At 55.9% G+C, this 44,795-nt stretch carries 41 protein-coding genes, 4 tRNA genes and 1 pseudogene; 16 read left to right on the forward strand and 30 right to left on the reverse strand.

The window, feature by feature from the left end:
• Positions 1-104: 104 nt before the first annotated feature.
• The 3 genes from C7J97_RS12375 to C7J97_RS12385 all read left to right on the forward strand — a co-directional run bounded on the left by C7J97_RS12375 (position 105) and on the right by C7J97_RS12385 (position 448).
• Positions 105-181: transfer RNA gene (locus C7J97_RS12375), tRNA-Asp, on the forward strand.
• An 87-nt stretch (positions 182-268) separates the two neighbouring features.
• A tRNA-Gly gene (locus tag C7J97_RS12380) sits at positions 269-344 on the forward strand.
• A 29-nt stretch (positions 345-373) separates the two neighbouring features.
• A tRNA-Cys gene (locus C7J97_RS12385) sits at positions 374-448 on the forward strand.
• A 463-nt stretch (positions 449-911) separates the two neighbouring features.
• Here the strand turns inward: C7J97_RS12385 and C7J97_RS12395 are convergent.
• Positions 912-1,394, reverse strand: a complete 483-nt coding sequence (locus C7J97_RS12395) for a GNAT family N-acetyltransferase (protein ID WP_207657494.1) — start codon at positions 1,392-1,394, stop codon at positions 912-914.
• Positions 1,395-1,519: 125 nt separating this feature from the next.
• Here C7J97_RS12395 and recG point away from each other — a divergent pair, with 125 nt between their 5' ends.
• Positions 1,520-3,580: an ATP-dependent DNA helicase RecG gene (recG, locus tag C7J97_RS12400; protein ID WP_113992721.1), complete on the forward strand. Its 2,061-nt coding sequence runs from the start codon at positions 1,520-1,522 to the stop codon at positions 3,578-3,580.
• Between the two features lie 43 nt (positions 3,581-3,623).
• Here the strand turns inward: recG and C7J97_RS12405 are convergent, their stop codons facing one another.
• Genes C7J97_RS12405 through C7J97_RS12415 form a run of 3 tightly spaced genes read right to left on the reverse strand, consistent with a single transcriptional unit; the run spans position 3,624 to position 6,492 of the window.
• On the reverse strand, positions 3,624-4,736 hold the full coding sequence (locus C7J97_RS12405) for an acyltransferase (protein ID WP_113992722.1): 1,113 nt from the start codon (positions 4,734-4,736) through the stop codon (positions 3,624-3,626).
• Positions 4,737-4,756: 20 nt separating this feature from the next.
• On the reverse strand, positions 4,757-5,791 hold the full coding sequence (locus tag C7J97_RS12410) for a glycosyltransferase (RefSeq protein WP_113992723.1): 1,035 nt from the start codon (positions 5,789-5,791) through the stop codon (positions 4,757-4,759).
• Positions 5,792-5,799: 8 nt separating this feature from the next.
• On the reverse strand, positions 5,800-6,492 hold the full coding sequence (locus tag C7J97_RS12415) for a metallophosphoesterase (protein WP_113992724.1): 693 nt from the start codon (positions 6,490-6,492) through the stop codon (positions 5,800-5,802).
• Between the two features lie 180 nt (positions 6,493-6,672).
• On the opposite strand from C7J97_RS12415, the gene C7J97_RS12420 reads away from it, so the two are divergent.
• A complete protein-coding gene (locus C7J97_RS12420; protein ID WP_113992725.1) occupies positions 6,673-8,016 on the forward strand; it encodes a D-alanyl-D-alanine carboxypeptidase family protein in 1,344 nt (447 codons plus the stop codon).
• Between the two features lie 105 nt (positions 8,017-8,121).
• Here C7J97_RS12420 and C7J97_RS12425 read toward each other — a convergent pair whose 3' ends face one another.
• Entirely contained in the window at positions 8,122-9,159 is a 1,038-nt protein-coding gene (locus C7J97_RS12425) for a P1 family peptidase (protein WP_113992726.1), read from the reverse strand.
• Between the two features lie 238 nt (positions 9,160-9,397).
• Positions 9,398-10,741 (reverse strand): MATE family efflux transporter, encoded by a 1,344-nt coding sequence (locus tag C7J97_RS12430; protein ID WP_113992727.1) that lies wholly within the window; start codon positions 10,739-10,741, stop codon positions 9,398-9,400.
• A 242-nt stretch (positions 10,742-10,983) separates the two neighbouring features.
• Here C7J97_RS12430 and C7J97_RS12435 point away from each other — a divergent pair, with 242 nt between their 5' ends.
• From C7J97_RS12435 to C7J97_RS12445, 3 genes are all read left to right on the forward strand, one after another.
• Entirely contained in the window at positions 10,984-12,105 is a 1,122-nt protein-coding gene (locus tag C7J97_RS12435; protein ID WP_015537759.1) for an AI-2E family transporter, read from the forward strand.
• A 311-nt stretch (positions 12,106-12,416) separates the two neighbouring features.
• Complete coding sequence (locus C7J97_RS12440) at positions 12,417-14,201, forward strand: extracellular solute-binding protein (protein ID WP_113992728.1); 1,785 nt, start codon at positions 12,417-12,419, stop codon at positions 14,199-14,201.
• Positions 14,202-14,226: 25 nt separating this feature from the next.
• Positions 14,227-16,353 carry an ATP-binding protein gene (locus C7J97_RS12445; protein WP_113998227.1) on the forward strand — a complete coding sequence of 709 codons (2,127 nt, stop codon included), beginning with the start codon at positions 14,227-14,229 and terminating at the stop codon, positions 16,351-16,353.
• A gap of 132 nt (positions 16,354-16,485) precedes the next feature.
• Here the strand turns inward: C7J97_RS12445 and C7J97_RS12450 are convergent, their stop codons facing one another.
• The 13 genes from C7J97_RS12450 to C7J97_RS12510 all read right to left on the reverse strand — a co-directional run bounded on the left by C7J97_RS12450 (position 16,486) and on the right by C7J97_RS12510 (position 26,813).
• The gene (locus C7J97_RS12450; protein WP_015537757.1) at positions 16,486-16,956 is read right to left on the reverse strand and encodes a hypothetical protein; all 471 of its coding nucleotides are present in this window, start codon (positions 16,954-16,956) and stop codon (positions 16,486-16,488) included.
• A gap of 180 nt (positions 16,957-17,136) precedes the next feature.
• Entirely contained in the window at positions 17,137-18,453 is a 1,317-nt protein-coding gene (locus tag C7J97_RS12455; RefSeq protein WP_015537756.1) for a M18 family aminopeptidase, read from the reverse strand.
• 73 nt (positions 18,454-18,526) lie between these two features.
• On the reverse strand, positions 18,527-19,969 hold the full coding sequence (locus C7J97_RS12460; protein WP_113992730.1) for an APC family permease: 1,443 nt from the start codon (positions 19,967-19,969) through the stop codon (positions 18,527-18,529).
• A 205-nt stretch (positions 19,970-20,174) separates the two neighbouring features.
• Positions 20,175-20,852 carry a GntR family transcriptional regulator gene (locus C7J97_RS12465; protein ID WP_113992731.1) on the reverse strand — a complete coding sequence of 226 codons (678 nt, stop codon included), beginning with the start codon at positions 20,850-20,852 and terminating at the stop codon, positions 20,175-20,177.
• A gap of 267 nt (positions 20,853-21,119) precedes the next feature.
• Positions 21,120-21,584, reverse strand: coding sequence for an Hsp20/alpha crystallin family protein (locus tag C7J97_RS12470; protein ID WP_005922144.1), 465 nt, complete (start codon positions 21,582-21,584; stop codon positions 21,120-21,122).
• A 232-nt stretch (positions 21,585-21,816) separates the two neighbouring features.
• Positions 21,817-22,176, reverse strand: coding sequence for a DUF2500 domain-containing protein (locus C7J97_RS12475; RefSeq protein ID WP_113620923.1), 360 nt, complete (start codon positions 22,174-22,176; stop codon positions 21,817-21,819).
• A 1-nt stretch (position 22,177) separates the two neighbouring features.
• Complete coding sequence (locus C7J97_RS12480) at positions 22,178-22,525, reverse strand: DUF6054 family protein (protein ID WP_113992732.1); 348 nt, start codon at positions 22,523-22,525, stop codon at positions 22,178-22,180.
• 91 nt (positions 22,526-22,616) lie between these two features.
• Positions 22,617-22,994, reverse strand: a complete 378-nt coding sequence (locus C7J97_RS12485) for an MmcQ/YjbR family DNA-binding protein (protein ID WP_113992733.1) — start codon at positions 22,992-22,994, stop codon at positions 22,617-22,619.
• A gap of 15 nt (positions 22,995-23,009) precedes the next feature.
• A complete protein-coding gene (locus C7J97_RS12490) occupies positions 23,010-23,789 on the reverse strand; it encodes an HAD hydrolase family protein (RefSeq protein WP_113992734.1) in 780 nt (259 codons plus the stop codon).
• Positions 23,790-23,885: 96 nt separating this feature from the next.
• Complete coding sequence (locus C7J97_RS12495) at positions 23,886-24,743, reverse strand: YitT family protein (protein WP_005922154.1); 858 nt, start codon at positions 24,741-24,743, stop codon at positions 23,886-23,888.
• A 124-nt stretch (positions 24,744-24,867) separates the two neighbouring features.
• Entirely contained in the window at positions 24,868-25,707 is an 840-nt protein-coding gene (locus C7J97_RS12500; RefSeq protein ID WP_113992735.1) for a sensor histidine kinase, read from the reverse strand.
• Between the two features lie 70 nt (positions 25,708-25,777).
• Positions 25,778-26,518 carry a sporulation initiation factor Spo0A C-terminal domain-containing protein gene (locus C7J97_RS12505; RefSeq protein ID WP_113992736.1) on the reverse strand — a complete coding sequence of 247 codons (741 nt, stop codon included), beginning with the start codon at positions 26,516-26,518 and terminating at the stop codon, positions 25,778-25,780.
• Positions 26,508-26,813 (reverse strand): hypothetical protein, encoded by a 306-nt coding sequence (locus tag C7J97_RS12510; protein ID WP_015537747.1) that lies wholly within the window; start codon positions 26,811-26,813, stop codon positions 26,508-26,510. The genes C7J97_RS12505 and C7J97_RS12510 overlap by 11 nt, the downstream gene beginning before the upstream one ends.
• Positions 26,814-27,228: 415 nt before the next feature.
• Between C7J97_RS12510 and C7J97_RS12515 the strand changes: the two genes are divergently transcribed.
• From C7J97_RS12515 to C7J97_RS12525, 3 genes are all read left to right on the forward strand, one after another.
• Positions 27,229-30,435 carry an ATP-binding cassette domain-containing protein gene (locus C7J97_RS12515; protein ID WP_113992737.1) on the forward strand — a complete coding sequence of 1,069 codons (3,207 nt, stop codon included), beginning with the start codon at positions 27,229-27,231 and terminating at the stop codon, positions 30,433-30,435.
• Between the two features lie 108 nt (positions 30,436-30,543).
• Complete coding sequence (locus C7J97_RS12520) at positions 30,544-31,371, forward strand: TrmH family RNA methyltransferase (RefSeq protein ID WP_113992738.1); 828 nt, start codon at positions 30,544-30,546, stop codon at positions 31,369-31,371.
• 166 nt (positions 31,372-31,537) lie between these two features.
• Positions 31,538-31,610: transfer RNA gene (locus C7J97_RS12525), tRNA-Ala, on the forward strand.
• Positions 31,611-31,683: 73 nt separating this feature from the next.
• On the opposite strand, the gene C7J97_RS12530 is transcribed toward C7J97_RS12525, so the two are convergent.
• The 8 genes from C7J97_RS12530 to C7J97_RS12560 all read right to left on the reverse strand — a co-directional run bounded on the left by C7J97_RS12530 (position 31,684) and on the right by C7J97_RS12560 (position 38,000).
• A complete protein-coding gene (locus C7J97_RS12530; protein ID WP_113992739.1) occupies positions 31,684-33,408 on the reverse strand; it encodes a recombinase family protein in 1,725 nt (574 codons plus the stop codon).
• Between the two features lie 126 nt (positions 33,409-33,534).
• Positions 33,535-33,690, reverse strand: coding sequence for a hypothetical protein (locus C7J97_RS15070; protein WP_005922167.1), 156 nt, complete (start codon positions 33,688-33,690; stop codon positions 33,535-33,537).
• Positions 33,691-33,787: 97 nt separating this feature from the next.
• The gene (locus tag C7J97_RS12535) at positions 33,788-34,609 is read right to left on the reverse strand and encodes a DUF6551 family protein (protein ID WP_113992740.1); all 822 of its coding nucleotides are present in this window, start codon (positions 34,607-34,609) and stop codon (positions 33,788-33,790) included.
• Entirely contained in the window at positions 34,600-35,271 is a 672-nt protein-coding gene (locus C7J97_RS12540; RefSeq protein ID WP_044959999.1) for a type II toxin-antitoxin system PemK/MazF family toxin, read from the reverse strand. The genes C7J97_RS12535 and C7J97_RS12540 overlap by 10 nt, the downstream gene beginning before the upstream one ends.
• A 135-nt stretch (positions 35,272-35,406) precedes the next feature.
• Positions 35,407-35,634 carry a hypothetical protein gene (locus C7J97_RS12545; protein ID WP_005922171.1) on the reverse strand — a complete coding sequence of 76 codons (228 nt, stop codon included), beginning with the start codon at positions 35,632-35,634 and terminating at the stop codon, positions 35,407-35,409.
• Positions 35,635-35,994: 360 nt separating this feature from the next.
• Positions 35,995-36,474 (reverse strand): sigma-70 family RNA polymerase sigma factor, encoded by a 480-nt coding sequence (locus tag C7J97_RS12550; protein WP_044959981.1) that lies wholly within the window; start codon positions 36,472-36,474, stop codon positions 35,995-35,997.
• A 537-nt stretch (positions 36,475-37,011) separates the two neighbouring features.
• Positions 37,012-37,719: an ImmA/IrrE family metallo-endopeptidase gene (locus tag C7J97_RS12555; protein ID WP_005922175.1), complete on the reverse strand. Its 708-nt coding sequence runs from the start codon at positions 37,717-37,719 to the stop codon at positions 37,012-37,014.
• The gene (locus C7J97_RS12560; RefSeq protein WP_005922176.1) at positions 37,719-38,000 is read right to left on the reverse strand and encodes a hypothetical protein; all 282 of its coding nucleotides are present in this window, start codon (positions 37,998-38,000) and stop codon (positions 37,719-37,721) included. The genes C7J97_RS12555 and C7J97_RS12560 overlap by 1 nt, the downstream gene beginning before the upstream one ends.
• Before the next feature lie 354 nt (positions 38,001-38,354).
• On the opposite strand from C7J97_RS12560, the gene C7J97_RS12565 reads away from it, so the two are divergent.
• A complete protein-coding gene (locus C7J97_RS12565; RefSeq protein WP_242983518.1) occupies positions 38,355-38,558 on the forward strand; it encodes a helix-turn-helix domain-containing protein in 204 nt (67 codons plus the stop codon).
• Between the two features lie 212 nt (positions 38,559-38,770).
• Here the strand turns inward: C7J97_RS12565 and C7J97_RS12570 are convergent, their stop codons facing one another.
• Together C7J97_RS12570 and C7J97_RS12575 are read right to left on the reverse strand one after the other, a co-directional pair.
• The gene (locus C7J97_RS12570; RefSeq protein ID WP_005922179.1) at positions 38,771-39,202 is read right to left on the reverse strand and encodes a family 4 glycosyl hydrolase; all 432 of its coding nucleotides are present in this window, start codon (positions 39,200-39,202) and stop codon (positions 38,771-38,773) included.
• 101 nt (positions 39,203-39,303) lie between these two features.
• Positions 39,304-41,292, reverse strand: a complete 1,989-nt coding sequence (locus C7J97_RS12575) for an FAD-dependent oxidoreductase (protein WP_005922180.1) — start codon at positions 41,290-41,292, stop codon at positions 39,304-39,306.
• Between the two features lie 151 nt (positions 41,293-41,443).
• On the opposite strand from C7J97_RS12575, the gene C7J97_RS12580 reads away from it, so the two are divergent.
• From C7J97_RS12580 to C7J97_RS12595, 4 genes are all read left to right on the forward strand, one after another.
• Positions 41,444-42,325 (forward strand): LysR family transcriptional regulator, encoded by an 882-nt coding sequence (locus C7J97_RS12580; protein ID WP_005922181.1) that lies wholly within the window; start codon positions 41,444-41,446, stop codon positions 42,323-42,325.
• 397 nt (positions 42,326-42,722) lie between these two features.
• Positions 42,723-43,058, forward strand: a complete 336-nt coding sequence (locus C7J97_RS12585; RefSeq protein WP_113992742.1) for a hypothetical protein — start codon at positions 42,723-42,725, stop codon at positions 43,056-43,058.
• A gap of 48 nt (positions 43,059-43,106) precedes the next feature.
• Entirely contained in the window at positions 43,107-43,346 is a 240-nt protein-coding gene (locus C7J97_RS15420) for a PTS sugar transporter subunit IIB (RefSeq protein WP_005921153.1), read from the forward strand.
• 156 nt (positions 43,347-43,502) lie between these two features.
• Positions 43,503-44,291 (forward strand): DUF975 family protein, encoded by a 789-nt coding sequence (locus C7J97_RS12595; protein ID WP_005921154.1) that lies wholly within the window; start codon positions 43,503-43,505, stop codon positions 44,289-44,291.
• Positions 44,292-44,534: 243 nt separating this feature from the next.
• Here C7J97_RS12595 and C7J97_RS12600 read toward each other — a convergent pair.
• Positions 44,535-44,795: pseudogene (locus tag C7J97_RS12600) on the reverse strand (hypothetical protein); the annotation flags it as partial.

A 44,795-nucleotide genomic window follows, 5' to 3' on the forward strand; every position in this document is an offset into this window, starting at 1 on the left:
CGGCCGTAGCTCATCTGGTAGAGCGCCACCTTGCCAAGGTGGAGGTAGCGAGTTCGAGCCTCGTCGGCCGCTCCATTAAGGAGCAGCAACAGTTGCTCCGGTATGGCCCGGTAGCTCAGTTGGTTAGAGCACCAGCCTGTCACGCTGGGGGTCGTCGGTTCGAGCCCGATCCGGGTCGCCACCAAGAAAGCGTAAGCTTTCACCTACTTTGGAACTTGTTTTTCAAGGCGTCAGAAATGACGGGTGCAAGGTAAAATGCACCGAATATGCGGCCGTAGCTCATCTGGTAGAGCGCCACCTTGCCAAGGTGGAGGTAGCGAGTTCGAGCCTCGTCGGCCGCTCCATTGGAGTGGTATTCATCACTCCCTTATATGGTGACGTGGCCAAGTGGTAAGGCAAGGGTCTGCAAAACCCTCATCCACCAGTTCAAATCTGGTCGTCACCTCCAAAAGATTCCCGGAAGCTTCGGCTTCCGGGATTTTTTTGTTTTGCACTGTCCCCTGCCGGGAGCGGGACAATTTAAAATGTGCTCCGCTGCGCTCTGCACATATTCAGCGGAATGATTATTTTTATTTCGCGTTTGGAGCGACCGCGTTTGCGCAGCAATGAAAGCCCCAGTGGGGCTTTTAAGCGGCAGAGCGGTCTGCGTTAGCAGATGGAGGGGCTTTGCCCCGACAAGCTCTGCGGAGCGCTCCAAACGCTATTTTCACAGAAGGGCTGCAATGATCAAAGGGCGGTCTGAATTGCAAATGCCGTTTTTCTTCACGACCCCTCCCGTGAAAATGGGATTCAGAAAAGCCCGCAGGCTTTTCTGAATCCCGAATAAAAAAATCTAATTCCGTTATTTATGCGCAGCAACAACGACGACCACCGCAACCCGTAAGGCGCGGAGCGCATTCCAAACCGTTCTCTCAGAACCGCAGCCGCATCTGATACCACACCACCCCGCCGTGGGTAGAGCCAGAAACGCCCTCGTTCACAAAGCCGAACTTTGCATAGTAGTGCAAAAGCTTCTCCTTGCAGGTCAGTACCAGCCCCTTGCGCCCCTGTGTGTGGGCATCTGCAATGGCTCTTTGCAGCAGCAGCCCGGCATAGCCCCGGCAGCGGCAGCGCGGGAGGGTGTTCACCCCAAAGATCATCTGCCATGCACCATTTTCATCATGCAGGGCGGCATCCGCGTACATCTCATCAGTCAGGTCGGGTGTGTCGGTGCAAAAGCCATCCACAAAGGCCACCAGCTCCCCCTGCTCAAGCAGCAGCCAGAAATGACCGGCATAGTGTGCCAGCCGTCCGGCAAATTCTTCCGCTGTGGCAGCCTCCGCTGCCGGAAAACAGGCTGCCTCCACGGCGGCAATGGCCTGTAAATCATCCATAGTTGCGTTGCGTATCTCCACAGTATCTCTCCTCCCTTTTTGTAATGTCAGTATACCACAGCTGCCGCGCAAGGGCAAAATATTTGCATCTGTTCCCCGTCCGTGTTACAATGACTATACTACGCTTGGAAGGGAGTTGAAACGCCATGCCCACCGAAAACCGCACTACCTTAACGCCGGACACCCCGGTGCGCTACCTGAAGGGGGTCGGCCCAAAAACCGCAGAGCGGTTCGAGAAGTTGGGCATCGTGACGCTGGCAGACCTGCTGTGCCACTACCCCCGGCGCTACATTGACTTTTCCAAGCCCTACTCCATTGCGGAAGCTCCCGCCGACACCGAATGCGTGGTAAAGGCCGAGGTATTCGCAAAGCCCGGCGGGCGCATTTTGCCGGGTGGGCGGCGGATGGAGCGCATCACCGCCGGGGACGATATAGCCAGTCTGGAGATCACATGGTTCAACAACCCCTACGCCACCCAGAAATTGCAGCTGGGGCAGGAATACTATTTTCAGGGCATCGTGACCGGCGGGATGCTGCGCCGCCAGATGGTCAACCCGCAGGTGCGCACCGCTGAACAGATCCAGGCCGCGCCCTTTGAGGCCGTTTACCCCCAGACCGAGGGGCTTACCAGCAGCGCCATCTCCCGCTGCATCCGGCAGCTTTTGCCCCACGCGGAGCTGCTGCCCGACCCACTGCCCCCGGAGATGCTGCAAAAATACCGTCTGCTGCCCAAGGCCGAGGCGGTACGCGCCATCCACTGCCCTGCCACCGAGGAGCAGGCTGCAGCGGCGCGGCGGCGGCTCATTTACGAGGAATTGCTGGTGCTGCAATTGGGCATCGGGCGGATGCGCAGCCGGGGCGCTGCGGCCACCGGGGCACCCATGCGCCGCGCCGATCCATCCCCTTTCTGGCAGAGTCTGCCCTTTGCCCCCACCGGGGCGCAGCGCCGTGCAGTGGAGGAGATTTTAAACGATATGGCGGGCGAAACCGCCATGAACCGCCTGTTGCAGGGCGATGTGGGCAGCGGCAAAACGCTGGTAGCTGCTGCCGCCATCTGGGCGTGCATCCGGGCGGGGTATCAGGCCGCGCTGCTGGCGCCTACCGAAATTCTGGCCGCGCAGCACGCCGAGGGGCTCAACCGGCTGCTTGCCCCCTTCGGGATGCGGGTGGCCCTGCTGACCGGCGGCATGAAGGCCGCCGCCCGCCGCACCACGCTGGCTGCCATCCGCAAGGACGAAGCCGACCTTGTGGTGGGCACCCACGCCCTGATGAGCGAAGGGGTGGAGTTTGCCCGGCTGGGTCTGGCGGTCATCGACGAGCAGCACCGCTTTGGGGTGCGTCAGCGCGGCGCATTGGCCGAAAAGGCCGCGAACCCGCACCTGCTGGTCATGAGCGCCACCCCTATCCCCCGCACGCTGGGGCTGCTGATCTACGGCGATCTGGATATCTCCGTTCTGGACGAGCTGCCCCCCGGGCGCACCCCGGTCAAGACCCGGTGCATCACTGGCAAGCGGCGGCAGGACCTGTACCGCTTTCTGGACAGCGAAATCGACAAGGGACGGCAGGTGTATCTGGTCTGCCCCGCCATTGAGGATGTGCCGGACGGCGGGCTGAACGCCGTCAAGACCTACTATGAGGACATTGCCAAGGCGCTGCTGCCCGACCGCCGGGTGGGGCTGATGCACGGCAAGCTGAAACCCAAGGAAAAGGCCGCCGTCATGGAGGATTTCAAGGCCGGGCGGTTGGACGCACTGGTGTCCACTACCGTCATCGAGGTGGGCGTGGACGTGCCCAATGCCAGCGTGATGGTGATCGAAAACGCCGAGCGCTACGGTCTGAGCGCCCTGCACCAGCTGCGCGGGCGGGTGGGACGCGGCGCTGCCGAGAGCTGGTGCTTCCTTGTCAGCGACAATACCAGCGAAGCCGTGCAGAAGCGGCTGAAATTTCTCTGCTCCACCACCGACGGCTTTGCCGTGGCGCAGTACGACCTGGAGACCCGCGGCCCCGGCGACTTTTTCGGCAGCCGTCAGCACGGTCTGCCCACCTTACAGATCGCCGACCTGATGAATGACACCCGTACCCTGCACGCCGCTCAGAGCGAGGCCGCTGCATTGCTTGCCGCTGACCCGCTGCTGGAAAGCCCGGCCCACGCTTTGCTGGCCGCGCAGGTGCAGCAGATGTTCGACAAGGCCGGGCCGATGAACTAAAAAAGCGCTGTCGCACAAAAAACTCGTGCGACAGCGCTTTTCTTTACGTTTCCTTGCTCCCAACAATGTTTTGCAGGATGCGGGCGGTCAGGGCGTCCAGCTTTGTTTCCAGTGCGGGCAGGTGCAGCAGGCGGTAGAGCCGCTGATACACGGCATCCACCGCGTAGCCCGCAGCGGCAACCAGCAGCACCGCACCAGTCAGATACGCCAGCGAGGGCAGCAGCGCCCCGCCGAACCGGGGCAGGTCTACCAGCCGCCACAGCAGCGCCCGGGTAAAATCGCTGTCGTGCAGCAGATACACCCCGAAAGACAGCGGTGCCAGCCGGAATACCCAGCGCCGCCAGTAGTCCGAGCGGATACGGATATTCTGGAACAGCAAAAACATTGCTGCCGAGGCGATGACCGTAGCCAGTGCCTGATAGCCGTTGACGGTATTCGCAAAGCCGTTCAGGTGCAGGGCGTTTTCCACCCGCAGCGCCAGCATCCGGTTGAACAGCCCCGCCGCCGAAGCTGCCAGATATGCCAGCAAACACAGCCCGCTGGGCACGGTCACCCGGTATTTGCGGAAATAAGCGGCCATAAAATACAGGGTGTAGAACCAGATAAAGCTGTACCCGTTATTCACAAAGGTTTCATCCGTTGCCCAGTAGAACAGCGTGCCCCACACGCTTTGCAGCAGCAGCGCCACCAGCAGCAGCGTTTTGTACTGCCGCCGGTCAAGGCTCTGCACCACCGCATTCAGCACCGGCACCGAGAGGTACATCAGAAAATAGGCCGAGGCAAACCAGTAGCCGTTGGAGGTAAGTGGTAAAAGTGCCCGGAGCAGCGAAATGGCTGAAAGCGGCACCGCACCCGCCTTGACCGCAACGCAGAAAGTGAGCATGGAGTAAAACCACACCTGTGCCCCGATGCGAAACAGCCGCCCGGCGCGGACAGCCCCCTTGCGCTCCGACAGATAATAGCCGGAAAGCATTACAAAACAGTTTGTGGATACACGCGCCAGAATAAACAGCAGCCAGTAGATCCAGAATGCTGCCGACCCCTGCGGTGCCGCACTGCCCAGCCCGCCGTGCCCGATGCCGTGCATCAGAACGATCATCACCATACTGAGAATGCGCATCGTCTCAAAGCCGCTATGCCGTTTCTGCTCTTCCATACCCCGTTTTCCCCCTCACATTACATTTCCCCTGTTTCCAGCTGCCGCAAAGCCTGCCGCACCTGCTGCTCCGGCCGCAGCCACGCTTGATAGTACGCCGCATTGTGCTGCGCCATGGCTAAGATCGCCGCCGGGTCTGCCAGCAGCTGCCGCAGCTGCGCCTCGCACTCTGCCGGGGACGTATATGTTTTATAGTTTTTGCCCTCTTCAAAGCCGCCCGGCAGGGTGTACCGCAGCGGCTCGGTAACGATGGCGCGCCCCGCCGCCACATACTCGGCCAGTTTCCAGCCGGTAGAGCCGTGCAGTCCGGTAGAAGCCACACAAATTTCCGTGTGCTGCATCCGGTGCAGATAGGCGCGCTTGCCGGTCAGCTTGTCCGGCAGGATCAGCTCCGGGCACAGCCGCCGGGCGCAGGCGTTGTCGGACACGCCGCCGGTGAACTGCGCCGGGAAGGCACTTTGCAGTCGGTGCAGCAGCTCGATGCGGTCTGCATTCACCTGCCGCCACTCTGCCTGTAACTCCGGGTATTGCTGCACCGCCGGTTCCTCCGGGTCCCACAGACGGGTCAAGAAGAGGATGCGCGGCTTTTTGCGCACCCGGGTCAGCCGGGCTTCAAAGTCCTGCGGGTAGCAGCGGGTGGAAAGCGCCCACTGCTTCAGGCGGCTCTTTACGCTGCGCTCCGCTTCCAGCGGCGAGCCCGGACAGGTAACGTAATAGTTCAGCCCCAATGGCCGCAGCTTTGCGGAGATATCGCCCGGGAACTGCCGGTTCTTCTCGGCTGAAAAACTGCGCTTGAACACCACATCCGCCCGGTGGAACAGTGCCAGCACCGCCGCCGGGTCGTTGTAGAAGTAGCCGTCCATCAAATCGAACACCACCGTGCGGCCGTCGATCTCGGTTTCCAGCAGCGCTTCCCGGGCAAGGGGATTGCCCTGCCGCACGTCCTGCACCCGCAGGGTCAGTTTCCCGCGCTTTGCCAGCAGAGTAAAGCCCGCCAGAATGCCGCTGATGTGCGCCGCCCCCTCCCGGGAGGATAGTTTTACCGTGACCTGCATTTTGCCTCCTATCGGCGGAACAGCCCGGTGCGCCGCTCGCCCATGGGGATGACGTCACAGAACACACACCGGCTCTTGGTGGAAAGCTGCACATCCTTGTGATAGCAGCCGAAAAACCATTTTTCGTAGGTCAGCTTGAGCAGGATCTCATCCAGAAACAGGTGCAGACGGTTGCTTTCGCCAAGGGCAAGGGCGGTAAAATCCAAAAATCTGCTTGGTGCATCGTGGGTCAGCACATAATCTACCTTGTAGTCTACTTTCTCTAAGTTGCGGCGGCAGGTGTCGTACTCCTCGTCACTGGGCATCTCCTGCTTCCACCAGTTCACGCCCGGCTCCCGGTCGTCCTTATCCTGACTTTCCGCACCACCGAAGCAGAGATAGGTCTTGCCCTCCAGCTCCAGCACGCTGCCCCGGCACACATGGTACACGTTGCCGCCAAGGCTCTGTACCCTGCCGCCGAACAGCTCGGTCTCCGGGTACTGCGCCAGCAGGTCGTAGTTTTCGTGGCTGCCGTCCAGAAACAGAATCGTGTAGGGGCGCTTGCGCAGCCAGTCCAGCCGCTTGCGCTCTGCGGCGCTGCCGTCCCACACAAAGCCGAAATCCCCCAGCACCACCACGGTGTCCTTTTTGCCCAGCCAGCGCAGCTTGCCCTGCTTGAAGCGCTGGATATCGCCGTGGGTATCCCCTGTAAGATATACCATTCCTGCCCTCCCTGCCGGAGCGAAAGAACGGTGTAAAACACCGCAAGGCTCTTGTAACGCCCCGGCAAACCTGTTATTATTATAGAACACAGCACACTTGCTGCAAAATTGATTTTCCGGTGCGCCGCACAGCGCAGCCGTATCTAGTATATTTTATCGCTTTTTAAAGGAATTGTCCACATGAAACGTATTTTTGCACTGGTTCTTTCATTTGTATTTCTGCTCAGCTGCCTTGTGCTGCCCGCCGGGGCCATGTTCGACCCCAGCCCGGTGTATCAGGTGCAGGCTGCAAGCGCCTATATCGTGAACACGGATACCAACATCATCGTCTATGATAAGGACAGCACAAAGCAGGTATCTGCCGGCGGTCTGACCAAATATATGACCCTTGCCGTGCTGCTGACCAACTACGCCGACCAGCTGGACAACACCTTCCAGATGCCCTTTGCCATCTCGGACTATGTTTATAACACCAATAACGCAGATATGCGCTCCAACGAAACTTTCACCTACCGGGAAGCCATGTACGCCATGCTTACCCGCAATGCCAACGAGGCAGCCATGGGTGTGGCGTACACCCTTTCCGGCGGAGATCTGGACGGCTGGGTGGCGCAGATGAACACCCTGTCCCAGCGCATCGGCACCACCGCCAGCAGCTGGACGGACGCCTGCGGCATCGACAGCGGCAACACCACCTGCGCCGTGGATATGTACCTGATTTTGCGCTACCTGATGAGCTTTGACGCCTTTGTGGAGGTGTCCGGTGCGCCCAGCTTTACCATGCCCGCCAAGGAGAAGCACCGCTCCTCCTCGGTGCTGGTCAGCCAGAACGCCGCGCTGAGCAAAGCCAGCGGCGGCAGCTATTACCGCAGCGCCATGCAGGGCGGTATGTGCAGCGTGACCGCCTTTAAAAACGATACCGGCACCCAGAGCTATGTTTCGTGGGGCAACAAGGACGGTGCCACCTATATCTTCTGCGTGATGGACAGCCCCGACAGCTGCGATACCCTTGGCTACGCCAACCGCCGCCCCGCCCTGTTCGAGACGGTCAAACTGATGGACTGGGTGTTCGACAGCTTTTCCATTCAGGCTGCGCTGGACACTGATTTGACCATTGCGGAGATCCCGGTCCGATATTCCTCCGACACCGACACCTTGCAGCTGTACCCCAACGACAGCATGATGACCCTGCTGCCCTCCACCAGCGACGGCACCGTCACCCAGAAATACTTCCACCTGCCGGACTACGTCTGCGCCCCCATCCAGCAGGGCGATGTGGTGGGCACAGTAGAGCTGAAGCTGGCAGGCGAGACCATCGGCGTGGTGGATCTGATCGCCGGGCAGGACGTAGCCCGCAACCCGCTGCTATTCGGGGTGGACAAGGTGAAGGAGTTCCTGACCAGCCTGTACCTGAAGGTGGTGCTGGTGCTCAGCCTGATCGCCGCCCTGATCTACGGGCTGTGGCTGCTGTGCTCCAACTGGAACCGCCGCAAGCCCAACAAAAAGATCCACCGCCGCTATTGAGCCAATTACAAAAGCCCTGCACCGGACACCGCCGTGCTCTGACCGTTCTGGTCAAAAAAGCAAAGCTCATGTCCGATGCGGGGCTTTTTTCTGTATTGCAGCGCTTCAGGCGCGGTTTTTTAAAAGTTCCGTCAGGCTGCGGAAGGTTTGGCCATGGTTGCCGGTAACCGTCTCAGCGTGGAGCAGGCTGCTGAGAACGCTTTCCTCCACGCACTCTGCCACTGCCCGGAACAGGGGGTTGATGGCATCATCGTGGAGCAGGGTCATGGGCAGCAGGGCTTTCTCCGAGTAATGCGGCACCCGGTTGGCGGTGGTGAAGGCGATGACGATCTCGCCGCTGCCGTTGCCGCAGTAGGAACCTGTGCGGGAAAGCCCCACCAGCGCCCGGCGGCACAGCCGCCGCAGCTGCCGCTCGCTCAGGGGGATATCCGTAGCCAGCACCGTGATGATGGAGCCTTTATCCTCGTGGGGCGGGATGCTGTTATTCAGCAGGGTGTGGATGGGCGTGCCCGCCACGATGAGGTCATCGAACAGCGCATGGTTGGAAAGCACCAGTGCGCCCATGGTGTAGGGTTTGCCGTCCAGTTCCACCACCCGGGAGGCGGAGCCGATGCCGCCTTTCAGCCCGTGGCAGCGCATCCCCCGCCCGGCACCTACGGCGCCCTCGGCAAAATCTGCCTTGCAGTCCTCCAACGCAGCAAAAACGTGCGCCTCGGTGACATGGAGCCCCCGGATATCGTTCAGGCCGCAGTCGTTGCACTCGCAGACCACCGGGTTCACGCTGCCGGTGGTCTCGCAGATGTCGGGGTTTTTCTCCAGCATATACTTTACCAGCGCGGTCTGTGCCGTGCCCACGCTGAGGGTGTTGGTAAACAGGATGGGCGTTTCCAGCGTGCCCAGCTCGTCGATCTGCACAAGGCCGGTGGTCTTGCCAAAGCCGTTGATGACATAGCTGGCCGCCAGCACTTTTTCGTGGAAAATATCCCCTTGGTGCGGCAGCAGCGCCGTTACGCCCGTCTGCACCACGCCATCTGCCAAGGTGCAGTGCCCTACCGTCACCCCCGGCACATCGCTGATCTTATCCCGCGCACCTTTGGGCAGCGTGCCCACCTGAAAACCCCATTCGTTCCCTGCAATGCCCATCGTAGCTCCTCCTTGCTTTTTTTCTAAGATGTATCATAGCATTTCCGCTGCCAAAAGTAAACCACTGTAACAAGCCGGGGCGGGCGCTGAAAAAGGGGCCGCTGCACAGCTATCTCCCTGTGCAGCAGCCCTTTGCTTTTTTACGCCGCAGTGCGGTGTCCATCAGGAATGCTCCACCAGACGGAAAAGCCCCTTGAACTTTTCCCAGCAGGCCACCACCCGTTCGCGCTGCACAAAATCATTGAGGTGCCGCTGCATTTTCCGTCGGCCACGATCTTCTGAGCGCCGCATAGGAGACCAGGAAGTTTGCCAGCCACCCTGCCGGGACGGCAAGCCAGACAAAGGCAATGCCAAAGCGCGGTGCACAGAGCAGGGCAACGGACAGGCGAATGGCAAGGTTTACCATATTTGCAATGAGGAACGGGCGCATGATGCCAAGCCCGCGCAGTACGCCATCAGTCGCCATCTTGATGCCCATGAAGATGAAGAAGTAACCCAGCCACCGCATATAATCACCGGACACCTGATAGGCCAGCGCCGTTCCGTCCTTGCCCAGAAACAGCGAGGAGATCTGGGTGTGCAGGGTTTCAATGACCGCAAAGGCAATGACTGCAAAGCACAGGTCCAGCACCAGCGCAGCGTGGTAGCCTTTTTTGAGGCGGTCGATCTTCTTTGCACCAAGATTCTGGGAGATATAGGGCGAGACCGCATTGCCGATGGAGACAAAGATCAGCGAGAAAACATTTTCTACCCGCATCGTTGCTGCATATCCGGCAAGCGCCTGTGTGCCGAAGGGGTTTACCACCGCCTGCACGATCATCATGCCGATGGACACGGTGGACTGCTGCAAGACCGACGGCACAGCAATGCGGAGCATGGAAGCCAGCTCCTGCCGGTCGAACTTATTAAAGGGGCTTTTATACTGCCGCATCCGGTGCAGGAAGATCAAAAACGAAAACACCGCAGAAATGCCCTGTGCGATCAACGTGGCAAGGGCTGCGCCAAACACGCCCAAGCCAAGCCCCGCCACCATCCAGAGATCCATAAAAATATTCAGGATGGAGGAAAAGATCAGCAGCCCCAGCGGGATCCTGGACTCCCCAATGGAGGTAAACATGGTGGAAAGAATGTTGTACATGAACAAAAACGGAAAGCCTACAAAATAGACCCGCAGATACAGCACCGCGTCCTCCAGAATGTCGGCGGGGGTCTGCAAGCCGCTCATCATAGCACGGGAAAAGCTAAAGCCAAAAACGCCAAGGACAACGCTCAAAACCAGAAAGCTGAGCAGGGACGTTGACACGATGGTTTTCATTTTGCCATAGTTTTTAGCGCCAAAATAGCGGCTTACCAGCACACCGGCACCCACACCGGCACCCAGTGCCACGCAAATAAAAACATTGGTCAGCGCAGCACAGGCACCGACAGCCGCCAGTGCCGAGGAGCCGACAAACTGGCCGACTATGATGGAGTCCGCCATGTTATAGACCTGCTGAAAAAAGCTGCCAAGGATCATTGGCATTGCAAAAACCGTCAGCGCTTTCAGCGGCGCATCTGTGATCAGATATTCATCCTTCGACATGATCTATTTCCTTTCAAGCTGTGTTTCTCTCAATTTTTTTAAATTTGCTCTGCCCAGTATACCACGCTTTTCCCCTACTGAAAAGCTCCCGCTAACATTACCGCAAACCGCTTTTATAAAGTCCCGTTTTCCCTTCCCCTCGTCTTGACAAGCCCTTTTCTTCCGATTACAATACCAAAAAGAGCCGGCGGGCGGTCTTTTTGCTGCCTGCTGCCACAATCTTCCGGGAAAGGAACTTTTTCATGGAACCAAAAACAAAACAATCTCTGCTCGTTACCGTGGTAGGGGTAACGCTTTTTGTAGCGCTGCTGCGGCTTTCTGACGTTCTGGCCTTTGCCGCAAAGCTGATAGATCTGGTACTGCCCATTCTGGCGGGCGGCATTCTGGCGCTTTTTATCAACGTGCCCATGACCGGTCTGGAAAAGCGGCTGAACCGCCTGTTCGGCAAGGCCAAAAAGCAGCCCTCGGCGAAAGCCATCCACCTTCTCAGCTTTTTCATCACCCTGCTGGGCGTTGTGCTGGTGCTGGTATTGGCGCTGACTTTGTTGATCCCGGAGCTGGTGCAGTCCTTCCACAGCCTGTATGTGCAGATCGAGGCCAATATTCCCCGCTGGACTGCCTATCTCAACGCACAGGATGCTGACATGGGCTGGCTGATGAACTGGCTGGAGGGCATCAACTGGGAGCAGCTGCTGCACAAGGTCACCGCAAGCATCGACACGGTGCTGGTCAATGCGGTAGGGGCTGTCTCTGCCACGGTGAATATCGCGATCACCGCCTCGTTTGCGCTGATCATCTCCGTCTATATGTCCCTTAGTACGGAGAGCCTCGGCCACCAAGCCCGCACGCTGGTGTGCGCCTACCTGAAGCCTGCCCACGCCGCCGGGGTGCTGAAGTTCTGCCGGCTGTTCCGGCAGTCCTTTGCAAACTTTTTAACGGGACAATGCAGCGAGGCAGTGATCCTTGGCGTTCTGATGGCTCTTGCATTTTCCGTTTTCAAGATCCCCTACGGCAGTCTGGTGGGCGTGCTCACCGCCATCTGCGCCATCATCCCCTATGTGGGTGCACTGATCTCCTGCGTGGTCAGTGTGTTCCTTGTGCTGTTGGTAGACCCTGTGCTGGCGGTGCGCTGCCTGATCGTGTACCTTGCCGTGCAGTTTGTTGAAAACCAGTTCATTTATCCCCGTGTGGTGGGCAAATCCGTGGGGCTTTCGCCGCTATACACCCTTATTGCCGCCATGATCGGCGGAAAGCTTTTTGGCATCATCGGCATTATCTTCTTTATCCCCCTGACAGCGGTGGTCATCGAGCTTGTAAAAGAGGACACCTTTCGGCGTCTGCGCGCAAAAGAGCCCCTGCAATAAAACAGCGTGCCCGGAATACCATAACCCCTGATACCCTTCCCCGGTGTCAGGGGTATTTTTATGCCGTGCAGCTGCAAAGCACGCGGTTGTTCGCCCTTTTCCATGCAAAATCCTTCAAAAAACAGCTTGAAACACTTTTGTTACAATGATACAATATGATTGTTATTTTATGGGAAAATCGGCGTATGCCCCGTGCGGACAGGCCGCGAGCGTAGGGGTTCCTGTGGGGTGTGTAAGAATCGCTAAGGTAGCACTGCGCTCCTGCACTTGCGCAGTACTGCCTTCCGAAAATGTGAGGAAAGTATATTTATATGATAAAAAAGATCTCCCGCCGCTCCTTTTTGCAGGCTTGCAGCGTTGCAGCTGCCACGGCAGCGCTGACCGCCTGCGGCGGCGGCAAGGCTGAAAGCAAAACAGCAGATGCGCACGAAGCCGTCACCTTTATGGCACCTTATAAGGAGATAGAAGCCTTTATTGAGCAGGTGCACAGCGTTTACCCGGAAGTGAACATCGAGGTCGTGCCATACAGCGGCGATAACACCACCACCTGTTTGCAGAATATGTTTGCGGCAGGCGACCTGCCGGACGTCTGCACCTTGACCTACTACGACCCCCAGATCGATCTGGTCTCCGACAAACTGCTGGACCTTTCCGGCTACGATTTTACGGATAACTATGTGGAGTCCCGTCTGCAGGACGTGTTCGACAACGGTGCCATCTATCTGCTGCCCTCGGTTTACAACTGCTACGGCATCACCTACAACAAGACCCTGCTGCGAGAACACGGCTGGGAGCTGCCCAATTCTTTCGCTGAGCTGGAAGTGCTGGCTGCAAAAGCCAAGGAAGCCGGGGTCGATCTCTGCCTGCCGCAGATCCAGTATCCGGGCTACGGTTTCCAGTATCTGTGCAACATTGCAGATGCCGATTTCCTTGGCACGCTGGACGGCAGACTGTGGCAGAAGGATTATCTTTCCGGCAAGGCAAACGTCAGCAACACCCCCGGCATGATGCAGGCAATGGCGTATGTCAAAAAGTGGAAGGACATCGGGATGCTGAACGACTCCGGCGATGCTCTTGACGACAATGTGACCCTGCAGAGGATGGCCGAGGGGAATACCCTGTTTTTGATCGGAAACACCAACGGCATTGTGGAGGCAGACGGCAACGCCGATAAATTCGGCCTGATGCCCTATCTTTCCGAGGACGGCACCCAGAACGTTTTTGTGCTGAATGTGAACCGCTTCTACGGTCTGAATAAAAAGCTGAAACAGAACCCCCAAAAGCTGGAAGATGCGCTCAAGGTGATGCGTGTGCTTTCCACCGTTGCAGGCACCAGCGCTCTGCAGCCCGCAACGGCGCTGAAAAGCAGCCTGTTGCCCTTCAAGGGTGCAAAGGCAGACGGCACCTACTATGCCGACATCGCCGATACCCTGAACGCAGGCAACACCGCGCCCTTTATCTATTCCGGCTGGGAAAACACCTTCGTGACCACCGGCCTTAAAATGTTGGACTTCATGAAGGGCAACGCCACCATGGAGGATGTCATCCGTCAGCTGGACGAGGATCAGGACAGTGTGGTGAACAACACCCCGGATTTCATCACTACCGTTACGGAGGAGCTTTCGCAGCAGGACTGCGCCATGCTGGTAGGCCGCTGCTTTGCACAGGCTACCGGCAGCGACCTTGCGCTGGTCTCGCTGAGCACATGGATCCCCGGCAACCCCACCGAGCAGAACCACCACGGCGTAGCCGCCAAGCTGTACGCCAAGGGCATTACGGATTACGACCTTTCGGTCATCCTGCCCACCGGCTGGAACCGCACCATCCAGACCGTTTCCCTGACCGGCCAGCAGATCAGCGACCTGCTGGCTTCTGGTTACGATGCCTACGGCAACGGCAAGGGCTACCCCTATGTGCTGGTAAGCCCGGTGCAGCCGGAGGCGGGCAAGACTTATCAGGTTGCTATCTGCGGTGTGAGCGACCAGCTGGCTGCCGAAGCAACGGTGACAGACAGCGGCGTGGTGGGCATGGATGCCGCAAAAACCTTCTTTGGTGCTTACACCACCATCAGCCGGGCAGACACCGCATGGAGTTGAATAAAACGGACAGGAGATACTGGATGTGAACAACAAAATCTATAAAAAGCTGTTTGTGGGCTTCGGCTTTGTCAGCATCGTGTTGATCCTGACCCTTTTTGTCATGAGCCAGACCTACATCCAAAACCTTGTCTACCACGAACGGCTGAGCCAGATGGAAGAGGTCACCCACCAGATGTTCCACAGTCTGGAGGATGTGATCGACAACCACTGGGACGAGGTGGATGTGCAGTGTAATTATTTATACTACACCCCGCTGGAGACCGATACCGATCTCTACCGCTATCTGAAAAAGCTGTCGGAGCTTTCCAATTACCATGAAAAACAGATCGAACTGATCGCCGTGGATGCTGCCGGGCGTTATTATACCGAGTATGGCCGCACGGGTCTGCTGCGGGAAATGAACTATCTGGAAAACGCGCCGCAGCGGGTCAGCTATGTTTCCAATTCGCTGACCGTGGACGACTCCCGGATGGTGTTTCTGGAACAGCTCTCCACCCCCATCACACTGCAAAGCGGAGAGAAAGAGATCACCCTGCGCTACTTTGGTATTTCGCAGAGCATGACCCAACTGAACGATTATTTCCGCTGCGACGCCTACGAAAATAACAACAGCGTCTATGTACTGGACAACAACGGTTTCAAGCTGTTCAACGCCAATGATACCGAGCTGTTGAAGGGGCACAACGTATACACCGTGCTCTCCCAGATGTCCTATCTGCACGGTTCTTCCTTTGCAGCAGCAAAGGAGCGGCTTGCCCGCACAGGCTCCTGTTATTCCAACGCTGTGCTGGACGGAACTGAGTATTACTACGCCCTGAAGCAGATGGAAAACGCCCAGTGGACGCTGGCGTTCCTTGTTCCAGCAGAATATGTGGCCGTGAATACGCAGAAGCTGGTCAATATCGTCATGGCCGTTATTGTAGGCTTTGCAACGGTGTTTTCGATCATAGCAGTCATTGCTGGCTGGTTCCTTTTGCGGGAAAAGCAACGACGGGAGCTGCAAGCTGAAAAAAAGACGAACCTCCGTCTGGAGCAGTATAACATCCAGCTGACGCAGGCCAACGACGAGATGCGGCGGGCGCAGGATGCTGCCGCAGAGGCGTTACAGTCCGCCGAGCGTGCCAGCAAAGCCAAGACGGACTTCCTTTCCAACATGAGCCACGATATCCGCACCCCCATGAACGCCATTATCGGCATTACCACCCTGAATGTGGAAAAAATAAATCTGCCCCAGCAGATCAGTCAGCTGGACAGCATCATCCGGCAGCAGGCAGGCCAGCGCAGTCAGACCTTTACGGTAAGCACCAATTTGCAGCACGAAAACGTGCTGGCCGACCCCAACCGTCTGAATCAGGTGCTGATGAACATCCTCTCCAATGCGGTCAAGTATACGCCCACCGGTGGGCACATCCGTTTGGAGGTGGAAGAGCTGCCCCGGAACGAGCACTACGCCCGGTACCGCTTTGTGGTGCAGGATGACGGCATCGGCATGAGCGCGGACTACCAAAAGACCCTTTTCGACCCCTTTACCCGGGAGGAGCGCTCCGGTACCAACAAGGTGCAGGGCACGGGTCTGGGTATGGCTATTACCAAAAGCGTCATAGACCTGATGGGCGGCTCCATCAGCGTAGAGAGTGCCACCGGTAAGGGCACCCGCTTTGAGGTGGTGCTGGAATTCCCCATTGACACCGAAGCGGACACGGTGCAAAAGGCGCAGGCGCTCCCGGAGGAAGAAGAGACCACTTCTCCCCTGTCCGGCATGAAGTTCCTCTGTGCCGAAGATAACGCCATCAACGCCGAGATTCTGCAAATGCTGCTGGAAACAAAAGGCGCAAGCTGCACCATCTGCCCCAACGGTCAGGAGATCGTGGATGCCTTTGCCAGCGTAAAGCCCGGCGATTATGACATGATCCTGATGGATATACAGATGCCGGTGATGGACGGCCTGGAAGCCACCCGCCGCATCCGCAGCGGCGAAAACCCGCTGGGACGCACCATCCCCATCCTTGCCATGACCGCCAACGCCTTCCTTGAGGATATGCAAAAGAGCAAGGAAGCCGGCATGGACGAACATCTGTCCAAGCCTGTAGACATCAGCGCACTGGAACAGGTGGTAAAGCGCTTCCGCGTTACCCCCCCCCGAAAATAAATAGCGGTCTGCAGCGTTTTTGCCGCAAACCACCGCATGACCCTGCATAAAAAAACTGCTGCCCCTTTGCCCGGACGCTTTGGCATCCGGTACGGGGCAGCAGTTTTTTGCGTTATAGAGGGAATGTTACGCTCAGATGGGCATGGTCTGGTAGAACCAGTCCGAAATGGCCTTGCGGGTGTCGGCGAAGAACTTTTTCACCGGGCAGGCGGCATCCCGGGCTTCCTGTTCCAGATCCGTGCCTGCGGGGAAGTTGCGGATGACGGTATACGCCACCGACTGCGGCGGCAGCGACATCATCACAGCCGGGTCGTGCACCACGCAGATCTGCTCGCCTACCGCAAGGGTAGCGGGGTCGGAGGTGGTCTTTTCGTCATGGTCCTGCCAGACGGTGCTGTCGGTAACGATCATCTGATAGGTCTCCTGCTCTTCCGCAGTCACCAGAATAGACTCCACCTTGCCCTCCACGGTGCGGCTGACGCCCTCTACTACACCATAATAGTAGAGCTTCTTGGAAAACAGCGCCGAAGCAGAGGGCAGCACGCTGACGCTGAGCAGCAGCACCGCAAGCAGACAAAAGAGCGAGCGATAGGTCTTTTTCATAGAAAACCTCCATTTTTGATGTTGCAGCGGAGCGCCCGGCGCTCCCGGATGCCTTATTTTACCATAACTACCGTCGGATTTCTATATCCGGGCTTAACCGGCCACGGAAAATCAACTTTTACACAAAAAGGACTGCCGTGCAAAACAGCGCACAGCAGTCCTTTTTATGCTTTTATCCGTTTACTTGCTGATGGAAAGGGTGCCGAAAGCAGTCTCTTCAAAGTGGCTGCTGTACAGCTCCTGCATCAGTTTGATGAGCGAGAGGGTATCCTCTGCGCCGGCGGTCTCGTAGCAGGAGTGCATCGCCAGCTGGGGCAGGCCGATGTCCACGCAGTTCATGGACACCTGTGCCATCGCCAGATTGCCCAGCGTGCTGCCGCCCACCTTATCGGAGCGGTTTGCAAAGTACTGCAGCGGCACACCGGCGCGGGCAGCCAGCTCCCGGGCAGCGGCAACGCTCATGCCGTCGCTGGTGTACTTCTGACCTGCGTGGGTCTTGATGACCACGCCCTTGTTCATGTAGGTGCAGTTGTTCACATCGGTGTGCTCCGGGTGGTTGGGGTGCACAGCGTGGGCGTTGTCGGCGCTGACCATAAAGCTGGAAGCCACCGCGCGGTGGAAGTCCTCGTCGTTGCCGCCAAGGCTCTGGGCAATGCGGTGCAGCACATCGTACAGGAAGGTGGAAGCTGCGCCCTGCTTGGTGCCGGAGCCGACTTCCTCGTTATCAAAGAAGGCCGCCACGCCGATGGAGCGGGCGTTCTTGGCGGTCAGCAGACCTTTCAGGATGCCGTAAACGCACTGCTGGTCGTCCAGACGGCCGCAGGAGATGAATTCCTCGTTGCAGCCCCAGACGGTGGCCTTTTCCCGCACATAGAGGAACAGGTCGCTGCCAAGGATCTGCTCCTCGGACACCTGCAGCTCCTCTGCGATCAGCTTTTTCAGCGCGCCCTCCTCGCAGGCACCGCCCAGCACAGGCAGCATATCCACCTGCTTGTTGAAAGAAGCCTTATCGTTGACCTCGCGGTTCATGTGGATGGCAACGCTGGGGATCATCAACAGGTCGCGGTCCAGTGCCACCAGACGGGATACGATAGCGCCGTTCTCCTGCACCAGCACACGGCCCGCCACAGACAGCGGACGATCCATCCATGTGGCGCAGATCATACCGCCGTAGCCCTCGGTGTTCAGCTTGGTGTAGTTCTGCCCCATGTGGATTTCGGCGTTCTCCTTGATGCGGAAACAGGGAGAATCCGTATGGGCGGCGGCAACGTTGAAGCTGTAATTTTCCAGCTGGTCGCCCATGCGGAAGGCGATGATGCTGGAACCGTTGCGGCAGACAAAGTAGTCCTTGCCGGGTTCCAGCGCCCACTTGCGGCTTTCCAGCAGCTCGGCAAAGCCTGCCTTCAACAGGATATCCCGCACAGCGGCGGTGGTGTGGTATGCGGTGGGGTTGCCGTCGATGAAGGACAGCATTTCACGGACTTCGGATGCGATCATAAAAATAAACCTCCTTGGGTGTATCTGAAAAGAGCCGGTCAGTGCTGACCGGCCCTTTTTAAGCATATTCAGGTTACTTTTTGGCAGCGGTCTGCTCGCGCTTTGCAAGGGCGGGCAGAATGAATCCCAGCACGGTCAGCACTACGGGGGTGATAACGTTCAGTGCAAAGGTAAAGGGGTCCTTATCATACATACCCAGCACGCAGCACACGGCGGTAACGGCAAAGCACCAGCCGCCGAAGAACTTGGCCACGGCCTGATTTTTGACAAAGCGATACTCGGCAGGGATGGTATCGTAGGCGTTGCGCAGGGCGATGTAGGCGGCAAACACCCACAGATAGCGCATGGGCATGCACACAGAGTTCAGCTTGGTCAGCTGGCGCAGAACGGCAGCCGCACCGGGCACGAAGGACTGTGCCAGAATGATGGAGCCGGACAGCACAGCCACCATTTTGATGCCGTTGCTGTGCACGCCGTGGGCGTTGACCTTGTGCAGAGCCTTCGGGATGAACTGCTTGGTGTGCTCGTTATCCAGCAGCATACGCAGCGGTGCGTCGATGCTCAAAATCAGCACGGCGAGCTGGCTGATGACGTTGCACAGGGCGTAGATGATCATGAACAGATCGCCCACATGGTAGTACTGACCCAGCTTCTGGAAAGCCCAGTAGGAACTGTTGGCGACATAGGCGTTGAAGCTCTCTGCGCTGGCGTTGATGATGGCGGGGTCGAACATACGGCTCATGGCCAGCGTGCCCAGAATGGCGCAGGTGACCACCATGACGGCCAGCGCGATCATGCCGCGGGGGAAGCCCTTGCTGGGGTTCTCGACTTTATTGACGTAGGGAGAGATCTTCTCGCAACCGCCCACAGCGAACACCAGAATGGACAGAGAAGTAAAGTAGGTGACGTTGAAGTTGGGGATGAGGCTGCTAAAGCTCAGGTTTGCGTGGACGTACTCTGCCGTGGGGTTGATGGCCGGGGCAGCAAACATCATCACGATGTACAGCAGGGACATGACGAAGGTGCAGGTGCCTGCGGCAGTCAGCAGCTTTTTCAGAGGGTTCAGACCCAAGCTTGCAATGTAGCAGCCCAGCAGCAGGATGCAGAAGGTAGCCAGCTGGATGTAGCGGGTGGGGAAGGAATCGTAGGTCTCCGCGTTGCGGAAAATGGCCCAGCTCAGCGCCTTCAAAAAGCCGCTGCCCTTGCTGGCGATGTAGGTGATGTGGCAGGCCCAGTAGGTCCAACCGGCGTAGTAGGCCAGCTTGGCGTTGGTGGTCTGGTGCAGCCAGGAGCTGACGCCGCCGCCCTCGTTTTTAAAGGCAGAGCCCAGCTCACCCACCATCAGCGCATAGGGGATGAAGTACAGGACAAACATAAAGATCCAGCTGAAGATGACCTGCGGACCGTTAAAGTACACAAAGCCGTTGGTAATGTTGCCGAAGCCCCAGACCGTAGAAAAGGCCATGAAGGCAAGGGTAAGCCACGAGATCTTTGTGGCTTTTTCTTTGTTAGACATGCGGACAATTCCTCTCTTTCTTTTCCACACAGGGCGGAAGTTCCTGTAAGAAGGCCGATGTTCCGCATACATTTCGCAATTTTTACCAAAAATACAGCAGTACTCGACCGATCACTTTGATAGTATAGCATAATTGCAGATTGTAGACAATCTGCAATTTCCATAAAATGATTGGTCAAAATTTAGACGGTCAGCCAAATTCCCCTTATTTTGCTGCTTCGTCCGCTGCCTGTGCGGCGCTGTTTGCGCTGCGCATCCGCTCCATGGGCTCCATGTAGTGGGCGTAGACGGCGCGGCAGGCAACCTCGGTGTCGCCGCTTGCCAGCGCCTCGTACAGCTTGGTGTGAATGCCGTTCTGCCGCTGCGCCAGCGTCTCGTGGTTGGAGCCGCTGTTCGCCCCAACAAGCAGGTTGCCGTAGTTCAAGTCGTCCCAGAATTTCAGCAGTCTGGGCAGCCCCGCCCGCTGCACGATGACCGCATGGAAGCGGTTGTCGTTCTCCACGATCTGCGAAAGATTCCCCGGCCGGACATTGCGCATCTCCTCTAAGATGCCGCGCAGGGTGCGCAGATCCTCCTCCGGGAATTTGCAATCAAAATAGCGCAGTGCCGTCATTTCCAGATTTGCCCGCAGCAGGTAGATCTCGTAGGCGTCCTCCGGCTTTACCCGGCGCACCGAGCAGCCCACATTGCGCGAATACTCGACCATGCCCTCCTGTTCCAGCTGCCGCAGCGCCTCCCGGATGGGTGCCCGGCTGGAGCCAAACTCCTCGGCCAGTTTCTGCTCGGCCAGCTTTACGCCCGGCTGTAATTCCCCGGTAAGGATCTTGCTCCTGATGGCAGAGGTGATACTTTCCCGTAAAGTCTGAAAGGCAAATTCGCCCATGACTTTTATCCCCCTTTTCCCTTCTATACGTTCTTTTTTTGCCGCACGCAGTCCGCAGCCGCTGCCAGTGCAGCCGCAGGCCTGTATTGCGTGTGCCTTATAAGGATACCACGAAACGGTGGAAAAATAAAGTTTTCTGGCAAAAACAGGTACTTTCTCCCCTCTCCGTCGTCGAAAGCCTGAACACAAAAAATGCCCCCGGAGGGCTTATTGCAGCTCTCCGGGGGCATCCTATATACGTTATGCCTTGGCGCACACGGTCGGCATTTACTCGATCTCGATCAGATTCGGGTTCTCAGGCAGAGCCTTTGTCTGCTGAGGAGCGGGCAGCTGGATGTGCAGGACACCATCCTCGAACTTTGCGTGGATGTCCTCCTTCTTCACTTCGCCCACATAGAAACTGCGTGCGCAGCTGCCGGAGAAGGTCTCGCGCCGCACGTAGCGGCCCTTGTTGTCCTTTTCGTCATTGCTGTGGCTGCGCACTGCCTGAATGGTCAGATAGCCGTCGCTCAGATCCATCTGAACGTCTTCCTTCTTGCAGCCCGGCAGGTCAACGTCCACTTCGTAGCCGTTGTCCGTCTGCTTGACATCGGTCTTCATCATGTTTGCACCGCGCTTACCAAAGGTGTCGCGGGCTTCGCGGTTCATCGCACGCTCCAGTGCACCCTCATTCCAGAACGGATCAAAGAGATCATCGAACAGGTTCTCATGAAAAACAGTCGGCATAAACATAAAACATACCTCCAATCCCGGCGTTCGGGTCGGGGCAAAAACTTTGAAGCGTCCATTCGGAAAGGCTTTCCGGGGAGCCTTGCGGCTCTCCTTTTGCCCTTCCTCCTGAGCACGCCACTGTTATAGCACAATTATTTAGCACTGTCAAGCGTAGAGTGCTAAAATTCATAAAAGAATAATACTTTTGTCACAGCTTCTGCGATTTCTTCAAAAATGCTGCGCAGAAGCGTGTTTAATTCCGTTCAAACCCCAGATAGCGCGTGCCCTGAAAGCTCAGCTTTCCGGTATCGCCCTCGACAAGCATTCCGTAATCCGAACCATCTACTTCCAGTTCCATGCGGTCACCGCTTTCTACCTGAAAGGTGGCATAATAGGTAGTGAACGTATGCGACATCGTATTGTCCGTATGATGGCGGGAAACGTTCGTCCGCTTGGCCACCACAGTAGCCGGGACGGTAAGGCGCGGGGACGCATTATTTTTGCCCCATGTGCGCAGGTTGCTCACCACGGTAAACAGGATCATGCCCAGCACCACCAGAAACACCAGCGGGAACAGGATGCTGAAAAATGCGTCAAACCCAGTATAAAACATATTACCCCTCCAAAATTTCTTCCAGCAGCTGCTTTACGTCCTTCAGAAAGGCATCTTCGCCGAGGGTGTTCATTTTAAAGAACACCGCCTGACTGCCGCCCGCCGCAATGGCCGACAGTCGGATAGGCCCGTCCCCGTTCTGGAACAGGGTCAGCGTCAGGCTAAGGCGGTTGCCACCCACCATACTGTACCGCTCAAACACCCGCACGCTGCACCGGGCGCTGCCCTCCTTGAAATCGCTGCCGGCTTCCAGCTCTGCCGACCAGCTGCTGTCCGGGATGGCGTGTTCCAGCTTGCGGAGCAGGGTATCGAAGTTCTGGTTGCGGATGGTCTTTTCAAAAATAGCCATAGCTTCCTCCTTTTGCAAAATGCAGTCCCTTTACTCTGAATACGAATGAGAGCGGGCAGCAATTGCAGCGCCCGCCCTTATTTTGCTGCGGTCAAGCTTTCTTTTTGCGCAGCTTGGGTGCGGTGGAGTTGTAGCTCATGTCCAGCACTAGACGGAGCTTATCCTCCGGGGCACTGCCGTCCAATGCGGCGGTGATCCAGTTTTCCTTGTTCATGTGGTAGGCAGGGTAAAAGCCCGGTTCTGCCCGCAGGGAGCCGATGAGGATGGGGTCACATTTCAGGTTCACGATATCCACCGGCTGCTGCCCGGGCAACCCCAGCTTGCTTTTGGGCACGGTGGTGACCAGCGCAAACCACTTGCGGTTTGCCGCATGGCGGAACACCGCCGACTCCGGGGTGTCCATCCACGGATAGTCCGGCTCTACGCTGTAAGTATCAAAAATGAGCTGTTCCAAGCCCTTGCGGTCCATGGGCTCTCCCCCCTTTTACGGCTGCTGTGCCAGCAGCTGCGCCAGCACATCCTCCGGGCGGGGGGTGTGGTTTTTGTATTTTGCCCGCAGCGGGGCGGCGGCGTTGTCCATAATGTAGGGCACGCCCACCACGTCCAGCATGGTCTCGTCGTTGTAGTTATCGCCAAAAGCCATGACCTGTGCGGGGTCGATGCCAAGGGTGCGGCACACGCACTGCACCCCGATGCCCTTGTTGGCAAAGGTGGTATCGATCCAGTACGGACCCGCCACGGCGCAGTTGGCCTGCTTCCAGCGGGGCACAAAGCGCTCCACATAGTTTTCCACGCCCTCGTGCAGGTACACCGAAACCTTGGTGATGTCCTCCGGCACCTCGGCGGGGCTGTGAATGATCTGGTAGTGGTTGCCCACGAACTGCACCCGCTGCAGCATGCCAAGACCGCGCTCCATCAGGTAGGCGGTGTTCTGGCCGGAGAGCATCACCTCGCCCTGCCCCTCGCTGCGGGTCCACATATCGTTGGCAATTTCCTCTGCCAGCGCCCGCGGCATGGGATTTTTGGCGATGCACTGTTCTTCCTGAAAGATGGTGCCGCCGTTTTCGCAGATAAATACGCAGCAGTCCGCCACCGGTGCAAAAAGCTTGCGCAGGCTGGTATACTGCCGCCCGGAGGCCGGGCAGAACCAGATCCCCCGCTGATGCAGCGCCCGGATCTGTTCGAATATTTCGCCCTCCAGCTCCTTTTTGCCGTATTGCAGCAGCGTACCGTCAATATCGCTGCAAACCAGTCTGATGTCCATGGCTGTTATTCCCTTTCCGTTTTTTCTTATTTTACCACGGTTTTCCGCTGCGGAAAAGCCCCGGCACGGCTTTTGTGTCCTTCCCCTGTACCGCGCTCAGCGCTTGGGCTGGTAGTGCATACTGGACACATTATAAATCGTAACAAAGGCCTTTGGGTCCTCGCGGTTGATAAAGTTCATCAGCTTCTGATACTCGTTTTTGTCCACGATGGTAATGATCTCGTTGTGCTTTTCAAAGTTATATGCACCGATGGCCTCGTACATGGTGGCACCGCTGTGCAGGTCGTTGATGATGAACTGCCGCAGCGCCTCCTCCTTCTCGGTAATGATGCACACCCGGCGCTTGATGCTGTTATCGAAGATGAAATGGTCCAGCACGATGCCGTTGAAATAGGTGCCAAGAATGCTCAGCACCACGGTCTTTTTATCGTAGACAAGGGCAGCAGAAAGCGCCACACACATGCCCGAAAGGGACATGGCCTTGCCCAGCTCCATGTGCAGGTACTTATTCATGATCTTTGCCACGATATCCAGCCCGCCGGAGGATGCGTTGCGGTTGAACAGGATGCTCAGACCCACGCTGACCACCAGAATATAGCACAGCACATCCAGTTCCTGACTATCGGTCATGGAGCCAAAATCCGGAAATAGCCGCTCGAAAAGCCCCAGAAACACCGGCAGCATCACGCTGGTATACACGGTTTTTGCGCCAAACTCCCTGCCGCAGGTAAAAAACCCGATGATGAGCAGCACGATGTTCAGCACCATAGTAATAGCCGAAAGCGGCAGCGGCACAAAATTAGAAAGCACGATGCCAAGGCCGGAAATACTGCTGACGGATGTATGACTGGGCACCAGAAAAAAATAGACCGCCGCCGCAATAATGGCAACGGCCCCGGTCAGGATGGCCATCTCCTTGGCAATTGCAGGGTAGTTCAGCTTCTTGTTTGTCATTGTTGCTCCTCCAAGCTTTTGTTTTCAGCATTCAGTATACCATGCTTTGCGCTTGTAGGAAAGCACCGGGCGCAAAATAACAAGGCCGCCGCACAAAACGCTGTGCAGCGGCCTTGCCACCTTATTAAAACTCGTCTTCCGGGTCGCCACGCTCCGGCATGGTGCGCATCTCCCGCACCAGCATGGCACGCAGATGATACTTGCGCTGCTCCTGCTCGGTCTCCGAGCCGGTGCGCAGCTCCACCGTGCCGGCAGGGCGGCTTTCGCCCGTGTACAACGGAATGCTCACCACAGCCTGTGTGCCTTTTTCGGGCGCAGGCTCCAGCTGTAAGCTCCAGTCCATCCGGCGGCAGCACTCCCGGCAGAGCAGCAGTCCCAGCTGCGCCCCGCCCAGAAAGCTGCGGCGGTTTTCCAGTGCTGCCTGTACATCCTCACCGGGCAGACCGCAGCCATCGTCGGTGACGGTCAGCTGCCAGCCGCTCTCGGTGCGGCGCAGCGCAATGCAGACGCTGCCGCCCTCCCGGCTGGCGTGCAATGCATTGGAGAGCAGATGCAGGCACAGCAGCTCCGCATCTCTGCGGTCTGCCATTACGCAGCAGGTGGTGCACCCGCCGTAGTCCAGCCGGATATCCACCCCAAGCTGCGCCCGGATCATATCAGACTGCGCCGCCACCTGCTGCAAAAGCTCACACAGGTCAATGGGGTACAGCTGCGGCTTTGTGTCCTCGTGCAGAAACTCCAGCAGGGTGATCGCCTCGGTGAGGGTGCGGTCCAGCTGTATGGCAGCGGTGTCGATATCTGCCACCGCCTGCCGGGTAGACGTGTCTGCACCGGTGCGGTCAAAATGCTGCTCCAGATATTCACAGTTGCGTCCGATCAGCGCCAGCGAACGGAAGCAGACCTCCTCGACCCGCTTGCGCTGCTCTGCGGTGATAGACCGCGTTTCTGTCTTTTGCTGCTCCATTGCTCTGCCTCCCCGGGCGATGCCATTTTTCTAAAGGAACGCCGCCGTGTTCCAAAGCCGTGTGCAAGCCTTACAGGCGGGTGGATGGCACTTTTTGCCGCAACACAACGTCCCTGACCGCGTAGATCAGCTTGCCGGTGGTGGGTTTGCCGCTGCCCAGCCTTGTATCGGCCTTAAACGCCAGCCACGCAAGAGGCGGCTTTTCCTCCAGCTGATCCACCATCCGGCGGATGCCGCTTTCCACAGCAGCGACCGATGTATTAAACTGCTCGCTCACCGCCTGCAAGATCTCCTTGCGGATCGCCAGCTTCTGGCTGGTGCTGCATGCGATGCCGACCGCGCAGGATAGATATCCGGCGTTGACATCCCCCTGCGGGATGCCCCACGCCGCATACAGCTGGTTGCACCGCTGCTCCAGCTGCCGGTTCTGCCGCCCGGGCATCCGGTAAAGCTGCCACAGCAGCCTTTTCAGCTCGGTGCCCTCTACGCAGTAGCACCCCTCGCGGAGCTTTTGCAACGCCGTGCCGCTGCTGCGGCCATGGCTCTGTATCAGAAGCATCGGCCGCTCCTTCAGCTGATAAAACTGCCGGACAAATTGCTCCGCAGGCAGATCCGTCAGCTCGCTGCAAAGCACCACGGCATCATAACGGACACCCTGCCGCAGCTGTGCCAGCAGCTTTTCGCCGCTGCAAAAGCAGGTGCAGTCAATGGCGGTTCCCTGCTCCTGCAAATAACGCTTCTGGACACGCAGTTCTTTCAGATCATAGCTTGCAAGGGCGACTTGCAGTTGGGCTGTTCGCTCACTGTTCACGCCATGCGCCGCCTTTCTCGCCTACCAGCCCGGCAGCTGTCAGGTCTGTGACCGCATCCCGCCAGAGCTCCGGCTGAACTCCATTTTCACACAAGTAGCGCAGGAGCCGGTAACAGAACTCCGGCGCTGCCGCAACATGCTGACTGACGATCTGCTGTCGGCTGCCGATCTGGCACAGGGTCAGCCGACAGCCTTGTGTGCCCTCTACCTCCATGGCATACACCAGCGTATACGCCTGCTGCAAACCATCAATGGCAGAATACTGCCGGATCATAGGTGAAAATGTACGTTCCATTTCAGTTCCTCCTTACTACAAGGGCCAAATTTTTTCTGCCTTGTTTATCCTTTTATTATTGTATAATTGTATAAAGCAGGAGAAACTGTTACAATCCTAAAGAAGTGTTGTTCCGACAGCCTTTCAGGTAATATAACGCCGTTTTTTCCGGCGCAGCCTGTCTGTCAGCTTTAGAATATCACGTTCAGCTTGTAAATTCAACCGGTATCTTTTTCCGCTTTTCTTTTTTGCCCCGTCCTTCCGGCAAAACTGCTGCCCAGACGCAAAAGTGCCGCAGCTTCATCCGTTCCGCAGGTGATTTCACGGTTTCTTCATTTTTATTTGCTAAACTAAATTAGATATTGTCTGCAAATGTTTCCTACTTTTAAATCCCAGGCAGCAGCGCCCGGCGGCGCAGTACCGGAAAGGCACATCTATGCTCAAACTTAAACAGATCAACAAAGAATATAAGACCGGCGAGCTGGTGCAGCACGCACTGAACAACGTCAGTCTGAACCTGCGGGACAACGAATTTGTGGCCATTCTGGGCCCCAGCGGCTCCGGCAAGACCACCCTGCTGAACATCATCGGCGGTCTGGATCGCTACGACAGCGGCGATCTGGTCATCAACGGCATCTCCACAAAAAAATACACCGACCGCGACTGGGACTCCTACCGGAACCACACCATCGGCTTTGTGTTCCAGAGCTATAACCTGATCCCCCACCAGACCGTGCTGGGCAACGTAGAGCTGGCACTGACCATCTCGGGCGTTTCCAAGGCCGAGCGCCGCCGCCGTGCCGCCGCTGCGCTGGAGCAGGTGGGGCTGGGCAACCAGCTGCACAAGCACCCCGGCGAGATGTCCGGCGGGCAGATGCAGCGCGTAGCCATTGCCCGTGCGCTGGTGAACAACCCCGACATCCTTCTGGCCGATGAGCCCACCGGCGCACTGGACAGCGAGACCAGCATTCAGGTGATGGAACTGCTCAAGGAAGTGGCGCGGGACCGTCTGGTGGTCATGGTCACCCACAACCCGGAGCTTGCCGAGCGCTACGCCACCCGCATCGTAAAGCTGAAGGACGGCGTGATCCGCTCCGACACCATGCCCTACGAACCCGAGGACGAGGCTGCTGCCGTTGCCCCCGTGCACCGGAACATGGGGCACTCCTCCATGTCCCTGCTCACCTCCCTTTCCCTCAGTTTCAACAATCTGCTCACCAAAAAGGCACGCACCCTGCTCACCGCCTTTGCCGGTTCCATCGGTATCATCGGCATTGCGCTGATCCTTTCCCTTTCCAACGGTGTGAGCCGCTATATCAGCAACATGGAAAAATCCACGCTGGCCGCCTACCCGCTGCAGATCAGCAGCACCGGCGTAGATCTGGCCAGCATGATGGACCCGGACACCTACACCAGCGTCTCGTCCGGCTCCTCCTCCGCGCCGGAGGGCATGGTCACGGTGAGACAGCTGCTGTCTCAACTGAACATCGGCGCTGCCAGCAACGATCTGCGCTCGCTGAAGGCATATCTGGACAGTGACGCCTGTACCATCCGGGACAACGCCACGGTGGAATACACCTACACCCCTGATCCGCTGATCTACCGCCAGAACCCGGACGGCACCGTGCAGAAGCTGAACCCGGACACCACATTTTCCGATATCGCCAGTGAGAACACCTCGGTGACCAGCCTTATGACCTCCATGGCCAGCCCCTATGTGTTCTGCGAAATGGCCGAGACCCCCGCCCTGTACGAGGATCAATACGATGTCAAGGCTGGCCGCTGGCCGGAAAAGTACAACGAGCTGGTGCTGACCCTGAACGCGGACGGCAGCGTTTCGGACTATGCGCTGTACGCCATGGGTCTGCGGGATCAGGCCGAGCTGGACAAGATCTTACAGCAGTATGCGCAGAACCAGAAGATCGATCTGCCCACGGACTACGGCACCTATACCTATGACGATTTTCTGGGCATGACCTTCAAGCTTGTCAACAAGGCCGACTGCTATGTCTACGACACCGAGCACAAGGTCTGGCTGAGCAAGCTGAACGATGAAGCCTATATGCAGCAGCTGGTGGCCGACAGCGAGGAGCTGACCATTGTCGGCATCGTGCAGCCCAAGGCAGACGCCACCTCCACTATCCTGCACAGCGGTCTGGACTACCTGCACGATCTGACCTATTACGTCATTGATCAGGCGGCCAACAGCGAGATCGTGCGCCAGCAGCTGGCAGACCCGGACATCAATGTGCTGACCGGCGAACCCTTCGACGCTGCCAGCAACAATATGCTGAACATCGCCTCTCTGTTCTCGGTGGACACGGACGCCCTCAAGGACGCTTTCCAGTTCGACACCAGCGCCCTGCACTTTGATCTGGACGGCGCATTCGACCTGACCGACGATTCCTTCGATCTTGCCACCCTCATCGACCCTTCCAGCTTCAAGCTGGACCTCAGCGGGCTGCCGCTGCCGGACATGGAGATGGACATGAGCGAGCTGTTCGACGGCGTAGAGCTGAATATCTCTCAGGACGGCTTACAGACGCTGATGAAAAAGATCATGAACGGCTACAAGCGCTATCTCATCAGCAACGGCCTGCTGAATCTGGATAAGATCGGTTTTTCCTCCTATATGCAGACCGAGGCCTTCCAGACGCTGCTGGCCGAATCCATGGGTGATCTGCTGGACACCTCCGGGCTGGAGGAGCAGTTTGCCGGTACCCTCCAGCAAAATCTGCAGACCGTGATGGAGACCTACTCCGTCCAGCTGGGCGAGGCGCTGCAGACCCAGCTCACCGCCGCTTTGCAGGAGCAGATGGGTCCCGCCATCCAGAAGCTGGCCGGGCAGCTGGAGCAGAAGATCGCGCAGGCCATCCAGAGCAATATTGCGCAGCTGAGCACGCAGGTGGAAAGCGCACTCAAGATCGACCCCGCTGTGTTCCAGCAGGCCATTCAGATCAACATGACCGGCTCCGACCTGACCGAGATGATCAAAAGTACCCTGCTCTCCTCCGCTTCCAGCTACGAAAAGATTTTGGACGACCTCGGCTATGTGGACTACACAAAGCCCGATGCCATCTATATCTACCCCAACAGCTTTGACACCAAGGCGCAGGTGGTGAACGAGCTGGACGCCTACAACGCCTCCATGCGGCAGCAGGGCGAAGAGGATAAGGTGATCCACTATACCGATATGGTGGGCACTCTGATGAACTCGGTCACCGAAATCGTGGGCATGGTCAGCAATGTGCTGGTGGCCTTTGTGGCTATCTCGCTGGTGGTGTCCTCCATCATGATCGGCGTCATCACCTATATCAGCGTGCTGGAGCGCCGCAAGGAGATCGGCATTCTGCGCGCTATCGGTGCCTCCAAGCACAACGTCTCGCAGGTGTTCAACGCCGAGACCTTTATCATCGGCCTGTGTTCCGGCGTGATGGGCGTGGTGCTCTGCCTGCTGCTGCTCATCCCCGGCAATATGCTCATCCACCACATCGCGGGCGATGTGAACGTGGTAGCCTCGCTGCCGCCGCAGGCCGCGCTGATCCTGATCGTTCTGGCCACCCTGCTTACCATGCTGGGCGGCCTGATCCCCGCCCGCAGCGCCGCAAAGAGCAACCCTGTCAAAGCGCTGCGCTCTGAGTAACACATTCCGCATCCAAATCCCTGCTGTGCTCTGTGTGCAGCAGGGATTTTGCATTCCGGCCCGGCTTGTGCTACAATAGAAAAAACTTCATTTCAAAGGAGCCTTTCCATGCCTGTCATTCATGAGATCACCGACCTTACCGCCCCGGAGCTGGACATCTACGCCCGGCTCACGCAGGCGCAGCTGCGCAACCGGCTGGAGCCGGAAAAGGGCATCTTTATCGCCGAAAGCCCCAAGGTGATCGCCCGGGCGCTGGACGCCGGTTATCAGCCCCTTTCCCTGCTGATGGAGCGCAAGCAGATCACCGGCCCGGCACAGGAGATTTTGACCCGCTGCGGCGATGTGCCGGTATATACCGCTGACCGGGAGCTGCTGGCACAGCTCACCGGCTTTGCGCTGACCCGGGGCGTGCTGTGCGCCTTCCGCCGTCCTGCGCCCCGCACGGTGGAGCAGGTTTGCGCCCATGCCCGCCGGGTGGCTGTGCTGGAAGGCATCGTGGATTCCACCAACGTGGGTGCCATCTTCCGCAGCGCTGCCGCGCTGAACATGGACGCAGTGCTCGTCACCCCCTCCTGCTGCGACCCGCTGTGCCGCCGTGCGGTGCGGGTAAGCATGGGCACCGTGTTTCAGGTGCCGTGGGCGCAGATCGGCACCTGTCCTGCCGACTGGCCGGAAAACGGCAGTGCCCAGCTCCACGCGCTGGGCTTCAAAACCGCTGCCATGGCACTGAGCGACCGCTCGGTCAGCATCGACGATGCCGCCCTTGCCGCCGAGCCAAAGCTTGCCATCGTGCTGGGCACCGAGGGCGATGGGCTGGCCAATAGTACCATCGCCGCCTGCGATTACACCGTAAAGATTCCTATGTCCCACGGGGTAGATTCCCTCAACGTAGCCGCCGCCAGCGCCGTGGCCTTCTGGCAGCTCGGCCGCTTGTAAGTCCCCTGCTCGCGCTCTCCGAAATTGCTTGACAAACGCCCCAAAACGCGGTACACTATCAGCGTCATCATCATGGGCCTATAGCTCAGCTGGGAGTGCAAGCGTTGCATTCCCGATCTGGTGTTATAGCTCATTTGCCCCCATTAGAAATTGGGTGCTTTTTCGTGGGCTCGTAGCTCAGTTGGGAGAGCGTTCGGTTCGCATCCGAAAGGTCGAGGGTTCGACTCCCTTCGAGTCCATAAAACGCCGTATCGTTTAATACGATACGGCGTTTCTTTTTGCTATTCTTCGCAAAATCGTGCATCATTCGTCTTAACAGCGCAAAATCGCGTGTGCAGCATTTTTAGGCACAATGCTTATGGTTTCACCTGCTGTTTTGTCTAAAACGACGATTCCGGCATTTGATGTACAACGCCCAACTTTTTGAGGATTTTGCGACTTGTTTTTCTGATTTTTGCCCCGTCCAGCCGATGCTGCGTGACGCTTGAACTCCTCAAATTCGTCCAGCGGTACATTGAGAACGATCTCGATATTGTAGTCGCGTCCGACACGCACTTCTTTGATAAACTGTTTCAAAATAGCCTGACGCCTTTCAAAACTGGCTCCCTTATAGGTGCTTGCCCATGTGAATAAATCACTGCAATTACGTTCAGCCTTCTGGTTCTGCTCCTCGATCTCCTTCAACTTCTTTTCCGAGTCTGCCAGATTGGTCTGTGCGGTAAGCAGTGCTTCCTTGTTTTCATTGACCATCTGCTGGATCATCTCGCGGTCGAGTCCGCTTGTTCCTTGGATGACACGAATCATTTCCTTTTTTAACGCATCCTGTTCGTCAACCTTGGTCTGGACTTCCTCTTTCCAACGAGTTGCTTCCTTTTTGGCAGCATCCAAATCTTTACGCCGCATTTCTTCCAGAAGATTGCTCTTGGAGCACTCCAGAATTTCTTCAAACTTCATGCACACGATGCTTTCTACAACTGCGTCCAGTGTCGTCACACCATAACCGGACTGTCCATCGCACTGCCCCGGATGCCGAACATTAAAGTTGCAGCTATAACGATAACGCTTTTCTTTTACGACAGTACCATCTGCCCGAAGCCGAGTGCGTCCGCTGCTGGTAATATTCAAACGATTGCCGCAGTGGGCACAGAACACTTTACCACAAAGCAAAGCATGAGGACTGTACGAATCTGCGTCCTCACCCTTTTCTCTGCGGCGGGCATCCCGCAGTTCCTGAGCTTTTTCAAATACTTCCGGCTCAATGATCCGCAACTCAGGGCATTCTTTTTCAACGTTGCCATTGATAAGATAACCCGTGTATCCTTTGTTACGAATCATCCTGCCAATCGTAATATTAGGGATGTTTTTTCCATTGCGCCCCATAATATTGTGTTCGACAAGATAGTTGCAGATCCGTTTTGCGCCGTATCCCTCATAAACATACTTCTGAAAGATCAGGCGCACCACGGCGGCTTCTTCCTCGTTGATTTCCAAATCGCAGACAGCTTGGTTCTTTTTGTTCAAGCGGCCTTTCTGGACACGCTTGTAACCAAAAGCTACAATGCCGCCAGTGTAGTGACCTTCTTCCGTAAGCTGTTCTATACGGGTGCGAGTACGGATAGAGGTCTTGATGCTCTCGCCGGATGCTTGCCAGTAGCGGATATAGTTCATCAGCTTATCGACATGGGAATCAAAACGCTGCTGGCCTTCATTTACGCTCCAGACCTCGACCCCTTGCTTCGTGAACCATTCCACGATAAAGGGCGTTTCGTCGTCACGCCGACCCAGACGGTCAAACATGAACACCAGCAGAACATCAAACTCTCCGGCAGCAGCCGCCTGCTGAAGCAGTTGGAGCTGATCGCGGTCTTTTGCAGATTTCTTAAAACCGGAAACGCCTTTTTCGGAAAACTCCTTGACGATTTCCCAGCCCTGCCGTTCTGCAAATTCGTGGCAGGCTTCTTTTTGCATGGGTATGTCATCCTTTTCGACCTGTCCAATGGTCGAAACACGGTATAAGGTATATACACGTTTTTTCATCGTTGTTACTCCTTATGTAAAACTAAAACAACGATACTGTGCGCACACTCGTTTGTTTGAATTGGTTGCTGCATCAACTGTACCATTATTTTAGTGCTGGACTATCCTTGTTGCAAGGATGTCGGTTCAACTGCAATTCTTGGCTTCTTCGCAGAGGGTATCATGAATCAGTTTCTGAAGAACCTCCATACTGTCACCATCTTCTGCATAGGTGATTTTTACTTTGCAGCCATTAACGATATACGAATCCTGCGACACAGGAATCACATTCATATTGGTCATATCTAGTCCTTCTTTCAAAAGTAGCGATAGTGCGATATAATTATGTAATAAGAGGCACCTGTAGCTTGCAGATGCCCCTTGGCATAGGAAATATGTTTTAGAACTTCATCGGCAAGGCGTCCTTGCGGCCTTTGCCGTTGTAAGCCATGTAGATGGGAAAAACGTATTTCTTCCATCCGGGCAGCTTTGCAGGGTTATCCCTGCCAACACGGTAAATCTCCATAGGATGGACGCTGCCAAGCGCACGAACCAGCCGTTCCTCGCTGAACTCGCCGTGATACAGTTCCACAAAGTGCATCATACCACGCAGGACAGATGCACGGAACGAATCAGGCTTGCCTCCCCAAGCTGCCACGATCAGCCGCAGGGCTTCGCAGTAGATCTTTTCGCCCATCTGGTTGTACAGCTTGAGAGCGGTGCCCACGCAGCTGATGCGGTAGTCGCTCAACTGCAAGCCGTCATAGTTGAATGCCAGCCCCACCCGGTTGGTAGCAGCGAGAAATGCCTTGGAAGGAGCATCACCGCCCACGACCTTGGCACGCAGCTTGATGCCCGCCGTCAGAGGAGCAGAGTGCCCGTTCTGCTCTGCAAAGAGCAGAGCTTCCTGCTCCATCGTCAGTCCGGTGTAGACCTTGCAGAGAATCGGCAAATCCTCACCGCCGTTACGGAGGATGCGCCCCTCGATGGTGTGCTGACCGTTCACCACATAATACTTGCCGTCGCGGAAGCTGACCTTCGGCTCGTTGGCAATGTACTCGTTGAAATCGGCAGCAATCATTTCCACACGCTTACGCTCCACACCCCGCTGATAGATCTCGCGGGGGTAGATCAGCACCTTGCTGTGAAGCACCAGCATCTGGTACGGTGGAGTGATATTAAAGGAAGCAGCATAATTGTTCGTGTCGTTTTTCAGGCGCATCTTATTTCCTCCTTAATTCGCCAAATGTATTTTTCAGCTTCGGTCAAAATCTCAGTCACTTGCTTCTTACGCTTCGGGCTGGTGAGCAAGCTGGGATTAAAGGTGAAGCTGTATTCAAGCCGCTGGATCATTGCGTGAACAGCGGATTGCAGTTCGGTGTATAACATCATTTCTTCGACTGTTCCTGCATCCTCAAAATCGGATTTGATAGGAGTGTAGGGATAGACAGGCGGCTTACCGTCAACTACTTCTGGCGGTGCGTAAGCCGCCGTAGAACGGACGATAGGTTTGAGCTTTTGGATGCTTCCCATTGGGTTCAGCGCAAGACTGATTTTCACAGCATCATCGACCCGCCCCATCTCTTCTGGGGTGAGGTGTCCGACAAATCTTTTGACACGGCTTTTGTCGATGGTGAAGATTTGCTCAGCCTGAACGATGGACGGCTCCAGTCCCTCCGGTTCCACCAGACAATGCGTCGGCTGCGTAGCTTTCTTTTCTGTCTTACTTGTCAAAGTCGCAACGATCAATGTCGGTGAGCAGGAGTTTCCCACATCATTTTGTAGAATGACTGCTGGACGGGTTCCGCTTTGTTCGGAACCTGTGCGGTTGTCAAGTCGAACGAAGTAGATGTCTCCGCGTTGGAATTTCAAAGTAGATTCCAAATTGCGAAACCTCCGTTTGGATATGTAAGAAACCCACTGCACCTCCTGGGCAGCGGGTTTCTGTTGAAGTATGGGAGCAATTCTTTTTATACGATACACATCATCTCCTTCGATGACTGAGATAAAGCACCAGCATCAGCGGTGCATTACAACATAATCGTAACCGCGCCGGGTCTGACAGACAGTGCAAGTGTCCATGCTGTTGTCTGCACTCGGCACGATAGCAATTTTGAAAGCCTTGGCTTCTACGAAATGTCGCAGACAGGTTGCACAGAGGGTTCGGATGGACTTGATCATTTCCGGGGTCAGTTCCATCTCCTCATAAATCTCCTGTTCGCGCACCGTAGGATTCAACTCGTCCATTTGAGTAGTCCTCCGTGTTAGTAAAGGTGATTAGCGGATAAATATGTAAAAGAACAGGAGTGACCGGAGACCGAAAACAGCATCCGGTCACTCCTGATAAAATATGTTCAGGTCTCGCATATTCGCCCTCGGCTCCCTGCGAGTGGGGCATAAACATCTGGCAGCGGACTTGTACCGCTTCATTGGCATTTCAGCCACCCCGTCTGCTTTATGACCGGGCCGCGAATTACGGAAGTATCATTATCGGAGTACCAGATGACGGAACTATTCAGTTTTCAAGGTGCGCGAGGTCGGACGTTTTGCCCTGCGGCAGGTGCCGCTTGGGAAATTGTCCCTTCACTTACGAACCCAGTTGAAAGGTCAATCCATAACATTGAAATCAAAGTTTTTCAGAAATTTAGTAATTCTCTTGATTTTGATACTAATAGTAGGTTGTGAAACGCCTAAAGCTTTAGAAATTTCAGTAACGGTGTAGCCCTCATAGGCGTACAGCGTCAAAAGCTTGAGGTCGTCAACAGACAGCTTCTCTAATCCGGCTTGCAGACGTTCGTTTTGGACTTCACCCACCCACGCAAACCTCGTTTTCGTTTCGTGATAGGTGTCCGTCACGGTAGTGGCTCGCACAAAGTCAGCATAATCGTTCCGGTTTTCGGAATCGTCTGCACTCGGAATCTCGACGTCGTAACGGTGGTGGGCACGATCATCATTGAAGACCGCCAGATCGTACTCATACATCTTCTGGATAGCGTCCTCCTTCATGCCAGCAGCCCGGTATTCTTCCCGGAGCTTGTCCCATTTAGCATAGAAGTTACGGCGGGCATTTCCGCTATTGTAGTTCATATAAACCTCCAAATTTTCGATAAGTCGTAAAAAGTCGAAAATTTGGAAGGCTACGGATATTTCGCTGCTTGGGGCATCCACGCAAACCGGACAAACATAAAGCCTGCTCCTTTTTACGGGAGCAGGCTTCCTGAAGGCTAAAAAAAATAGCCGGACAACCAACTAACAGAGCGGTTCTAAAAGCAGAATCACTCTATCAGCTGTTGCCCGGCTATTTGGTGCGCGTTTCATACATTACCTTGCGGCAATGGCCCGTTGCTCGGTGACGAACAGTCCATATTCAGGGTGCAATGCACCCGATTTTTAAAATTGTGTTTTGCCTATAAAGCAATCAACGCCTGCGATAGGCTAAATCAACCGTTGCTACGTTGCCGCACTTGAGGCACTTTATGCGGATAGTGCCTGAACAGCTCTCATCTTTTTGGTAGAGCTTGTGTCCGCAAACGGGGCAAAACCTCCAGCCGATGCTGAATTGCGCCTGCTGTATATTGCTCAGCGGTTTATTTTTAAAAGAACGATTATTTGACTGAATCATGTTTATTCTCCAAATCGGATGATGTCCAATGGATGGCAGTGGATGGGTTTGCCTTTTACGACCTGCATCTGCTGTAGTCTGATCCTGATAGCAGACCACGATACTCCCATCCGCGCAGCCATCTCCAGAATTTTTTCATAGTTCGGGTCAGATGCGGATTTGTATAGGATTCCATTCGGCAGACACAGCCCTGCACGTTCTATTTCGGCGTTGACCAGAAATGTTGGCATCAGCAGCTCTGCCGCAAGGGTATTCGCCTGCCATTCCTCCCATGAGGGTTGTCCGTTTCGTTCCCGATAGGCAATGTGCCCACGGCGCTTGACTGCTTTTCCGTAATCGTTCGGAAACAGGTCGGCTAAGATCTGGTGTGCCGCTTCATGCGCTATCGTGAAATTCCGGCATCCGGTGCAGCTGTCTGCCGCAAGGGCAGAATCGATCACAACGTCCTTCGGCATGAATATCTCTACAAGCTTTGTACCATCCCCTAAAGTTACGGTAAAACCGCATCTTTGAAAAACGGTCAGCCCGAGGATACTGCCATCGCTACACAGCGGCAGCATTTTCACATTCAGCCCAAGAACAGCGCTTGCAAGCCGTTCAGGGTCAATGAGTTCCGGGGCATTCTTGCTGATCCCGAAGCGGGTATAATACTGGTCGATATACTTACCCGCTATGCGCGAAAGGTCTGCGCGGGATAAGTACCTTGCCATTACGAAGCACGGCTTTCCGGCACGGAGCAGTAGGCTTCCACGAACCACTTGCCCTGTTCAAGCCAGAGATTCCGCTTCTGCCCGCAGATCATGCAGGTGAAGCACTGCCCCTTCCCGCCAAGGCGCGATGTGCCACGCCTGACAGCCAAAACACGGTCGATCCCATAGATATGGCTTTTGTCGTAGTTGATGGCAAGAGGGCGGATCTTGCCATCAGGTGTAAAGCGAACGTCCACTTCAACGTATCTCTTTTCACGGTGGAGCTTGTTGTCATCACGCATCGAGGGGCCTCCTTCTCATTTTTTAGGTTGTTTTTGCGGTGGTTTAATTTGGATTTTTTTACACCAAATTGGTGTTTGCAGCTTGATTATACTGCGATCGGTTTTAGTTGTCAACTACAAATTTACGAAAATATTTTCGAAATCCAGTTGATTTTACTTAAGTTGCACGTCACAACGCAGTCACAACCGTTAGTGTTCCTTCCCTCCCATCTTCTCCTTAACCTTGTCCGGCACGTCGATCAGGCCAAATCGGTAGAACAGCCCATAGATATACGACACACCCCGGATATCTCCCAGAGCAAAGATTTGAGATCGTTGGAAAAGTTTTGAACTAAAAAGATGGGAGGGATTTTCGTGGATACGATCAAACGTGTTCAGGATTTGATGCAAGAGCGTGATATGAATCTATGTGTGTTGACAAAAAAATGCGGGATATCGTATTCTACAATCCAAAGTACTGCCCGTCGGGGAGGCCAGCTGAGCGTAGAGACGATTGAAAGAATCTGTCAGGGCTTGGAAATCACCCTAAAGGACTTCTTCGATTCCTCTTACTTGTAAATATGACAGCAAAAAACTCCCCGACATCCTTCTTGGAAGGAATGCCGGGGAGGCGTTCAATGTTTTATGGACTCAGTTGTCCGGTATCAGCCGCTGACGAGGTACTTATCAGTGCAGCTCCGGTCAGTAAGCCTTGTTGGCAACAATCATATCGTCCAGAATCTTCTTGGCAACCAGCAGGCTGGGCACGGTCTTGGACAGGGTAAAGGTCATCAGTGCCTTCTCGTAGGAGTGCTCCACAGCGCGGCATCCACGATCAGTTTCTCCACATCCTCCTGCTGCTCGATCAGACCCTTGTAGAAGGTGGGAATCTCACCCACACGCACGGGCTCCGGACCATGGTCGGTGATGTAAGCGGGAACTTCCGCCATGGCATCGGAGGGCAGGTTCTCCACAGCACCGTTGTTCTCCACCATGACCAGATAACGCTTGCGCAGGTCAAAAGCAAGGCTCATGGCAACGTCCACGATAAACTCGCTGTGCACACCGCCGAAGAACTTGGTCAGGTCTACGTCCTTACCGGCACGATAATCCACCGCAGCATCAAAGATACGTTTCTCACGGCCTTCCATGACCTCGTTGACACGGGTGTTATTGGGGTCGCCGCTCTTTACGACTTCGTCGCCCAGCAGGTAGTCCTGCATACGACTTTCTTCTTTTTTGCCATCAGAAAAGCCGCCCCGGCTAGACCCGGAGCGGCTTTTTCAGGTGCAGATATAATTAGAAGAGAAGGAAAACGTTGTAATCAGATGCCTGCGGCAGCGTTCTGACCGGCAAGGCGGCCAAAGGTGGCACTGCGGCCTGCGGCGGCACCTGCCATCAGGCTGGGATAGCTGCCGGAGAAGTAGTTGCCGCTCATGTCACCGATGACATACAGACCGGGAATGGCCTTGAAGTCCTGGTCGATGGCGTGCATATTATCGTCGATCTGGATACCGTCGATGGTGCAGATCAGATAGCCGCCAGCCTGACGCACGCCGTAGAAGGGTGCCTGCTGCAGGGTGGACAGGCGGTAGCCCTCCTTGCCGAAGTCCTCGTCCTCACCCTTGGCAGCCAGCTCATTGTAGCGTTCCACCGTGGCAGTGAAAGCATCCACCGGCAGACCCAGCTTTTCTGCCAGCTCTTCCACGGTATCTGCCTCCACGATGTAGCCCTGCTTCTGCAGGTCGTCGTTTATTGACTGCACATAGCCCATGGGGAGCACCGGGTTTGTACCGTTGACATGGGGGTACAGACGGCTGCAGCCGTGGGTGGCAAACTTCTCGCAGTCCTCGGCATACTTGCTGTCCCAAATGGTGCAGTAGGTGTGGTGGGGCTGGCTTGCAGCAGCGTGCAGCACCAGATCGTAGGGCATATACTCGTTCATGAAACGCTCACCGTTCAGGTTCACCTTCAGGAACGGCTGGCTGCCCATCCAGAACAGCACACCATCGCTGGCCTTGCCGTACTCGCCCACCTGATCGGGCTTGATGGCACCACGGTCAAAGATCATGGATGCATGGGTGGTGTCCATGATGGCACCTGCCCACAGGCAGGCCTTGATGCCGTCACCTTTGGAGCCAGGCTTGGAGCAGTTGATGCAGGTCTGCTCCACGCTCTGGGGCTGCAGTGCCTTCATCATGGTCTCGTTGCCGCTGTAACCGCCGCAGGCAAGGATCACGCCCTTGGAGGCATTGTAGCGCACATACTCATCGCTGGCATTCTTGGCGATGAGGCCGGTCACACGGTCGCCGTCCTTTTCCAGCTTGACCATGGTGATCTCGTACTGCACTTCCAGCCCGTCGGCCTCGGCGTGCTTCAACACGGCGTCCATGGTCAGCCGCTCGCTGTATTCCTCGCCATACTGGGTGCTGTGGCCCACATCCAAAACCTCGTAATTGTCGCCCTCGTGCTTTTCGTCGATCTCGTGGCGGAAGTCGATGCCGCTTTCGGCCAGAACATTCGTGAACCAATCCATGGTCTCGCCGCTCTTATCGGCCCAGACCTGTGCCAGACTACGGCGGGTGTAGCCCTGACTCCAGTTGCACAGGTAGCGCACGGCGTCCTTCTTGCTTACGTCATCGCCGTCCTCCTGCTGCTGCTTGGAGCCGCAGGCTGCCAGCGTATCCCGGATGCCGCTGGCCATATCATGACCAAACTTCTCGATGAGGATGGTCTTGGCACCAGCCTCGGCGGCAGCGGCGGCAGCAAAAGTACCGGAAGAACCGGCACCCACCACCAGAACCTCGCAGTCCACAGTCTGCTTGATATCGCTCTCGGCGATCTCCGGTGCCTCACCCAGCCAGTCGGCGGTAGAGGAGGTTTCCTCGGTGGACTGCTGTGCAGGGTTGATGGCACCGCCGCTGGCCTGCTGGATGCAGTCTGCCACAGCGTTCTGCACGGCCTTGCTGGTGACGGTTGCACCGGTCACGCCGTCGATCTGGCTGGTCTGGGCGTTCATGATCTGCTCAATGAGCTTGTCCTTGGCTGCAACGCCGATGCTCTCGGTCTCGCCGGAGAGGTCCAGTTCCACCTTGGTGATGGTGTTGGCATCAAAGGTGACAGTGGCGGTGATCTCGCTCATGCCCTTGGCAGTAGCGGTGTAGGTGCCGGGGGTGTAGATACCGGTTGCACTGGAAACGCCGGAGGCGCTACTGGCTGCATTGCAGGCAGCCAGACCGGCAGCGGTGATACCGCTCATGGCAGCAGCTGCTGCGACCTTCAGAAATCCTTTACGGGAGATCTTTTCCATCATAATTCCTTCCTTTTCTTGCTCGTATCTTCGTATCGACAAAAATCTATTGCCGTTCTTGTTAAAAGTATCACATTTACAAACAAAGAAAAAGAAGATATAATATCCTTATAAGTATCAAGTAAAACTTGCGTTTTGCAAAAAGGAGCACACCATGACCATCCAGCAGCTGCGCTATTTTCTGGCGTTGTGCGAAGATTTGAATTACACCCACACCGCCGGGCGGATGTATCTGTCCCGGCAGGCTCTGCGGCTGAGCATTGCCGCACTGGAAGAAGAACTTTGCGGCAAGCTGTTCGTCAACACCCGCAATCACCTGGCCCTGACCGAAAAAGGCGAGCGGTTCCGGGCACAGGCTGCACCGGTGGTGCAGCAGTTCGATGCCCTGTGCCAGCAGGCCTACCAGGAGATCCAGTCTGCACCGCTGCGTCTGGGCATCAGTGTAGCACTGGTGCCGGACTATCTGCCCAACCTGGGGGAGGTGCTGGAGGCGTTCCGGCAGCAGTACCCCGGTATCCCCTTGGAGCACACTTCCTTGTCCAACGATGAAGTCCCGGTGCAGCTGCAAAACGGCACACTGGATGCTGGACTGGTGATGGATCTAGGCGGCTGTGCCACCGGGCTTGCACGCACTGCCCTTTCCCAGCACACCACCGCCGTCATGGTCTCCCGCAGCAGCCCTTTCTGGGAGCGGATCCATATTTCTCCGGCAGAGCTGGACGGGCAGACTCTGCTGGTGCCCGGCTTTGCCCCGGATGCCCTTGCACCGCTGTGGCAGGCACTGCAGGAAAGCGGCGCACACCCACAGCTGGAGCTAGGCAAGCAATTTTATCAGGTGCTTTACCGCACGCAGGAGCAGAATTGTGTGTCCCTGAACCGTTTTGAGGAAACCTCTCACAGCCAGATGACCAACGTCCGGAATGTGATATTGGACGGTCTGCCGCCCATCTGCGCCGGCTTCCTCCGCCCCAAAAAGCAGCATAACGCCTGTGCGGAGCTACTGTGCCGCTTTTTGCAGGAGAGGTTGAAGTTTTAAAAAAAGAGTGACAGCATTTCATAAAATGCGCGGTGAACGGCTTTAATACTGCTTCTATTTTTTCCTTGGGCCATCTCCAGATAAATGTTAAGCTACATCTGTCTGGCGATCCTATTCGTGATCCTTGGAATCGGCATCAACCTGTGACAGTGCATTTCTCACATCCCTATTTGCTTCTTCCAAAGCCTGTCTGATGGGTTTGTTGTGGCTCCCCATCGCTGCAGCAGTCCGCAGGCGGTTTTGAAAGATAGATCTCCTTCATTTTCTGCTTAACGGCAGCAATAAGAGCGGGGCCTCGCAAAAGCTCTGCTCTTGTTGTCTAAGAAAGTATTGCCATTTCGAGGCAGAAAGAATATACTTATATTAGTAAATTCCAATACTAGGTGGAGGGACTATTATGGCTAGACCAAAAGGAAGCAAGAATGCAGTGCGTACCAAGAAAACAAATGTTGACTATGCGGCTATTGTTGCTGAAAAGACTACTGCCAAGGAACAAATTGAAACTGAGATCGCTGCGCTGTCTGACAACATCAGCGTACTGAAAGAGCAGTTGAAAAGCAAAAAATCTGCGCTGAAGGTTGCAGTAAAGGAACTTTCTAAAGCAGAGGCAAAAAAGGTTGCAGCCGAAAAAAAGGCCGCAGAAGAATCCAAAAAGGCCGAAGCGGAATCCGTATTGAAAAAGCTACTTGCCAGCGGTATGTCCGCTGATGAAATTATCGCCAAGCTCCAGTAAACTTTTATGGGAGCCAGCAAGCGGATCTGTCCGAACTGCGGACGTAAAATGAAGCAGCAGTTCATTGGTCTGTTCCACTGCAAATGCAGCACAAGCTGGCGGCGTGATATAGTAAGCGCCAGCTACTGCACTACCCGCCTGCGCTTTGAGGTCAAGGACTACCGTCAGGTCAATGAGCAGGCTGTAAAAGCGGCAGGCATCATCCGTCCGGGGAAGAACGCCTGTCAGGTCATTGTCGGCACGAACGTCAAATCCGTTTATGATGAACTGGACAAGCTGCTGAAGTAAAGGAAGGGGCTGTTGCACACGGATAAAAGCCGGTGCAACAGCCTCTTTTTCATTCATGCTGCAATTTTTTCAGCGTTTCAAACGTATCTAAATTAAAGTGGCATATCATATTCCTTTTCACACATACTTGCCATTTTCAGACAGGAGGTTGCTTTTATGAAAATATCTGCCGACTATCGTATGCTCGCTCTCGATGCTCTGCGCGGAAAATGGAAAACTGCTGTTCTGACAGGTATTGCCGCCAGTGCGCTCGGTGCTACCATTGTGAGCAGTTCCAACAGTGTCGTTTCCAATTCCAATCAGGCAAAGGACATTCATTTTAACCTGTTCGCCCAGCCAAACGGCGGTCGGCTGCTTGCTGTTTTGCTTGTCGGCATTGGTCTGTGGGCAATCCTCCAACTGATCGTGGGCGGTGCAGTTCAACTGGGATATGCTCATTTTAATCTGAACCTTGTAGATGGAAAGGATGCTGCCATCTCGGACTTGTTCTCTCAGAAAGACCGTCTGTGGGATGGCTTCTGCATGAAATTCCTGCAGGGTCTGTACATCGCCCTTTGGTCGCTGCTGTTGGTGATTCCGGGAATCGTGAAAACATACAGCTATGCGATGACGCCTTACATCATGTCCGAGCATCCTTCGTTGACTGCAAATGAAGCGATCACAGAATCCCGGCGGATTATGGACGGCAACAAATGGCGGCTGTTCTGTCTGGATTTCAGCTTCATTGGCTGGGAGCTGCTCTGTTCGTTGCCACTGTATGCCGGGGGGTTTCTGGTTCTCAAATATTTCACCGGTCCAGAGGCTATGGCGATTTCTCTTTTTCTTCTGCTGACAATTCCATTGAGCATTGGCTTCTTTTTTGTACGCCCCTATGAGGAAGCTGCATGGGCCACTTTCTACCGTGATATTACCGCAGCACCTACCGAACCGGATGAAGCATACTGACTTTTACACTATTTCTCAGATGTGACCGGACTTTCGAGGTGATCTGCGTATGGAGAAGAAACCTGACCGTTCCGAAATAATTGCAATGACCCTCTTATTTGCTTTAACGCTGGTGCTTACGGTATTAAAAGTGACGAGAACGGTTTCACTGCCTTGGTTGTGGGTGCTGGGTCCGCTTTGGCTTGGCACATATCGGTACCGTGATTAGGGATGCTTGCGCTGGGAGATTTCTCCCAGCGTTTTTTATTCCTCGGAGATGCCGAGATATTGGTCGATCTCCATGATACCCTCCCCACTGACCTCCACCAGATCTTCAAAGGGCACTACGGTGTCGCCCACCTGCAAGGTGCGGAACACCGGGTCGATGCGGTCTGCCTTGCCAGTCAGGGTGATGTAGTTGCCCACTGCGGGAATCTCCGGGTGGGTGGTATCCTCTTTGAAATACCGCGCTGTGATGGTCATGCCCTTGGTGACCTGCATCAGCCGATCGGCCAGAGCCGACAT

It is taken from the genome of Faecalibacterium prausnitzii, assembly GCF_003324185.1.
GTDB lineage: Bacteria > Bacillota > Clostridia > Oscillospirales > Ruminococcaceae > Faecalibacterium > Faecalibacterium prausnitzii.

Bases quoted from the DNA above. Each gene is read 5' to 3' on its own strand.
- C7J97_RS12560 (WP_005922176.1), bottom strand. From the start codon at position 38,000: ATGCGTGATGACAACAAGCTCCACCGTGAAAAGAGATACGTTGAAGTG.
- C7J97_RS12450 (WP_015537757.1), bottom strand. From the start codon at position 16,956: ATGAAAAAGACCTATCGCTCGCTCTTTTGTCTGCTTGCGGTGCTGCTG.
- C7J97_RS12595 (WP_005921154.1), top strand. From the start codon at position 43,503: ATGAAAATATCTGCCGACTATCGTATGCTCGCTCTCGATGCTCTGCGC.
- C7J97_RS12570 (WP_005922179.1), bottom strand. From the start codon at position 39,202: ATGCAGGACTACCTGCTGGGCGACGAAGTCGTAAAGAGCGGCGACCCC.
- C7J97_RS15420 (WP_005921153.1), top strand. From the start codon at position 43,107: ATGAAGCAGCAGTTCATTGGTCTGTTCCACTGCAAATGCAGCACAAGC.
- C7J97_RS12550 (WP_044959981.1), bottom strand. From the start codon at position 36,474: ATGAACTACAATAGCGGAAATGCCCGCCGTAACTTCTATGCTAAATGG.
- C7J97_RS12430 (WP_113992727.1), bottom strand. From the start codon at position 10,741: ATGTCGAAGGATGAATATCTGATCACAGATGCGCCGCTGAAAGCGCTG.
- C7J97_RS12420 (WP_113992725.1), top strand. From the start codon at position 6,673: ATGAAACGTATTTTTGCACTGGTTCTTTCATTTGTATTTCTGCTCAGC.
- C7J97_RS12485 (WP_113992733.1), bottom strand. From the start codon at position 22,994: ATGGACCGCAAGGGCTTGGAACAGCTCATTTTTGATACTTACAGCGTA.
- recG (WP_113992721.1), top strand. From the start codon at position 1,520: ATGCCCACCGAAAACCGCACTACCTTAACGCCGGACACCCCGGTGCGC.
- C7J97_RS12455 (WP_015537756.1), bottom strand. From the start codon at position 18,453: ATGATCGCATCCGAAGTCCGTGAAATGCTGTCCTTCATCGACGGCAAC.
- C7J97_RS12480 (WP_113992732.1), bottom strand. From the start codon at position 22,525: ATGGCTATTTTTGAAAAGACCATCCGCAACCAGAACTTCGATACCCTG.
- C7J97_RS12475 (WP_113620923.1), bottom strand. From the start codon at position 22,176: ATGTTTTATACTGGGTTTGACGCATTTTTCAGCATCCTGTTCCCGCTG.
- C7J97_RS12585 (WP_113992742.1), top strand. From the start codon at position 42,723: ATGGCTAGACCAAAAGGAAGCAAGAATGCAGTGCGTACCAAGAAAACA.
- C7J97_RS12495 (WP_005922154.1), bottom strand. From the start codon at position 24,743: ATGACAAACAAGAAGCTGAACTACCCTGCAATTGCCAAGGAGATGGCC.
- C7J97_RS12510 (WP_015537747.1), bottom strand. From the start codon at position 26,813: ATGGAACGTACATTTTCACCTATGATCCGGCAGTATTCTGCCATTGAT.
- C7J97_RS12465 (WP_113992731.1), bottom strand. From the start codon at position 20,852: ATGGGCGAATTTGCCTTTCAGACTTTACGGGAAAGTATCACCTCTGCC.
- C7J97_RS12490 (WP_113992734.1), bottom strand. From the start codon at position 23,789: ATGGACATCAGACTGGTTTGCAGCGATATTGACGGTACGCTGCTGCAA.
- C7J97_RS12470 (WP_005922144.1), bottom strand. From the start codon at position 21,584: ATGTTTATGCCGACTGTTTTTCATGAGAACCTGTTCGATGATCTCTTT.
- C7J97_RS12555 (WP_005922175.1), bottom strand. From the start codon at position 37,719: ATGGCAAGGTACTTATCCCGCGCAGACCTTTCGCGCATAGCGGGTAAG.
- C7J97_RS12530 (WP_113992739.1), bottom strand. From the start codon at position 33,408: ATGAAAAAACGTGTATATACCTTATACCGTGTTTCGACCATTGGACAG.
- C7J97_RS12545 (WP_005922171.1), bottom strand. From the start codon at position 35,634: ATGGACGAGTTGAATCCTACGGTGCGCGAACAGGAGATTTATGAGGAG.
- C7J97_RS12500 (WP_113992735.1), bottom strand. From the start codon at position 25,707: ATGGAGCAGCAAAAGACAGAAACGCGGTCTATCACCGCAGAGCAGCGC.
- C7J97_RS12515 (WP_113992737.1), top strand. From the start codon at position 27,229: ATGCTCAAACTTAAACAGATCAACAAAGAATATAAGACCGGCGAGCTG.
- C7J97_RS12580 (WP_005922181.1), top strand. From the start codon at position 41,444: ATGACCATCCAGCAGCTGCGCTATTTTCTGGCGTTGTGCGAAGATTTG.
- C7J97_RS12405 (WP_113992722.1), bottom strand. From the start codon at position 4,736: ATGGAAGAGCAGAAACGGCATAGCGGCTTTGAGACGATGCGCATTCTC.
- C7J97_RS12460 (WP_113992730.1), bottom strand. From the start codon at position 19,969: ATGTCTAACAAAGAAAAAGCCACAAAGATCTCGTGGCTTACCCTTGCC.
- C7J97_RS12435 (WP_015537759.1), top strand. From the start codon at position 10,984: ATGGAACCAAAAACAAAACAATCTCTGCTCGTTACCGTGGTAGGGGTA.
- C7J97_RS12415 (WP_113992724.1), bottom strand. From the start codon at position 6,492: ATGGTATATCTTACAGGGGATACCCACGGCGATATCCAGCGCTTCAAG.
- C7J97_RS12575 (WP_005922180.1), bottom strand. From the start codon at position 41,292: ATGATGGAAAAGATCTCCCGTAAAGGATTTCTGAAGGTCGCAGCAGCT.
- C7J97_RS12425 (WP_113992726.1), bottom strand. From the start codon at position 9,159: ATGGGCATTGCAGGGAACGAATGGGGTTTTCAGGTGGGCACGCTGCCC.
- C7J97_RS12535 (WP_113992740.1), bottom strand. From the start codon at position 34,609: ATGCGCCTGAAAAACGACACGAACAATTATGCTGCTTCCTTTAATATC.
- C7J97_RS12410 (WP_113992723.1), bottom strand. From the start codon at position 5,791: ATGCAGGTCACGGTAAAACTATCCTCCCGGGAGGGGGCGGCGCACATC.
- C7J97_RS12520 (WP_113992738.1), top strand. From the start codon at position 30,544: ATGCCTGTCATTCATGAGATCACCGACCTTACCGCCCCGGAGCTGGAC.
- C7J97_RS12440 (WP_113992728.1), top strand. From the start codon at position 12,417: ATGATAAAAAAGATCTCCCGCCGCTCCTTTTTGCAGGCTTGCAGCGTT.
- C7J97_RS15070 (WP_005922167.1), bottom strand. From the start codon at position 33,690: ATGACCAATATGAATGTGATTCCTGTGTCGCAGGATTCGTATATCGTT.